Genomic DNA, 57,671 nt, shown 5'->3' on the forward strand with positions numbered 1-57,671 from the left:
GCGGTTTCGAGGCCCTGGTCCGGCCGCGGCCGCGGCTGATGGCGTACGTCGTCGTCTACGCGGAGCTCGCGCTGGGCCTCGGGCCGGTGCTGGGCGCGCCGAGGCGGCCGCAGGAAGGTTCTGTCACCGCGACCGGGGCCCCCGCGCCGGCCTCCCGGGGGGCCCGGGGCAAGTCCCAGGGCCGTGGGGCGAACCGGCGGCCCAGCGGGCGCGAACGGCACGACGAGAAGATCACGGTCTACGTCTCCGCCGAGGAGCTTATGGACCTGGAGCACGCCCGCCTGGTGCTCCGCGGCGAACACGGCCTCGCGGTGGACCGCGGCCGCATCGTCCGCGAGGCGGTCGCGGTCGTCCTGGCCGACCTGGAATCCCGCGGCGACGCCAGCATCCTGGTCCGCCGCCTCCGCGGCCGCTGACCGCGCGCCTGCTTCCGGGCGCCGCGCCACCGGAGCCCCGAGGGCCCTTGCCCTGCTCCCGCTCCCGCACCCGAAGCCGGGGCCAGACGGCAGCCCGCGCTCCTGCCCGCCGCACCCGACTCGCCTGGGGCTCCGCCCCGGCCCCCGCGCCCCGGTCTCCGGCGAGGGATTTCGCCGACCTCCCGCTCCGGAAGCGGGCGGGGCCAGCCGACGTGGGGCCTGGCTTCCCCGTGGGGCTTCGCCCCAGACTCCGCGCCTCCATCGCCGTCGGGGCCGGACGGTGGCGACCTCCTGCTACGGAAGCGGGCGGGGGTCCGGGGCGGAGCCCCGGGGAACGGGGAAGGGCGGGGAGGGGCCGCTCCGCGCAGCGGCGGCCCCCGGCCCGGTACGAGCCGTGATCCGGGCCGGCGCCCGCTTCGTGGTGCGGTCTCCGGGCCCGGGCAGCCCGCGCGGAGCGGCGGGGCCCGGGGGCGGGTCCGCGGGCCGCGAGGGGCGCCGTTCGTGGCAGCCTTGGGCGTGGCCCGCCCGGCCGCTCCATCCGTACCAACCTGGACCGCGATGCCCTCTCCCGCCGAACCCGGACGCTCGACCCGCCGCCCCCTGGGTCGCGGCCCGGGCGTCCCGGCCGCCCCCGCAGCCCCTGACGCGCCCGCTGAGCGGCGTACGGAGGCCGAGGCGTCCCGGGAGCCCCGGGCGCCCCACGCGCCCGCCCAGACCCCGCCTGGGCCCCCCACCGTCGTACGCGCCGAGGAGCCCGGGGACGCCCCCGCGCCGACCGGGGCCCCGGAGCTCGGGGCCGCCCGCCCCGCCCGGCCGGACGACCGGCCGGACCCGGAGGACTCCCCCGGGACCACCGCCCCGGCAGGACGCGTCCGGGCCGCCCGGCAAGGCGATCCCGCCGGGCGGCACGTCGGCGAGGCCCCGCAGGCCGGACCCGGTGCGCCGGCCCGGGCCTCCCGCGCGGACGAGCCCGCCCCCGCACCGGACGGCGTCGCGGTCGCAGGGCCGGCGGGGGAGTCCGCCGGGGCCCCCGGCCCGGCGGGCGGACCCGCGCCCGCGGCGCCGGGCGACGGCGGCGGCTCCGCCGAGTACGCCCCCGACGGCCGGTTCACGCTGCGGCTCGACAATTTCGAGGGGCCCTTCGACCTCCTCCTCCAGCTGATCTCCCGGCACAAGCTCGACGTCACCGAGGTGGCCCTGTCCAAGGTCACCGACGAGTTCATGGCGCACATCCGCGCCATGGGCCCGGAGTGGGACCTCGACCAGACCACCGAGTTCCTCGTCGTCGCCGCGACCCTGCTCGATCTCAAGACGGCCCGCCTGCTCCCGGCCGCCGAGGTCGAGGACGAGGCCGACCTCGCCCTCCTCGAGGCCCGCGACCTGCTCTTCGCGCGCCTGCTCCAGTACCGTGCGTACAAACAGATCGCCGCGATCTTCGAGCAGCGGGCCGAGGACGAGGGCCGCCGCCACCCCCGCACCGTCGGCCTCGAGGACCACCACGCCGACCTGCTCCCCGAGGTGGTGATCGGCATCGGCGCCGAAGGGTTCGCCCGCCTCGCTGTGAAGGCCATGCAGCCCAAGGCCGAGCCCCAGGTCTACGTGGACCACATCCACGCCCCCCTGGTCAGCGTGCGCGAGCAGGCGGCCGTGGTCGTCGCCCTCCTCAAGGCCCGCGGCGCGGCGACCTTCCAGGAGCTCACCGAGGACACGGACGACACCCTGACCGTCGTCGCCCGCTTCCTGGCCCTCCTGGAGCTCTACCGGGAGAAGGCGGTCGCGCTGGAGCAGGAGGAGGCACTGCGGACGCTCACCGTCCGCTGGAGCGGCGGGGACGGCGACGGCATGCCCGCCGTCACCGACGAGTTCGACCGGATCGTGGAGGACAAGGAATGAGCGGCAGCGGCGCGGCGGGCAGCGGAACGGCCGGCGGGACGGGCAGCGGTACGGACAGCGGTACGGACCGGCCCCCGCTGAAGCCCGCCCTGGAGGCCGTCCTCATGGTCGTGGACGAGCCCGCGACCGAGGCCCACCTCGCGAAGGTCCTCGACCGCACCCCGCGGGAGGTTGCCGGCGCCCTGCGCGAGCTGGCCGACGAGTACACCGTCCAGGGGCGCGGCTTCGAGCTGCGGCTCGTCGCCGGCGGCTGGCGCTTCTACACCCGGCCCGCGTACGCGTCCGCCGTCGAGCGCTTCGTCCTGGACGGCCAGCAGGCCCGCCTCACCCAGGCGGCGCTGGAGACCCTCGCAGTCGTCGCGTACCGCCAGCCGGTGAGCCGCTCGCGCGTCTCGGCGGTGCGCGGAGTGAACTGCGACGGGGTCATGCGCACCCTCCTGCAGCGGGGTCTGGTGGCCGAGGCGGGCACGGAACCCGAAACAGGTGCGATCCTGTACAGGACGACGAACTACTTTCTGGAGCGGATGGGCCTGCGAGGCCTGGACGAGCTCCCGGAGCTCGCGCCCTTCCTCCCCGAGGCGGACGCGATCGAAGCCGAGACGCAGGAAGGTGTTCCGTCGTTCGATCCGGACGCACCGGACACCGAAGAAGACGACAAGACGACGGAACTTTGATGCGAAGCAGCGGTAACGGCAACGGCGGCAACCGGAACACGGGCGGCGGCGGCAGCCGCAAGAGCGGAGACGGACGCGGACGCGGCAACTACCGCGGCGCCGGCAACGCGCGCGACGACCGGGCGGGCGGCGCGCCGCAGCGTCCGCGCCGCCCGCGCCCCGAGGAGCGCCTGTACGACGTCGGCCCCGAGGGCGAGCGCAGCCGCGGCGCCCGCGGCGCCGACGCCCGGGGCGGAGCCAAGGGCGGCCCGAAGAAGCCCGGGCAGGGCGCCGGCGGACGCCGCGGCCAGGGCCCGGGTGCGGGCGCGCGCGGCCAGGGGCAGGGCGGCGGCCAGCGCGGCGGCTACGGCGCGCCCTCCCGCTCGCGCGAGCTCGACGCCCGGATCGAGGAGCGCGTACGGGACCGGTACGCGAACAAGCCGGTCATCCGGACCCCGAAGACCTTCCCGGGCGCCGAGCAGGAGGGCGAGCGGCTGCAGAAGGTCCTCGCCCGGGCCGGCATGGGCTCGCGGCGCGCCTGCGAGGAGCTGATCGAGCAGGCCCGTGTCGAGGTCAACGGCGAGATCGTCACCGAGCAGGGCAAGCGGGTCCAGCCCAAGGACGAGATCAAGGTCGACGGCCTGACCGTCGCCACCCAGTCGTACCTGTTCTTCGCGCTGAACAAGCCGGCCGGCGTCGTCTCCACCATGGAGGACCCGGACGGCCGCCAGTGCCTCGGCGACTACGTCACCAACCGCGAGACCCGCCTGTTCCACGTGGGCCGGCTCGACACCGAGACCGAGGGCATCATCCTCCTCACCAACCACGGTGAGCTGGCCCACCGCCTCACGCACCCCAAGTACGGCGTGCAGAAGACCTACGTCGCCGCGATCACCGGCTCCCTGCCGCGCGACATCGGCAAGCGCCTCAAGGACGGCATCGAGCTCGAGGACGGCTGGGCGCGCGCGGACAACTTCCGCGTCGTCGACCAGGTCGGCAAGAACTACCTGGTCGAGGTGACCCTCCACGAGGGCCGCAAGCACATCGTCCGCCGGATGCTGGCCGAGGCCGGCTTCCCCGTCGAGAAGCTCGTACGGACCTCCTTCGGGCCGATCGAGCTGGGCGACCAGAAGTCCGGCTGGCTGCGCCGCCTGACGAACACCGAGGTCGGCATGCTGATGCGCGAGGTCGGCCTGTAGGCAGCCCCGCGCGCGGGCACGCCCCGCACGCCCCGAAAGCCCGTACTGCCCCCGGCGGTACGGGCTTTCGGCATGTCCGAGACCTTGCCGTGCACCCCCACCCCTGTTTATAGTCAGGATGACTATTAAAGGAGGGGGCGCGTCATGAGCTGGACCATCAGCTGGACCGAGGTCCTCGGCTTCGCGACCGGAGCCCTGTGCGTCTGGCTCGTCGCCCGGCAGCACATCGCCAACTGGCCGATCGGCATCGCCAACAACGTCTTCTTCATCGTGCTGTTCACCGGGTCCGGCCTGTACGCCGACGCCGGACTGCAGATCGTCTTCATCGCCCTCGCCGCGTACGGCTGGTGGTCCTGGACCCACGGGGGTGGACCAGGAACCGCCGGAGCCCTTCCGGTGCGCCGCACCACCCGCACCGAATGGGCCGCGCTGGCCGCGGCGGGGGCGGTGGGGGTGCTCGCCCTCACGCTCCTGCTCGACCGGGCCACGGACTCGACCGTCCCGTTCTGGGACGCGCTGACCACCGCGCTCTCGCTCACCGCCACGTACGGCCAGTGCCGCAAGCTCGTCGAGTCCTGGTGGCTGTGGATCGCCGCGGACCTCGTCTACATCCCGCTCTACGCCTACAAGGGGCTGTACCTGACCTCCGTCCTGTACGCCGGCTTCCTCGCGCTGTGCGTGGTCGGGCTGCTCGGCTGGCGGCGTACGCTCCCGGCGCGCGGCGCCCGTACGGCGCAGAGCGCGGGGGCGGCCGCATGAACGGCACGCACGACAGGCAGGGCACGCACGACGGGCACGGCACGGACGGCACGCCGGGCACGGAGCGCAGGCGGTACGGGCACGGGCTGGTCCTCGGCAAGTTCTACCCGCCGCACGCCGGCCACCACCACCTGGTGCGCACCGCGCAGGCGCAGTGCGAGCGGCTGACGGTGCTGGTGTGCGCGGCCTCCGTGGAGTCGGTGCCGCTCGCCGACCGGGTGGCGTGGATGCGCGAGGCCCATCCGGGGGCCGAGGTCGTCGGGGCGGTGGACGACATCCCGGTCGACCTGCACGACCCCGCGGTCTGGGAGGCCCACATGGCCGTCTTCCGCGGCGCGGTGCCCGGCCCGGTGGACGCGGTCTTCACCTCCGAGGCGTACGGCGCCGAGCTCGCCCGGCGGTTCGGCGCCGAGGAGGTCTGCGTGGACCCCGACCGGATCCGCTTCCCGGTGTCCGGGACGGCCGTGCGGGCGGACCCGGCCGGCTGCTGGGAGTACCTGGGCCCGGCCGTACGGGCCTCCCTCGCCCGGCGGGTCGTCGTACTCGGCGCCGAGTCCACCGGCACGACGACGCTCTCGCAGGACCTGGCCGCCCACTACCGGGGCCGCGGCGGGGTGTGGGCCGCGACGGGCTGGGTTGCCGAGTACGGGCGCACGTACAGCGAGCAGAAGCTGGCGGCGGCGCGCGCGGCGGACCCGGCGGCCACGTGGGAGGACGTCTCCTTCACCGCGGAGGAGTTCCCGCTGATCGCGCGCAGGCAGGACGAGGACGAGGAGCAGGCCGCCCGTGCCGGCTCGCCCGTCCTCTTCTGCGACACGGACTCCTTCGCGACCGGCATCTGGCACGAGCGGTACGTGGGGGGCCGCCATGCGGAGGTCGAGCGGATCGCCGCCCTGCGGCCCCGCGACCTGTACCTTCTGACCGACCACGCGGACGTCCCCTTCGAGGACGACGGCCTGCGCGACGGGCCGCACCTGCGGCCCTGGATGACGGACCGCTTCCGCGAGGAGCTCCACCGGACCGGCAGGCGCTTCCTCGTCGTGCGCGGGGACCGCGAGGCGCGGCTGAAGACGGCGGTCGCCGCCGTGGACGAACTGCTCGACCGCGGCTGGCACTTCGCGGACCCCCTGCCGGAGAACCGGTGAAGGGCTACGACCGGTCCGCGTTCGAGCCGTTCGCGGTGACGGTCGACCTGGCGGTCTTCACGGTCCGCGGCGGGGCGCTGCACGTGCTGCTGATCCGGCGCGGGCAGGACCCGTACGCCGGAGCCTGGGCGCTCCCCGGCGGGTTCCTGCTGCCCCGCGAGTCCGCGGAGGCGGCCGCCCGGCGCGAACTGGCCGAGGAGACCGGCCTGCCCGAGCCGGTCGTCTCCGGACTCCACCTGGAGCAGCTGCGTACGTACAGCGACCCCGACCGCGATCCGCGGATGCGGGTGGTCTCGGTGGCCTTCACCGCCCTGGTCCCGGACATGCCCGAGCCGGCCGCGGGAGGCGGCGGTGACGCCGACCGCGCCCGCTGGGTGCCGGTGGACGGCACCCCCGGCCTGGCCTTCGACCACGCGGTGATCCTGGCCGACGCCCGCTCCCGGATCGGCGCGAAGCTGGAGTACACCTGCCTGGCCACGGCCTTCTGCCCGCCCGAATTCACCCTCGGCGAGCTCCAGTCCGTCTACGAGACGGTCTGGGACACCGCCCTGGACCGCCCCAACTTCCGCCGCAAGGTCCTCGCGACCCCCGGCTTCGTCGAGGCCGTACCCGGAGCCGCCCGGCTGACCGGCGGCCGCGGCAAACCGGCCGCCCTGTACCGGGCGGGCCCGGCGACCACCCTGCACCCGCCCCTGCTCCGCCCCACGGAAGGAAACGCGCCATGACCCTGCACAAGCGGGCGGCCACGGGAGCCCTGCTGGGCCTGGCCCTGGGCGACGCCCTGGGCTTCCCGACGGAGTTCAACGACGTCCCGTCGATCCTGGCGAAGACGGGCCCGTGGCGGCAGATGCGGCTGCCGCGCCCCGCGATCGTCACGGACGACACCCAGATGACCCTGGCCCTGGCCCGCGGCATCCGCACGGCGACGGAGGCCGCACCCGTGGATCCCCACCGCCTCACCGGCCCGGTCCGCTCAGAGTTCGTGGACTGGTACCACTCCCCGGAGAACAACAGGGCCCCGGGCCGCACCTGTCTGGTGGCGTGCAGTCTCCTCAACGACCCCTCCCGGGACTGGCGGGACGCCAGCCAGATCGACTCCAAGGGCTGCGGGGCCAACATGCGGGTGGCGCCGGTCGGCCTGGTCCCCGGCTGGACGGACGAGGAGCGCGCCGGCGCGGCCCAGCTCCAGTCGGCCCTGACCCACGGCCACCCCACCGCCCTCGCGGCCTCGGACCTGACGGCCCGGGCGGTGTACCTGCTGGCCCAGGGCACGGAGGTGACGGGCCTGGTGGGGCGCCTGCGCTCGTACGCCCTGGACAACCGCACCCGCTACCACGAGCGCTGGCTCGGCGACCTGTGGATGCGCACGACCGCGGACGCCACCCCGGAGTCCTTCATCGCCCGCGGCTGGGACGAATGCCTGGAGGCGCTGAACCGCCTGGCAGCAGCCCTGAAGCACCCCTCCCCGGAAACGGACCCGTGCCTCACCACCGGGGACGGCTGGATCGCGGAGGAGGCCCTCGCCACGGCCCTCCAGTGCTTCCTGCTCTTCCCGGAGGACCCGGTCACGGCCCTGCGCCGCGCCGCCTGCACGGCAGGCGATTCGGACTCCATAGCCGCCCTCGCCGGCGCCTTCGCCGGAGCCCACCTCGGCGCCGCGGCCTGGCCCGAAGACTGGACCACCCGCATCGAATACCGCGAAGACCTCCTGACCTTCGCCACCCTCTGGGACGCCTGAGCGAAAGCGTGAAACAAACCTGAGTTCCTGTCCAGCCATTCGGCAGGAACTCGGGGGATACCTCCATGGCGTGCTCGCCACCGCGCAACGGCGGAGTGAGTGACTGAAGCTGCCGACCGGATATCCTGAGCATCAGCTGTGCGGGTGCTCAGTAGCGGGAGGCGGCACTGCGCTACATTGACGCACTGGAGACAGGTTGTCTACTCACGACAGTGGTCTCGGCAAGCCCTAGGGCCTGTTGTGAAAGTGCTGGTCACAGCCATTCGTTGATGGCTGCGACCAGCACGGTCGCTTCGTAGCGGACGGCGAGTTTGTCGAACCGGGTGGCCACGGCCCGGTGGCGCTTGAGGCGGTTGATCCCGCACTCGACGGCGTGCCGCTGCTTGTAGTCGTTTTTGTCGAACTTCGGCGGCCGCCCGCCGCGGGAACCGCGTTTGAGGCGGTTGCGGACCCGGTCCGCGGGCACGGGAATGGTGGCCTTGATACCGCGTCTGCGCAGGTAGACGCGGTTGCTGCGGGAGTCGTACGCCTTGTCCGCACGGACGCGGTTCGGGCGCTTGCGCGGCCTGCCGAACCCGAGCCGTGGCACCCGGATCGCCTCCAGGACCGGCTCGAACTGCGGCGAGTCACCCCGCTGCCCGGCAGTAATGACCACCGACAAGGGCTTCTGCCCCTGTCGACCGCAAGGTGGATTTTGCTGGTCAGCCCGCCGCGGGAGCGTCCAAGTCCGTGGTCGGCCGGCTCGACGAAGACTCCGCCGGGCGGCTCCTTCTGGAGGTCCCCCCTTTGGCCGCTCCGGCGGCGTGCTGGTGAGCCCGGCAGACGGTGGAGTCGACGTTGACGTCCCAGGTGATCAGGCCGTTGGCGTCCGCCTCGGCCTGGAGCTGGGTAAGGATCCGGGACCACGTGCCGTCTCGCTGCCAGCGCCGGAACAGGTCGTAGACCCGGTCCCAGGGCCCGTAGCGTTCGGGCACATCACGCCAGGGGGCGCCGGTGCGGGTCCGCCACCGTATGCCGTCTATCAGCTGCCGCCGCGTCCATACCTGCGGCCGGCCCGGCTTGATGCCCTGCGGCAGCAACGGCTCAAGCCGGGCCCACTGCCCATTCGTCAGATCCCCACGTCCCACAGGACGTGATCATCAACGAACAAGATCCGCTTTCACAACAGACCCTAGGCGCGAGCCTTGAAGCCGAATGTGCGTGCTTCGGCATGTAGCTGGAGAACGGCCTCTTTCTGCCGTGGCCGCGGGCATGTAGGCCCGGGACGAAGCTCGGACCGTGGCGTCCATCGCAGCCATCTGGAGACCGAGCCGCGGTTCGAAGACGGTTCCCTCGGAGACGACACCACTCGATATGTATCAGCGTACCAGCGGGCTCTCGTACCCATCGGCTCGTGGCGGGCCACCGCGAAGGGCGGCCCGCCAGTATCAGCTGTCCGACGCTGTTGGGCTAGGTTCCATATGGCAACTTGAAGCCAAGTTGACGGGAAGTTTTTTCGTACAGGTCCAGCAATTCATCGACGGTTTCTTTCGCTTCCCTCAGTGGAAATCTCGCTTCCTCGATGTCGCCGGAATCAAGAGAGTCGGCTAGTTCCTGTAGAGTTTCCTGGAGAATTTTGAGGGAATCTCCCTGTATGGCGGCGGCGGGAAAGTTCCTGCCCCCGACCTGAACGACGGCGTAGTTTCCGTCAATTGCCAGGAGTCGGCTTTCGTTCTTGCGCTGCTGCATCATCTACCTCTGGGGGTGAAACATTACGTAGGGTTCGGTTTCCACCAATTGGCCGGTGAATATGTCCTGCCTTCTTCCCCTGCCGAGACTCACGTCTGCCTTTGGCAGGGAGCTTGAGATCCTGCTTTTTGTGCGGCTATTTATGCCGGTAATCACGTAGTCCCAGTCCGACTCTGCGTGGTATCCGTTCGGGTTGCTCGTTGACCTGGGCCCCTTGACGCGACTTCCAACAACCGCAATACTCACCCCCCTGCTGTTGGCGGCGTTCTGAATCCGTGTCATTTCGGACACCGTCATGCCCTCAAGTGAGGCGCCATTGGCTACGATCGGTTCGCATGAATTGTGGACTAGTACGGCAGTTTTTCCCGCCAGCACATAGTACGTGTGCACGCCTGAGACAGTGAAGTTGTACGTCTTCACATACTCGGTGAAAGCCCGGTTGCCCGTGATGCGGACCTCTTCGCCTTCGTCGGTGAGAAGGCTTATGCCAGGAGTGAGGTCTCCGGCGTGGATCCAGCTGTTGTCCTTGGGGGACCAGAACGGGTGGTCGTGCGTGGCGGTGAGCTGCTCAGTGCCCGTCGGTGTTTCGATCGACAGTTCGTTGAGGTCCCGCTGGCCCTGCGACTGGATCAGCTGGGTTACGGCATGCGGTCCGGATTCGCCGCTCCTTGGGTCCACGGCGAGGACTTCGTCGCCGACCGAAATCTCTTCAATTTTCTTGGTGGTCCCATCGGCCATCAGGACGGCCGTGCCGGCGAGGAAGCAGTTGGATCCCCCAGTCCTTACTTTGCCATTCTCCCTCAGTCCATCGCGAAGTCTGATTCCGCCAGGACTGCCGCCGGGGATGTCGTATGGCGCCACATCTCCGCTTGCCAGCTTCGCCTCTTGGTTGAGCATGGTGACGCGAGCCAGGTCTTCGCCTCTGCAGTCGACCTTCTCGCATGCGTTGAGCATTGCTGTCGTCTGGGCGACCCAGAGGGCCTCCGGCGAGTCCTCCACTGTGAACTTCAGTTGAATATTCAGGTTCTGCCGATAGATCTGAATGAATTTCAGAACGTTCTTCTTCGGCAGCGGAATCGGCTTCAGGTTCGGCGTGAGCCAGTAGCGGTCGTTGATGGTCGGGCGGCCGTTGTTGTGCGGGTTGTCGTAACCGCCCGATATCGGCTTCTTGCGGGTCGGGTCGTTCGCATCCTTCTTGTCGTCGCGGGGGTTGAGGTGGCCGTCGCAGTGGCCGTAATAGCAGTCGGTTTCCTGGAGGCCCGACGGGTCGGTCAGGGAGACCGGGTTGTTGCTGGAGTAGACGTAGCCGTGCATCTGCTGCGACTTCGTCAGGTCCATGATCGGGTCGACCGAGACGAAGCGGCCGATCAGCGGGTCGTACTCGCGGGCGCCCAGGTGGGTCAGGCCGGTGTCGGTGTCCTTGGTGCCGCCGACGAAGCCCTTGTCACCCGCCCACGTCGTGGGCTTTGTGCCGCGTTCCTCGCCGAAGATCCCCGTCTTGCGGCGGGTGACCGCCTGCGTGGTGTCCGCCGTGATCTGGGTGGTGCCCGTGCCGTGGTGGTCGGACAGGAGGAACGTCAGCTTGCCGTTCTCCCGCATGGCGACATCGCCGTAATAGCGCGTCGCCTTGACCGTGCCGGCCTTGTCCAGGCGGAGTTCGTTGCCGCCCGGGAGGTAGAGAGTGGTACCCGTCGAGTCCTTGCGGAGCAGGCGCTGGCCGCTCGTGTCGTAAAGGAAGGAGCTGCTCGACGTGCCCTGGTCGAGGGACTTCAGGTGACCCTCGACGTCCCAGGTGAGGTACTGGGTTTCGGCGCTCCCGCTGGTCTTGCGGCTCTTGGTGTTGCCCGAGGCGTCGTAGGTGAACGTCTCCTCGTGAGGGTCGGTGCCGGTCTGGGTGACCTTGAGCAGGTCGTGCTTGCCGGCGGTGGGCGGGGTGTAGGTGCGGACGGTGTCCGCCGTGGGGCCGGAGGCCGTTTTGTGCTTGGCTTCCGTCTTGCGGTTGCCGACCGCGTCGTAGGTGTACGTGGTCCAGTACGGGTCCTCGCCACCGATGACCGTGGCCGACGGGGTGGCGGCGCAGGTCTCGCCCTTGTTGGTCCAGGCCTGCGTGATGCGGTTGAGCGCGTCGAGGTTGACGCACTGGGTGTCGGTGCTACGCGTGGTGTCCTGGCCGTAGGCCGCGGCGATCGAGGTGATGGCCCCCGCCGGGTTGTAGCCGTACTTGGTGTCTTCGATGCGCTGAGGCGCGACATCGCGGTCCGTGTACGCGCGGGTGACCGCGCCCGTGTGCTCGTCGTACTCCGTCGAGCGGTACAGCCGCTGGCCCGCCGCGCCCAGTTCCTGCCGCGTGCTGCGGCCGAAGTGGTCGTACGTCATGGCCGAGACCAGGCGGCTGCTGCCGGCCCCCATGGTGTTGAGGAGGCCGGAGACCGATTTGTAGGTGCTGCCGACGGTTTCCGCGGGCAGGTCGCCCATGGCCGGCTGCTTCGTGGTCAGGACCTGACCGCTGATGTTGTAGGTGTTGGTCCACTGGTAGGTGCCGGCCAGCGCCCCGGTGTCGGGGGTGGCGGGGATGGTCACCTTCGTGGCCAGTGGCTGGTAGAGGTCGTTGTAGGAAAGGACCTCCGACTCGAACGCCTTGCCGTCGACGAATCGCGTCGACTTTGTCGGCTGGCCCTTCGCCACCGTGTCGTAGACCGTCGCGGTGAGGGTCGTGGTGCCCTGCTTGGTGGCCGTGACACGGCCCAGCTCGTCGTAGTCGGTGTGCAGCGTGATGTTGCGGGCGTCGGTGACGTCGGTGGGACGGCCGCCGACGTCGTAGACCGTCTTGGTGGTGCCCTTGTCCGGGTCGGTCGATTCGATCTGCTGGCCGCTGACGTCGTAGACGTAGGTCCACTTCGCCTGGCTCGGGTCGGTGACCTGGGCCAGCCTTCCGGCGGTGTCGTAGGCGTACAGGGTCGACTGCGAGGTCGTGAGAGCAGGGTCCGTGTACTGCTTAAGCTCGACCGTACGGCCGAGGGCGTCCACCACGGTCGTGCTGGGCGTGCCGCCCTCCGGGGGGACGACCGTGGTCGTGTCACCCGTGTACGTCGTGGTGGTCCGCTTGGTCTCCGTGCCGAACTTCTTCGCGATGACCGCCGTGACGCGCCCCACACCGTCGTACAGGGTGTCCGCGGAGGCCGGATAGGCGGCTTCCTGCCCCGTCACCAGCTGCCCGGTAGGCGTGCCTTCGGCGTAGTAGACGCCCGAGGTGCGCCACGCCTGACCGAGGGTGTTGTAGAAGGTCTCGCTGATCAGCCGACCGGCCAGGTCGGGCGACTGCGTCTGGGTCTGCCGCTCGCGCAGCAGGCCGTCCTGGATGGAATAGGAGACGGCGTACTTGTAGTCGTGGGTGAGCGTCTTCGACGTCACGACCACCGGGCCGTCGTTGCGGATCAGGTAGTCGAAGCTGCTGCTCGGTGCGTCCGGATAGGTCGCGGCGGCACGGTTCGGTGCCCAGACCTTCGTCACACGGCCCAGCGCGTCGTACTCCGTGGTGGTGACCTTGCCGTTGGCGTCGGTCGCCTGGAGCGGCTGGGCGCGCAGCGGGTCTATGACCGAGCTGGTGACGTGGCCCTTGGGGTTGGTGACGACCAGCGAAGTCGGCGCCTCACCGGTGGCCGGGGTGTAGAGCGTCGTGGTGATCTGGCCGTACGGATCCGCGGACGCGAGCTGGCGGCCGTAGATGTCGTAGCAGAGCTGGTTCTTCGCGGCACCGCACGTGCTCGGCACGGACGAAACGGGGTCGTAGCCGTCGCCCTTGGCGTTGATCGTCTCGATCTTCGTCGTCAAGCCGGGACCGGGGACCGCTCCCAGCGCACCGTTGTCGAAGTACGTCCGGACGTCCTTGACGACGTCGGCCGGTCGGTTCACCGCCGCGCCGCAGGCAACGGCGACGGTCTCCACGCGGCTGACCTTGTTCAGAATCCACGTGTCCTTGTTGCGTGCATACGAGGTGGTGGTGCACTTCTCGTCGCCGGCCTTCGCCGTGTCACCCGTCTCGGAGATCGAGTCGATCATGCCGTACTCGTCGAAGTGGCTGGTCGACTCGACCGTGCTGACACCGCCGGTGACCGTGGTACGGGTGGACTGCTTCTCCGTGCCGGTCTTGTACGAGACCAGGTCCGGCAGGCCGTCGCGCTTCCTCGTGGCCACCGCGGCCGAACGCCAGGGGGTGGTGGAGGTGGCGGTTACGAGCTTCGTGGTGTCGTCGCCGTTGTACGTCGCCGTCTCGCGCGGCGTGCCCGCGAACTCCTCGCGGTCGATGACCGCGACGCCGGCCGAATCCTTGACCTCCTTGCCGTCCAGACCTCGGAAGTAGCGCGTCTCCGAGAGGGACTTGGCGTCGTTCGCGGCACCGGTACGGGTCTGGACCCGCTCGTAACCGCGGGCGACGGAGTGGACCCGGTTCTCGGACTTCGTGAACTCGTCGGTGCTCTTCGCCCAGGCGGCCCCGCCCAGGTAGTCGTACGAGGTGACCTTGTCCGGGGAGTCGGCCAGGTTGTCGCCCTCGACGACCTGGGTGACCACGTAGGAGTTGAACCAGTCGAGCTTCGCCGTGTCGCCCTCGAACACCCACTTCACCGGGTAGCAGCGGGTGGTGTTCGTCTCGTCCGGCTTGGGCAGCGTCGTGTCGGTGCAGTCGGGCTGGGAGTACGTGACCCCGATGGTGCCGCCCGTCTCGGTGGTGACCTGGTACATGCGCAGGCGTATGAACGGAGCCAGGCCGTCGCCCGTCTTGTCGACGCGGTTGGGCCGCTGCTCGCCCGCGAAGGTCACCGGCGGAAGCGGGACGTCCGCCCCGGCGCCGGCCTTGCCCGTCCGCTTGATCGACTTCAGCCACATCGGGGTGGAGATGCCGTCGCCCGAGGGCGGGAAGCTCTGTTCGAGGGCCCAGGAGTCGACGTCCTGGTACGCGCCACCCGTGAGCATCTTGGTGTTGATGCCGGTCAGGCGCATCCGAGACCAGAACGTGGGCGAGTACTGGTCCTTGCACTCCGTCGAGCCGTCCTTGCAGAACAGGTCGAAGGGTGAGTCCGGCCAGTTCTTCGCGTTCGCCTCGTCGAAGGTGCCGCAGCTGTTGAGGCAGCGCTCGGACACGTCGAAGGTGACCTGTCCCATCGCCTTCGCGGTGTAGACGGAGTCGTTGCGCAGACCGTAGTCGATGTGGTCCAGCCAGCCGCCGCGGATGTACGGGGTGACCGTGGCCTTGCCGGTCGTCGAGGAAACGTTCCGGCCGTAGTTGTTCGTCTCGGTCTTCCAGTAGTACGCCATCGCGTCCCCACCGGGAGCGACCACGTAGTCCAGCTGCCAGCGCCAGGCCTGCTGGCACCATCCGGATGCGAAGGAGGAGTTGTAGCAGGGTTCCCCCGACTGGTTGCCGAAGACCGGGACCGTCCAGGCGGAGTTCGTCGTCGGCGTCGAGGCGTCCTTCCACCCCGGCAGGCGGTTCAGGCCGAAGTAGTACTGGGTTCCGTCGATCGTGGTGACCCGCCAGTGCTCACCGTCGTTGTCGCCGTTCGAGGCGCCGGTCAGCTTCTCGACCTTCTCGCCCGAGTCGGACGCCGGGTGCCAGCCCTTGTCCTTCTCGTACACCAGCTCGGTCGACTTGCCGCCGAGCGAGAGAGTGGCGTTGTCGTTGAACCAGCACAGGTCGCCCACCTTGGTGGTGTTCGTCCCGCCGGTCTTGTCGTCCTCGCAGGACTTGTACTTCCGCTCGATGAAGCCGGGCTCCCAGGACCAGCCGTCGCCGATCCAGGAGGCCTGGGTGTTCGAGGCGGACGTGCGGCCGTCCACGCTCTGGGAGCTGTAAGCCAGCGAGATCTTCGGGTCGAGGCCGCCGGGCACGGTCGGCACGCCGATGCCGTAGGACCAGGAGAACGCACCGGTCGAGCCGCCCGCGTTCCAGGAACCCGAGGGCTGGAGCGAGGTCGCCTTGTAGTCGCCCGTGGGGCCGGATGCGCCGGCCGTGGCGGCCAGGACGGTGGCTCCCGCGGTCGCTGCTGCCGGCGCGGACTGCGGACCCTTGCCGGTCTTCGCCGCTGCTGCCGGCGCGCCGGCCGTGTCGACCTTGGCGGACAGCTTGCCCGCACGGGTGTCGTTCTTCGTCTGCAGCGGCTTCTGGGTACGGCACTCCGCGCGTTCGGGAGTGGTCAGCGCACACGCCGGCAGCTCCACCAGGTGCAGACGCGCGGCGTAGTCACCCCCGTAGGCCTGGCGGAAGGAGCTGTAGTCCACCTCCACCTCGGCCGGGACGGTGCGTGCGGCGCCGTCCGTGCGGGCCAGCGAGAGCAGGACGCCGTCGATGCCGGCCTTGCGGGCGGCACCGTGATCGGCGACCGCGACCTTGACCCGGCCCGGATCCGTGATGCCGACCGCCGGGCTGCTCTTCAGCAGGACGGACTTGGACAGGCCCGCCGCTGCCGGGGAGAGCACGACCGGCAGCCTGCCGGCCTGCCCGCCGGTGGCCAGGGAGACCTCGGCCGAACCGGCCGACGGCCAACTGGCCTTCGTCTTCTGCTTGTTCTTCGAATTCTCTGCGGCCGCGTCCCGGCGCTTGGCACCCCCGGTGGCGACCTTGGTCACCTTGACCGCTTTCGGCTGCTTGAGCGCCGGCAGCGGCGGGCCATTCTTGCCTTCCGCTGCTACGGCTGCGCTGGGCAGCACGCTCGCGAGAACAGCGGCAGCCAATGCTGCCGAAAGTCCTCGCATGCGAAATCTTCTCACACCCCACCCCAACTGCGATTTTGGATATTCGGGCGCAGACTAACAGGAGGCACTGACTTTATGGTCGTGCCTCTGGTGCGTGAAACGGGCACGTCGGAGCAAGGAAATATATATGTGATCTACTGTCCCAAAATCGGACATGCGTGCCATGTGTCCTGCAAACGTGCAGGTGGAGCGGCCTGCAGCCTGTCGGCGCCACCGGGTAGAGTCGCGCGGGATATACGCTGGCTTTATGTGTGGGGGATTGAATGGCGGAGGGGACACCCCGTCGAGATCTGCGTAGCAGGCGCATTTTCTTGGCTGGATGCTCGCTTGCTCTCGCAGGCGGAATAATTGGCTCCGGATTGGCCGTCCTGGAGCCGACGGCGGCAATCGCTGCTACGGCGGCCGATCCGGTTGTCGACGGTTCTATGAGCGAGCAGGACTTCGCTCTGAAGAAAGCGAAAGAAACAGGCCAGCCATACGAGCTGATTTCGGCCCGGACCGCGTCGTCGGACACCTGGGCACTGCCCACCGGAAAGTGGTCCGTGAAGCGGTACGGCACCACCGTGCGGGTGCGTCGCGGTACTGCCTGGGTGGCTGCCGACCCGACGCTGCAGTTCGCGGCGAACGGCACCGTGGTCTCCAAGGCGGCCTCGGTCTCGGTGGTCTTCTCCGGCGGGGGCACCGGCCCGCTGCTGTCCGGCGTGAAGGACGGCCGCACGTTGTCCCTGACCTGGCCCAAGGCCCTGCCGAAGCCGACGCTGGCCGGGAACGTGGCGACGTACGCGAACGTGTTGCCCGATGTGGATCTCCAGCTGAAGGCGGAGGTCGAGGGCTTCTCGCAGCTCTTGGTGGTGAAGACCGCGGCGGCGGCCAAGAACCCCGAACTCGCCACCCTGAAGTTCAAGCTCGACACCGTCGGTCTGAACGTGTCCACGGACGCCACGACGGGGCTGATCAAGGCTGCCAACCCGGCAGGTCAGACGGTGTTCACAGCTGCCGCGCCGTCCATGTGGGACTCGACCACCACTGCGGGCGCCGCCGGACCCGCCGCGGCCAAGGGGGCCGCTGCCTCTTCGGCGGCAGCCGCCGACGGTGGCACGCCGCCGGCTCCTTCAGACGTGTTCGTGGCACCGTCCGGGGCGAAGAACGCGCAGATGCCGACCACCGTCTCGGGCGGCAACCTGGAGATCAAGCCGGACCAGGCGCTGCTGGCCGACGCGGCGACGAAGTACCCGGTGTACATCGACCCCTCGGTCGCCTGGGGTGAGAAGCAGAACTGGGCATGGGCCTACCGGAGCTGGCCCAACAAGTCGTACTGGAACACCAAGGAGGACGTCCGCGTCGGCCACGAGAGCGAGACCAACGGGCTCTCACGCTCCTTCTTCCAGCTCGACACGTCCAACCTGAAGGGCACGCAGGTCATCAAGTCGACCTTCCGTGTCAAGGAGACGTGGGCCTGGTCCTGCACCAAGACGCCGGTGGAGCTGTGGCAGACGGGCTCGATCTCTCCGTCCACCACGTGGAACAACCAGCCGAACCGAGTCCAGCACCTCCAGACGGTGAAGGAGGCCAAGGGCTGGGGAGCGGACTGCGCCGCCGGGAACCTGGAGTTCGACACGACGAGGCTCGCCCAGGCCTCGGCCTCCAACGGCTGGTCGTCGGTGACCATGGGGCTGTACGCGTCGGACGAGTCGGACGTCTACCAGTGGAAGCGCTTCGACCCCAAGACGATCACGCTCGAGACGGAGTACAACAATCCGCCGCGGACTCCCTCGGCCCTGGGTACGTCCCCGGTGACCTCCTGCACGGACGGCGGCGTCGTCGGCAACGCGCGGATCAGTGTGTACGCCACGCTCGACGATGCGGACGGAGGGAACCTGCAGGCCGAGTTCCAGCTGTTCAAGGCCGGTCAGGCCGCCCCGATCGCGACGCAGGCGCTTCCGGCCCTCAAGGGCCGGGTCGTGACGTGGACGATTCCCGACGAGACCCTGCCGACGGGCAGCTACAGCTGGAACGTCCGGGCTAAGGACCAGGACAACGCGACGTCGGCGTGGTCGGCCACGTGTGGCTTCCAGGTGGACCGGACCCGGCCGAGCAAGCCCCCCGTGGTCAGCTCGAGCCAGTACCCCGACGGCACCAACGGGTGGCCCGCCACCACGGGCAAGGCCCGCACCCCCGGCACCTTCACCTTCGGTGACAACGGAGTCCCCGATGTGAAGGAGATCTGGTACTACACCGACTTCGAGCCGCGTCTCAAGCCGGTGGCCCCCGGGGCGAGCGCCACCGTCACTCCGCCGGGGTACGGACCGCACTCCGTCTACGCCTACAGCATCGACAAAGCCGGAAACCGGTCGGACACGACCACCTACCGCTTCTACGCCGGGCGCTCCACCTCCCAGGACGGGCCGGGCGACCTCAACGGCGACGGCCTCCGGGACATCTGGTCCGTGGACACCAAGGGCCGGCTCTACACCTACGCAGGGCAGGGCAACTCGAAGTTCGCGGCGTCCCCGGCCGCCGACGGGATGACCTTCAGCGGGGCGCAGACCGGCTCCCACGGTGACTGGGACGGAGACGGCTACAACGATCTCCTCTCCCTCGAGTACGTCGGCGCAGCCAAGAAGAAGAAGCTGTGGACGTACCCCAACAACGGCCAGGGCTCGATCGTCAACAACCGCGTCGAGCTCACCGTCAGCTGCCCTGAGAAGGACCCGGCCGCGGGATGCGACTACGGTGACGACTGGAACGGCAACGACCACTGGTACAACGCCGAACAGGTCGTGACCCCCGGCGACCTCAACCGTGACGGTACTCCGGACGTCCTGGTCAAGCAGGGCAAGCAGCTGTGGGCCTACTACGGCAGCATCTACAACACCCTCAACGACAACGGCGACCCCGTTCTCGTCGGCAACGGCGACTGGGACAAGTTCACCGTGGTGGCCCCGGGTGACCTCAATGGCGACGGAGTCCCGGACCTCTGGTTGCGGGAGAACGCCACCGGGGACGTCTTCCGTACGTACGGCAGCAAGGGCCCGGACGGCAACCTCGACCCGACGACCTGGGGCAACGCCGCCGCCCGCGTGAAGATCGGTTCCGGTTTCGGCGAAGCGGTCTACCCGGCCCTCGGCAGCGTCGGTGACATCACCGGTGACGGCCTGCCGGATCTCTGGGCGCGCAAGCCGGACAACAAGGTCGTGGGGTGGTCGGGCACGGCGCCCGATGCCAATGGCCTGTCCTTCGGCGCCGAGTTCGTCATAGCCACCCAGCTGCCCCGCGTCCCGGTGGCCGGCAACGAGGTCGGCAACGGCAACGACCGAGTCCGCTGGGCCGACTTCGACGGCGACGGCAAGCTCGACTACGTCGTGATCGCCGACGACGGCGCCCTCTCGGTGTGGATCAACAACGGCGGTGAGAGCGGCGGCGGCTGGAGCTGGATGGGAGTCTCCTCCTTCCCCGGCCGTATCAGTGACCGGACGCACGTACGCCTGGCCGACTTCGACGGCGACGGCAGGGCCGACTACGTGGTGCTCAACGCCAATGGCTCGTTGAACGTCCACCTCAACAAGGGCGGCGGCAACGGGGGGTGGAAGGACATCGGCCAGGTGTTCGCAGGCCAGACCACGGATCCCGCCAGGGTCCGACTGGCCGACTTCGACGGCGACGGCAAGAGTGACTACCTCATGTTCGCCGAGAACGACGAAGTGACCGTCCACCTCAACAGGGGTGGTGACGGTAGCGGCGGCTGGCAGGCCCGCGGCAAAGTGGCCGCTGGTCTTGACCGCCACCGCTACAGCGTCCGCTGGGCCGACTACGACGGTGACGGAAAGGCTGACTGCTACCTCATCAAGAGCGACGGAGCAGTAGACGTCTCGCTGAACCAGGGGGGCGACGGCGCCGGGGGCTGGAAGTCGCTGGGCCAGGTGACAACTGGGTTCACCACCAACTACCAGCTGGTACAGTTCGGCGCCTTCACCCCTGATGCCAACGCCGACTACATCCTGGCCGGCCCGAACGACAGCGCGGCCGTGCACGCCTGGAACGGTGGGGACACCGCCAGCAGTGCCGGCTGGATCTCCCTGGGCACCGTCAAGGCAGGCTCGGATTCCAACCCCGCACCCGCAGGGGCGTTCTTCCACTCGATCCGGTCGCCGTCCGGTGGCTGGGCCCCGTTCAGGCCGCTGAACGGCGTCGGGGGAGCCGGCTACTTCCAGGGCAGTGAGCAGGCCATCGCCTCGAGCCCGGACGGCTCGGTGCAGACGTTGGGTACCGGACTCGACGGAAACCTCTACCACCGGATCCGGTACTCCAACGGCTACTGGAGCAACTGGCAGGCGGTGCCGGGCACCGGCGGCTACAACACCACCTGGGGTTCCAAGCGCGAGGGAATCGCAGGGATGTCGAACGGTGACGCGCATGTCGTCTCGATCGGCACGGACAACCGGATCTACCACACCATCCGATACGCCAACGGCAACTGGCAGGGCTGGAACGCCGTCTCGAACTGGAGCGCGCTGGCCGTCGCCACGACGTCAACGCCGAACGGCGACCTGCACGTGATGATCATCGGACTGGATCACAAGCTCTACCACGCCATTCGCTACCCCAACGGCAGCTGGCAGAGCTGGAACGGACTGGGCGGCTACCAGGGCGGCCCCGAATTCGTCGCATCGGCGGTGGCAGTCGCCGGGATGCCGGACGGCACCGCCCAGTTCGTCGCCGTGGGCAACGACGGGCGCCAGTACCACGACATTCGCCGCACCGACGGAACCTGGCAGGGCTGGGCGCCGATCGGCTACGTGGACAACGCCACGAGCGTGGCGATCGCAGCCGCTCCCAACGGTGATGCCCAACTCGTCGCCGTGGGGACCGGCGGGACCGTCTACCACAACGCCCGTTACGCCAGTGGGAGCTGGCAGAGCTGGATCGCGCCCGGTTTCGACGCCCAGGACGCGGGGATCGCCGTGACCGGCAACGGGGACGCGCACGTCCTCGTCAGCCATCGCTGATCTGCTGCTCGGTGTGAAACCCGGCCGGCCCGGACTGTGCGCAGTCCGGGCCGGCCCCTTTGTCCAGGGTTCACGCCAGGGCGCTCGCCCGGCGGGTGTGGGTGAGGAAGGATTCGATGCGGGTGTGGTCCGGGGATTCGGGGAGGGGGGAGGCGGCCAGGGCCGCTTCTGCCTCCGCGGACAGGCGGGTCATCCAGGCGTCCACCTCCGGCCAGGGGAGTTCGCCGCGCTTCACCTCCAGCAGGCGGTCGCGGTACGGGGTGGCGTCGATCTCCAGGCGGCCCGAGCGGAGCAGGTCGCGGCAGGACAGCAGCAGGCGCAGCAGGTGCATGGCGTGCTTCCAACGCGGGGCGCCGTGGAGGCGGACGTCGGCCAGGAGTTTGCCGTGCTGGGACTTCGCGTAGCGGGTGAAGGTCGTGTGGGCCCGGCGCGAGAGGAACGCCGTGCGCAGCGACAGGAGCTCCTCGCCCACCGGGGTCAGGCGTTCCACCAAGGGGGAGTGCAGGCACTCCAGGATGTTCGGGTTGGCGCGCAGGGCCAGCTCGCAGAAGCGTTCCAGCTCCCAGGAGAACTCCTCCTCGCGCGGGCCTTCCACGTGGGTCGGGGGCTTCTCGAAGCGCCAGAACAGCGGCGTGGGGGCGAGGTAGACACCGCGCCGGTCGGTGTCGCTCGCCTCCGTCGCCAGACCGAACGCCCGCGAGCCCATCACGCACGCGTAGACCGTGTGGTCGCGCACCAGGGCGTGACGGGGGAGGCGTTGCGAGGCGGGAGTGGGGGCGGTGTCATCGGTCATTGGCGGAGCTTAGGCGGGTTCCGGCGTGCCCTGCGACGGGATTAGCGGCCGGCTAGGCCAGCGTGATGTCGCCCTGCGGGGTGACCGTGATCTTCTGCTCCGCCAGCGGGCGGGTGGCCGGGCCGTGGGTGACCGCGCCGTCCGTCACCCGGAACCTGCTGCCGTGGCAGGGGCAGTCGATCGTGCCGTTCTCCACCTTGTTCACCAGGCACCCCTGGTGCGTGCACACGGCCGTGAAGCAGCGGTAGGAGCCGGCCGTCGGCTGGGTCACCACCAGCTTCTGCTCCTTCAGGACGGTGCCGCCGCCCACCGGCACGGCCGAGGCCTTCGCCAGCACCGTCCCCGTGCCCCCGCTCGACGCCGAGGTGGCGGGCTGCGGGGTGGAGGCGCCGCCGGGCTCGTTCTTCGGCTGCTCCGCCGCCTTCTTGCCGTCCTCGCCGCACGCGGTGAGCGTGCCGCCGGCCAGGGCTGCGACGGCTCCCGCCGCCAGGACCGTGCGTCGGGGGGTGCGCGTGGGGTCGCTCATGGGCTGCTCCTCGTTCGGTGCCGGGATGGCGAGGAGCATCCTGGCGCCTGGCGGGCCCCGGGTGAAGCCCGCCGCGCCGCCGGATCAGGTGCCCGGTTCCCACGGAGCCAGCTGCGCCGGAGCGCCCGGCGTGCGCACGACCTCCCACAGCCGGACCACGGCCGCCCGGTCCAGCGGGCCGTGGACGTGCGGGTAGCGCCCGCCCGATTCACCCTCCCGGCGGACTTCGGAGGTCAGGGCCCGTTCGTCGAGCTCGACGGCCAGGAGGGTGTCCGGCACGTCGCGGTAGTGCGCGTCGGCGATCTCGAGGGCCGTGGGGCGGTCGGCCGAGCAGTGCACGAACCCCTCGGAGCCGAGCGAGGGGGGCGCGTACGGCAGCTCGGGCGCGGCGGTCCATTCGGAGAGCGGGACGATGTGGAAGATCATGCCGACCGTTCTACCGCAGCGGCGGCCGGCCGGCCGTCCCTGCGCGTCGTGCGTGCCTGCCTGCCTGCCTGCCCCGTGCCCCGTTGAACCGGAATCCGGCGGTCCGTCCCATCTGACGGACCGCCGGGCACGAGTCCGGCCGCGGCTGGCTACGCTGGCCCTGACCTGCCGATCTTTCCACCCCTGGAGCGCCACGTGAGAACCGCCGTCGTCATCGGAACCGGACTGATCGGCACCTCGGCGGCGCTCGCCCTGTCCGCGCGCGGCGTCACCGTCCACCTCGCCGACCACGACCCGGCCCAGGCCCGTACGGCCGCCGCGCTCGGCGCGGGCACCGACGAGGCCCCCGACGGCCGGGTGGACCTCGCGGTTGTCGCCGTGCCGCCCGCCCACGTGGCGGCCACCCTCGCCGACGCGATCGGGCGCGGCATCGCCCGCGCGTACGTGGACGTCGCCAGCGTCAAGGGCGGCCCGCGCCGCGAGCTCGCCGCCCTCGGGGTGGACGCCTCCGCGTACATCGGCACCCACCCCATGGCCGGCAAGGAGCGGTCCGGGCCGCTGGCCGCCACCGCGGACCTCTTCGAGGGCCGCCCCTGGGTGCTGACCCCGACCCGCGACACCGGCCACGAGGTGCTCAACCTCGCACTGGAGCTGGTCGCCCTGTGCAAGGCCGTCCCGGTGGTCATGGACGCCGACGCGCACGACCGCGCCGTGGCGCTGGTCTCCCACACCCCGCAGCTGGTGTCCAGCATGGTGGCGGCCCGCCTGGAGGGCGCCGACGAGACCGCCGTACGGCTGTGCGGACAGGGGATCCGGGACGTGACCCGGATCGCCGCCTCCGATCCGCGGATGTGGGTGGAGATCCTCTCCGCGAACCCGGGCCCCGTCGCCGACGTCCTCGCCGGGATCGCCGCCGACCTGCAGGCGACGGTGGACGCCCTGCGCGCCCTGGAGTCGGCCGACGTGGACAAGCGGCGCGGCGGAGCCGCCGGCATCGAGGACGTGCTCCGCCGCGGCAACGCGGGCCGGGTGCGGGTGCCGGGCAAGCACGGCGCTGCGCCCATCCCGTACGAGACGGTCGCGGTGCTGATCAGCGACCAGCCCGGCGAGCTCGCCCGGATCTTCGCGGACGCGGGCCGGGCCGGGGTCAACATCGAGGACGTCCGCATCGAGCACGCCACCGGACAGCAGGCCGGCCTGGTCCAGCTGATGGTCGAGCCGAGGGCCGCCGCCGCCCTCACCGCCGAGCTGCGCGAACGGGGCTGGGCCCTGCGCCAGCAGTAGCGCAGGAGGCCGACAGGGGCGCGCCGCCCCGCCGCCCTCCCCGCCCCGGTGGCCCGGGCGTCGCCCGTGTCGGGGCCCGGTAACCTTGGGGAGGGGCGCTTTGGCGCGCCCCGACACGCACGCGCAACCAGGAAGGTGCCCGCACCGTGGAAACCGCAGCTCCGTCCGCCGTGATCGTCGCCATCGACGGTCCCTCCGGCACGGGCAAGTCCAGCACCTCCAAGGCCGTGGCCGACAAGCTCGGGCTGCGCTACCTGGACACCGGTGCCCAGTACCGGGCCATCACCTGGTGGATGATCACCAACGGCGTGGACACCGAGGACCCGCAGGCCGTCGCCGTGGCCGCGGCCAAGCCGACCATCGTCTCCGGCACCGACCCGGCCGCCCCGACGATCACCGTCGACGGCGTCGACGCCTCCGGCCCGATCCGCACCCAGGAGGTCACCTCCAAGGTCAGCGCCGTCAGCGCCGTCCCCGAGGTGCGCACCCTGATCACCGAGCTCCAGCGCAGCATCGCGGCCGGAGCGGAGGGCGGCATCGTCGTCGAGGGCCGCGACATCGGCACCACCGTCCTGCCCGACGCCGACCTGAAGGTCTTCCTGACCGCCTCCGCCGAGGCCCGCGCCGCCCGCCGCAGCGGCGAGCTGCGCGGCAAGGAGGCCGCGGACCTCGCAACGACCCGCGAAGCCCTGATCAAGCGCGACGCCGCCGACTCCGGCCGCAAGACCTCGCCGCTGGCCAAGGCCGACGACGCCGTCGAGGTGGACACCACCGAGCTGACCCTGGAGCAGGTCATCGAGTGCGTCGTGACCCTGGTCGAGGAGAAGCGGGCGGGCCGCAAGTGAGCGGTACGCCCTCCCTCAAGGGTGCGGCGGTCGGCCGGCGGATCGGGATCGGCCTCATGTACGGGCTGTGGAAGCCGCGCGTACTGGGAGCCTGGCGGGTGCCCGCCTCGGGGCCGGTGATCCTCGCCGTCAACCACGCGCACAACATCGACGGCCCCATGGTCATGGGCACCGCGCCGCGGCCGCTGCACTTCCTGATCAAGAAGGAGGCGTACGTCGGCCCGCTCGGCCCCTTCCTGGACGGCATCGGCCAGGTCCGGGTCGACCGCTCGGGCACCGACCGCACCGCGATCACCCGGGCCCTCGCCGTCCTGGACAACGGCGGCGCCCTGGGCATCTTCCCCGAGGGCACCCGGGGCGAGGGCGACTTCGCCTCGCTGCGCGCCGGACTCGCGTACTTCGCGGTGCGCAGCGGTGCGCCGGTCGTACCGGTCGCCGTCCTGGGCAGCACCGAGCGCCAGGGCCGCCTGATACGGGGGCTGCCGCCGTTCAAGAGCCGGGTCGACATCGTGTTCGGCTCGCCCTTCGACGCGGGCGACGGCACCGGCCGCCGGACCCGTACCGCACTCGACGAGGCCACCGCCCGCATCCAGAGCAGGCTGACCGCGCACCTGGCCGACGCCAAGCGCATGACCGGACGCTGACCCGCCGGGCCGCAGCCGCCCGCCCGGCGCCCGACCGCCGCCCAGCCCGACGCTGGGCGCCCGGCCGGGCACTGAGCGAGACTTGACCCAGTAGTGGCACCCGCCCGGGGCGGGTGCCACCGATCACCACGAACGACGAGGAACGGACTTCATGAACGATCAGCACGACCACGGAGCGCTCGGCGACGCCGAGTACGCGGAGTTCATGGAGCTCGCCGCGGAGGAAGGCTTCGACCTGGAAGAGGTCGAGGACGCGATCGAGGAGGCCGGCCACGGACCGCTCCCCGTGCTCGCCGTCGTCGGCCGCCCGAACGTCGGCAAGTCGACCCTGGTGAACCGCATCATCGGCCGCCGCGAGGCGGTCGTCGAGGACAAGCCCGGCGTCACCCGCGACCGCGTCACCTACGAGGCCGAATGGGCCGGCCGCCGCTTCAAGGTCGTCGACACCGGCGGCTGGGAGCAGGACGTCCTCGGCATCGACGCCTCCGTCGCCGCCCAGGCCGAGTACGCCATCGAGACCGCCGACGCCGTCGTCTTCGTCGTCGATTCCAAGGTCGGCGCCACCGACACCGACGAGGCCGTCGTCAAGCTGCTGCGCCGCGCCGGCAAGCCCGTCGTCCTGTGCGCGAACAAGGTCGACGGCCAGAGCGGCGAGGCCGACGCGGCCGAGCTGTGGTCGCTGGGCCTCGGCATGCCGTACCCCGTCTCCTCCCTGCACGGCCGCGGCACGGGCGACCTCCTCGACGCCGTCCTGGAGGCCCTGCCCGAGGCGCCCGCGCAGAGCTTCGGCGGCGGCGGGATCGGCGGCCCGCGCCGCATCGCGCTGATCGGCCGCCCGAACGTCGGCAAGTCCTCCCTGCTGAACAAGGTCGCCAGGGAGGAGCGGGTCGTCGTCAACGAGCTGGCCGGCACCACGCGCGACCCGGTCGACGAGCTGATCGAACTCGGTGGCGTCACCTGGAAGTTCGTGGACACCGCGGGCATCCGCAAGAAGGTCCACCTCCAGCAGGGCGCCGACTACTACGCCTCGCTGCGCACGGCCGCCGCCGTGGAGAAGGCGGAGGTGGCGGTCATCCTAATCGACACCACCGAGAACATCAGCGTCCAGGACCAGCGCATCATCACCATGGCCGTCGAGGCGGGCCGCGCGATCGTGATCGCGTACAACAAGTGGGACCAGCTCGACGAGGAGCGCCGCTACTACCTCGAGCGCGAGATCGAGACCGAGATGCAGCAGGTCTCCTGGGCGCCCCGCGTCAACGTCTCGGCCCTGACCGGCCGCCACATGGAGAAGCTGGTCCCGGCGATCGAGACCGCCCTCGCGGGCTGGGAGACGCGCGTCCCGACCGGCCGGCTGAACGCCTTCCTCGGCGAGATCGTCGCGGCCCACCCGCACCCGATCCGCGGCGGCAAGCAGCCCCGCATCCTGTTCGGCACCCAGGCGGGCAGCAAGCCGCCGCGGTTCGTGCTCTTCGCCTCCGGCTTCCTGGAGCACGGCTACCGCCGCTTCATCGAGCGCCGACTGCGCGAGGAGTTCGGCTTCGAGGGCACCCCGATCCACATCTCCGTCCGGGTGCGCGAGAAGCGCGGCGCCCAGAAGAAGAAGTAGCGGGGTCAGTAGCCCCGGCGCGGAGCGGGCGGCAGGGCCGGCGGGATGTGGTGCATCCCGGTCTGGTGCTGCCGCCCGCCCGCGTAGGCGGAGCCCATGGCCGTCGTGGTCGGGGTCGTCGTCTGGGCCGTCGGGGCCGTACTCCCCGTCGTGGTCCCGGCGTACGCGTACGAGGGCTGCGGCGCCGGGGTGTACGAGGGCTGCCAGGGGTCCGGCTGCCACGGGGAGCCGTTCCAGCCGTCCGTGCTGCTGCCGGCGGCGAGCCCGGAGCCGAAGCCGGTGCCGAGTCCCGTACCGACCCCGGTGCCGAGCGCCGCGCCCGTCCAGCCGCCCGCGCCCGAGCCGTACGAGCCGCCGCCGATGCCGCCGCTGCCGACGGCGTACGTGCCGCCGTACGAGAACGCCGTGAAGGCCAGGTCCTCCTCGCCGGTGCGGTCGCCGGGCAGGGCCCGGAAGGCCCGCAGGTACTCCGAGTACAGCGTGTCGTAGATCGGGGTGTGCGAGGCGGGGGCCGCCATGCCGTCCCGGTCCCGTACGGGGCGCATCGGGGAGACGGTGCTCGGCTGGGCAGGGGCGCGGGAGGGGTCGTATGAGTGCACGTAACAGCCAACGACCCCGGGGCGCTCGCGGATGCGGGCGCGGCGGCAGAAAAACGCAGATCGCCGGGGGTGCGCGGGACGGACCGCGCACCCCCGGCGCACGCCGACCCGCCCCCTCGTGAGGGGCGGGGCCGGCCCTTCCGGGGTCCCTGGGGTCAGGCGCCCGGGGTACCTGCCAGCGGCATCGAGGCGGCGACGAGCTTGCCGGCGGCCGCGGCCTTGTCGAGGGCCTCGCGCAGCAGGTCCTCGCGGGGCTGCTGGCCGATGGAGCCGACGGGGGCCGCGTACACGAGGACCCGCTGGGACTTGTTGACGGCGGTGCGCCAGGGCTCGGTGACCGCGAGGGCCTGGTGCGCCTGCCACCAGGCGACCTGGCCGCCGCCGTCGGTGCCCGGCTGCAGCACCGCGTGCAGCTGGCCCGCGGCGAGCAGCACCGACCAGCCCGCGAGCGGGGAGGGGAGCTCGCTGGTGTCGGTGACCGGGATGAAGCCCTGCTCGATGAGGAGCGGCAGGAAGTCGTCGCCGGGGCCGGTGGTGCCGGGGCGGGCGATCGGCGCGGTCGGCTCGACCACCAGGGCGGGGTGCAGTTCGCCGCCGATCAGGACCAGGCCGCTGGTGATGCCGAGGACGGCCTGGCCGCCGGGCACGTTCTGCGGGACGGCGCCCGCGGGCTCCGGGGCGGGGCTGTCGCCGGTGATGCTGCGGACGGCGCCCTGGAGCTGCTCCTCGGAGACCTGCACCACCTGCGAGGGGATGCAGCCGGCGTGGGCGAAGGCGAGGACGGCCGTCTCGTCCCCGACGAACAGCACGGTGCTGGTGCGGTCGGTCTCCGGGTCCCCGGGGGTGCGGCAGGAGGTGCAGTCGTAGCTGCGCGGTGCGTCGTCGCCGGTGAGCAGCCTCTCGGCTTCTTCGTCACCGATCTCGGCACGTACCTCATCACTGACGTCGAGCATGCGGGGCACGGGGTGGCTCCTCGGGCTAGGCGAGCGGGGGCCGGGCGGTTCCCGGCCTGCCGGGATCAACGGCGGAGCGGCGGCCGGGGTCACGCCGTCGGGGGGAACGGAATCGAACCCGGCCGCCAGAGGGGTGAACGGTCGGACCACGGCGTCGGTTTGACGCCGACTGTTGTCTGTTTGTGCGCAGTCGGCGGCTGCTCTTGCCTGCCGGGGCGGGGGGTGGGGAGCGGGCGGCGTGGGCCGACCGGGTGGGGTCCGCGGCGGACCGCGTGGCGCGGGCGGCGGACGGCGGCGGGCTGCGTAGCGTGACCCGATGCCCGACCTCCGGATCCGGCGGGCCGCTCCGGCGGCCGCAGCCGCCGCCGCGCTGGCTCTCGTCCTCGTACTCCCGTCGGGGGCCGGCGCGGCCCCTCCGCCGCCCGCGCCGGGGCCCGCGGCGGCGTCCCACCCCGGCTCGCCGGGGATCATCGGCAGCGGGCCGGGGGACTGCGGGCCGGGCGCGCAGTGGCCCTGGGACTGCGTGGCCGACTGCGAGAGCGGCGGGCGCTGGGCGGTCAACACCGGCAACGGCTTCTACGGCGGGCTGCAGTTCCGGCAGCCGACCTGGGAGGAGTACGGGGGGCTGGTGTACGCGGCCCGGGCCGACCTGGCCGGCCGGGAGCAGCAGATCCGGGTGGGGGAGGAGGTGGTCGCCTTCCAGGGGTGGGAGGCGTGGCCGGTGTGCGCGAAGCGGTACGGGTTGGCGGGGCGGATGCACGTGGTCCGCGCGGGGGACACCCTCGACGGGATCGCCCGCAGGCGGCGCGTGCCCGGGGGGTGGCGCGCCCTGTACACCGCGAACCGCGAGGCCCTCGGCCCCACCCCGGGCCCCCTGACCCCGGGCACCCTCCTGGCCCTCCCCCTCTCACCCCCGCCTCCGCCCACCCCGCCCCCGTCCGCCCCGCCGAAGCCTGCTCCGGCCGCCCCACCGAAGCGGGCTGGGGTCGTTCCGCCCCCGCCTTCGCCTTCGAAGCCGGGGGCGGCAAATCCAGCCTCGCCGGCGTTTGAGGCGCGGGGTTTGGGGCGGGGCCCCAAGGAACCCGCCTGCGCCGGGCACCGGGCTTGGCCCGGACCCGCCCCTCAAGCGCCCGCGGGGCTGGGTTTGCCGGGCCCCGGCTTCGGACTGTAGCCCCGTCGGCGCTTGAGGCGCGGGCCCGGGCGGAGTCCGATGCCTGGGTTTGCCGGGCCCTGGCTCGGATGGGGTGGTGTGTCGGGGGGCTTCGGCGGGGGGTCCGGGCCTGCGGCTCGGGCCAAGTGGGAGCCCCTGGGGCGGGGGCGGGCTCACTCGTCCGTGTGGCGGGCGGGCCCGGGCCGAGGGGGCGTGGGGCAGGCCCGCCCCGAGGGCGCGGGGCGGCGCTGGCAGACTGCTCGGCATGCTGGAGACCTCCGCACGACTGCTGCGCCTGCTGTCCCTGTTGCAGGCCCACCGCGAATGGACCGGCGCCGACCTGGCGGAGCGCCTCGGCGTGACCCCGCGGACGGTGCGGCGCGACGTGGACCGGTTGCGCGAGCTCGGCTATCCCGTGAACGCCACCCCCGGCACCGGCGGCGGCTACCAGCTCGGCGCCGGGGCCGAGCTACCGCCGCTGCTGCTGGACGACGAGGAGGCGGTGGCCGTCGCCGTGGGCCTGCGCACGGCCGCGGGGAACGGGGTCGAGGGGATCGGCGAGGCCTCCGTACGGGCGCTGGCCAAGCTGGAGCAGGTCCTGCCGGGGCGGCTGCGGCGGCGGGTGTCGGCGATCGACGGGTTCACCGTGCCGATGCTGCGCGCCCCCGAGCGCAGCGGCGTCGACCCCTCGGTGCTGGCCGAGCTCGCCGCCGCCTGCCGCGACAGCGAGCGCCTGCGCTTCGGCTACCGGGACCACGAGGGCGGCGCCTCGCGCCGAGTGGTCGAGCCGCACCGGCTGGTGTGCACCGAGCGGCGCTGGTACCTGGTCGCCTGGGACGTGGACCGGGCGGACTGGCGGACCTTCCGCGCCGACCGGATCGAGCCCAGGCCCCCGCACGGCCCGCGCTTCGTCCCCCGCCCCGCTCCGGCCGAGGACCTCGCCGCGTACGTCTCCCGCGGGGTGTCGCAGGCCGCGTACGCCGCCCGCGCGGTGCTGCGGCTGAAGATGCCCGCGCAGGCGGCGGCCCGGGTCATCGGGCCGAGCGACGGGGCCCTGGAGCCGTTGGACGAGGAGAGCTGCCTGCTGCGTACGGGGGCCGCCAGCCTCGACGTGCTCGTGATCCACGTGATGCTGCTCGGCTGCGAGTTCGAGGTGGTCGAGCCGCCGGAGCTCACCGAGCGGATCAGGGCCGCGCGGGACCTTCTGGGGCGGGCCGTGGACAAGGCGTAAGGAAACCGCGGCGGTTCGGTGAAGCGAAGGGGAGCCGGGCGGGAGGGGGAGCGGGCACGGCCAGGCGCGCCCCCCAAGCCGTACGCCCCGAGCCGTACACCCCAAGGGTTCCGCGGCAATCCTCCGGGGAATTCCGGGGCGCTCTGGCGGAATGCGAAAGGGGGCGCGCGCGGAGCGCTGCGGGGCCGGGAAAAGAAATGGCGCGGGGCCGTCCGACGGATAGCCGGGCCGGTCGGGGAACTGTCGACATTCCGTGACACAAGCGTGACCCGGTACGGACGAACCTCCGGGCGCGCCGCTGACGTTCGGGCGGTGCGGACGACGGAGGCGGGCCGGATGGGTGATCCGGCCCGCCTCCGTCGGTGCGGGGTGAGGTGGTGCGTACCGCCCCGCGGTGCCTGTGCCCTTCCTGTCCGGCCGGCTCAGCTGCCCGCGGCCGGGCGGGCCGTGGCGCGCGCGGCACCGGCCCGTTCGGCGTGGGCCGGGCGGCGGCTGCCGGCCGGGGTGACCGGGGTCCGCTCGGACCGGATCAGGTGCGGCCGGCCGGCCAGGTGCGGGGCGGGCCGGGCGACCGGGGCGTGCGGGGCGGCCGCGGCGGGGCCTGCCGAGGCGGAGGCCGCGCCGGGCGCGGAGGCTCCGGCGGCGGCCGCGTCCCCGGCGGCGGCCGCCGTGTCCGCGGTGCTCCGGAGCTGCCACTTCCCGCCCGCGGAGAGCAGCGGGACCAGCGCCGAGGCGACCGGCGCGGGCACGGTGCCGGCCTCGACGCGGCGGCGCATCCGCTCGCGCCGGTCGAACACCCAGGCCTCGACGGCGGCCATCAGCGGCTCGAACCACGGCAGCGCCAGCATGATCAGCAGGCCCGCGGACCAGCCGAGCAGGACGTCGCTGACCCAGTGGGTGCCGAGGTAGACGGTGGTGGCGCCGACGCTCAGCGAGACGACGGCGGAGACCATGGACAGCACCCGCCGGGTGACCGTGGTGGAGGCCAGGTACGCCAGGATTCCCCAGGTCACGACGGCGTTGGCGGTGTGGCCGGAAGGAAATATATCGCCGCCGGCGAAGAGCTCGGCGGAGCCGATCGTGGTGGCGTAGTGCGGGCCGAGGCGGCCGAGGCCGAGCTTGACGGAGCCCACGGTGATGTTGAGCAGGAGCAGCGCCACGCCGAGGGCGATCAGCGGGCGCAGGGTGTGCTGCCGCCAGGAGCGCCAACCGAGCCATGCGGCGACCATGACCGCGGTGGGGCCGCGCTGCCCCAGGACGACGAGGTAGTCGAGGAAGGCGTGCACCTGCGGCCACTGCTCGTACGGCCGGAAGAAGAAGACCTGCCAGTCCAGGCGGACGAGCCAGGACGTGGTCAGGACGGCCACCACGATCGCGAGGTAGAAGGCGAGGGTCGCCCCGACGAGCACGACGCGGTGCCGGCTCATCCGCGGTGTTTGCAGAAGAACCGGTCGCTCGGGTTCCCGGTCGAGCCGGGCGAACACCCGCTCCAGCCGGGTCAGGATTTGGTCGGTACGCACTCAATCGACGTTACCGCGCGCTGCTGTGCGGCCCCGTCGAATCACCGGGTTTGTGATGACCATGTGATGTGGAGTTGGTCTCACGCGGGTCTTAATTCCTGGGATTAAGGCATTAGTTGGAGTGCCGGGTCCATTGCCCTCGCCATTGTTTCGCACACTTACCCTGGCTTTATCGCAGCGACTCAATTCTTTTGCTGAAACATGGTTCGGAATGATCCATTCCGTGACCGGCCGGCCCGGCGGTTCGCCGCCTGCGGGCCGGGGTCCGGTGCTACGGCGGGCCCGACCCGTTCAGCCAGAACGCCCCGTACACCGCCGACGCCAGCGCCACCGCGCCCAGCACCGCGACCGCCCGCCCCGTACGCGCCCGGGCCAACGCCACCGCGGCCGGCAGCAGCAGCGGGAAGGCCGGCAGCAGCAGCCGCGGCTTGGACCCGAAGTACCCCGACGCGCACAGCGCCAGCGCCACGACGATCCCGCAGTACACCAGGAGCGTGGCCGGCTGCCGCTGGCGTACGCACAGCGCGTACAGCCACAGCACCAGCGCCACGCCCGCGATCAGCCCGACCCCCGCCGCGACCGAGCCCGACGCCAGCTTCGCCCCGATGAACCGGGCGAAGGCCCGGCCGCCGTCGAAGCCGTTGCCCCACCCGCCCTGCACGTCCAGGTAGGCGGTCGGTCCGCCGCCGGTGTGCACCCCCACCCACAGCGCGTACCCCGCCGCGCCCGCCGGGGCCAGGGCGACGCCCACCGCCATCCGCCAGGACCGCTCGCCGCGCCGCCACGCCAGGGCGGCCGCCACCCACACCGCCGCCGCCACCGCGGCGCCGACCGGGCGGGTCAGCCCGGCCGCCGCCGCGAGCAGGCCCGCCGCCGGCCACCGGCCGCGCAGGGCCGCGTACAGGGACCAGGCCGCCAGCGCCGTGAACAGGGACTCGCTGTACGCCATGGACTGCACGATGCCGACGGGCAGCGCGGCCCAGACCGCGACGGCGAAGACCCCCGCCCGGCGCGGAGCGGCCCCCGGGATCCGCTCGGCGCACACCAGCGCGGCCACCGCGAAGATCCCCCAGGCCGCGGCGAGCCCCGCCACCGCCGAGACGACCAGGCCGGCGGAGCCGTACGACAGCCCGGTGGGCGCCGCCACCAGCCGCTCCAGCCAGGGCAGCAGCGGGAAGAAGGCCAGGTTCGAGTGGACGGCCCCGCTCGGCAGGACCACCTCGTAGCCGTACCCCTGCGCGGCGATCCGCGCGTACCAGAGCGAGTCCCACCGCGCCGACAGCAGCGTGTGCGGGCTGGTTCCGGCCGCCGCGCTCCACAGCGCGAGCACGCCCACTCCGAGCAGCCGCACCGCCGCGAAGACGGCCAGTGCGGGCGCGGCCCGGCGAAATGCAAGATCTTCCACAGGCATGATTATCGGTGGCGCCCGCCTCCGGCCGCCGGGCCAGAACCGCGGGATCGCGACCGCGCGTGTACGCACGGGAAGCCGCGCCGCCGCCGGCGCTGCGCCGGTGCGCGGGGCCAGGCGCCCCCGAGCCGGCCAACGGCGGGCCGGGGAAGCGGTGGTGGCGCGGCGGTGACGGAGGCGTGACGGGGGAGCGAGGGGAGGGCGGGGTGAGGACGGTGTGACGCGAGTGGCACATGCCACACCGAGGCCGCCGCCGCGATGAGAGCTTGACCACGTGTCGGACCGGCGAACTCGCGTACGCTGAGCCCTTCACTCGCAGGTCGATGCCGGACCCCGCAGGACGCCGCACCGCACCACCGCCGCGGCTCCGCCGAGACGCTGGTCCGCCGAGTGCGAGCGATTCATCTGGGAGGTACATGCATGTCGGGGACCAACGCGTCCGACCGCAGGCGCAGGACCGCCGACAACGACAGAATCCCCGGGACGCCCCTGCGGCAGACGCTGCGCGCGGCCTCCGGCGGGACGAACCGCTGGCTCGTCCTCGCGGTCCTCTGCGTCAGCCTGGTCCTCGTCGCGCTCGACGCGACGATCCTGCACGTCGCCGTTCCCGCCATCACCGAGGACCTGCGCCCCGGCTCGGTCGAGCTGCTGTGGATCGTCGACGCCTACCCGCTGGTCTGCGCCGCGCTGCTGATCCTCTTCGGCACGCTCGGCGACCGGATCGGCCGGCGCCGGATACTCCTGCTCGGCTACGGCCTCTTCGGCACCGCCTCCGCCATCGCGGCCCTCGCCGAGAACGCCCAGGTCCTCATCCTCGCCCGCGCCCTGCTCGGCGTCGGCGGAGCGATGATCATGCCGGCCACCCTGTCGATCCTGCGGCAGGTCTTCCCCGACCGGCGCGAGCGGGCCCTCGCCATCGGCATCTGGACCGCCGTCGCAGCCATCGGCGCGGCCAGCGGGCCCGTCCTCGGCGGCTTCCTGATCCAGCATTTCTGGTGGGGCTCGGTCTTCCTCATCAACATCCCGCTGATGGCGCTGGTCCTGCCCGTCGGACGCTGGCTGCTGCCCGAGTCCAGGGGCGCCGCCGACGGGCCGTGGGACGTCCTCGGCGCGCTCATGGCCGCGGGCGGTGTGCTCGGCGTGGTCCTCGGGGTCAAGCGGCTCGGTGCGGAGCGCAGGCTGCTGGACGCCGAGGCGCTGGTGCCGCTGCTGCTCGGGGTGGTGCTGCTCGTCCTCTTCACGCGGCGCCAGCGGCGGCGGGCGCACCCGCTGATCGACATGCGGATGTTCTCCCGCGCCGCCTTCTCGACCTCCGTCGGGTGCATCGTGCTCGCCATGCTGGCGCTGGTCGGGCTGGAGCTGCTCGCCGTGCAGTACCTCCAGCTCGTGCTGCACCTGAGCCCGCTGGAGACGGGGCTGCGGCTGCTGCCGCTGACCTTCGCGGCCATGGCCGCCGGCGCCACCGGGTCGTACACCCTGGCCCGGATCGGGCCCCGCACCATGGTGTCGCTCGGCTTCCTGCTGACCGCCTGCGCCGTGCTGCTGCTGACGCTCATGGGGCAGCAGGACCGGCCCGTCCTGCTCACCGTCGGCTTCGTCCTGCTCGGATTCGGACTGCAGACCACGCTGTTCGCCGCGTACGAGTCGATGCTGAGCGAGGCGCCGGCGGCCGCCGCGGGAGGTGCCGCCTCCATAGGCGAGACCTCGTACCAGCTCGGGGCCGGGATGGGCATCGCCCTGCTCGGCAGCGTCATGAACGCGGCGTACGCGCCGGGGCTGCTGAACGTGCCGGGGGTTTCGGCCGAGGATGCGAAGGGGGCCGCGAACTCGCTCGGCGAGGCCTACCAGATCGCCGGGCACCTCGGAGGGGCGGCGGGGGAGGCGCTGGCCGGCGCGGCGCGCCACTCCTTCGTGCACGGCCTGCACGTCACGCTGGTGGTCAGCGCGGCCCTGCTGCTGGCGGGGTCGCTGATGGCCCTGAAACTTCCGCGGACCATGGACTGCGGCGCGGCCGATGCCGATGTCCCTGTCGATGCGGACGCCGATGCGGCTGTGCCTGCCGGACCGGTCCGGCTTCCGGCCCAGGCCGGCCCCTCCGCCCCTTGCGGGGCCCCGCGCATCCCGGCCCCGGCCAGCCCGGACCGCAACTCCTCGGCCCGGCGGGCCTGACCCCGCCCGCTGCGCGGAGGCTTTCCCCCACCCCGCCCCTTCCCGCTGTGCCGGACATGCGGCTCCGCCGCGTGGCGGGCCCTGCGGCCGCGGCCCCCGCTGCGGGCTGCGCCCCGCACCCCGCCCTGGGGCTCCGCCCCAGACCCCGCGCCTCAAACGCCGGCGAGGGCTGAGTTTCCGCCGGGCGGGGCTGGAATTGCCGCGCAGCGGCACAATCCAGCCCGCGCGGCGTTTGAGCGCACCGGGCGCGGAGCGCCCGGAACGGGGTCCGGGGCGTCAGCCCCGGTTTCGGGAAGGGGTGGGGAGGGGACAGCTCCGCGCAGCGGACGCCGGCGCAGCGGTCGCTTCGGCGGCGCCGGATCAGGGCCGCCGGGCCCCGCGGGCCAGGGCAGGGGTGGACCCCGGGGCGGTGGGGCGACAAACTTGCGGCGCTAGGTTTGTCTCAGGTCCAGGCCCGCCGGGAGGCCCCCGTGTCCTTCGTCCCCACCGATCCGCTCGGCCTCGACGAGCTCCTCACCCCCGAGGACCTCGCCATCCGCGACACGATCCGCGGCTGGGCCGCCGACCGCGTCCTGCCGCACATCGCCGAGTGGTACGAGAGCGGCGAGCTCCCCGGCATCCGCGAGCTCGCCCGTGAGCTCGGCCGGCTCGGCGCGCTCGGGATGTCCCTCACCGGCTACGGCTGCGCCGGCGCCAGCGCGGTGCAGTACGGCCTGGCCTGCCTGGAGCTGGAGGCGGCCGACTCCGGCATCCGCTCCCTCGTCTCGGTCCAGGGATCGCTCGCCATGTACGCGATCTGGAAGTACGGCTCCGAGGAGCAGAAGCAGCGCTGGCTCCCCGGCATGGCCGCCGGCGAGCTGATCGGCTGCTTCGGCCTGACCGAGCCCGACGTCGGCTCGGACCCGGCCGCCATGCGCACCCACGCCAAGCGGGAGGGCTCCGACTGGATCCTGAACGGCCGCAAGATGTGGATCACCAACGGCTCCGTGGCCTCGGTCGCGGTGGTCTGGGCGCAGACCGATGACGGCGTCCGCGGCTTCGCCGTGCCCACCGACTCCGCCGGGTTCAGCGCGCCCGAGATCAAGCACAAGTGGTCGCTGCGCGCCTCGGTCACCAGCGAGCTGGTCATGGACGACGTCCGGCTGCCGGCTGACGCGGTGCTGCCGGGGGTCACGGGGCTCAAGGGGCCGCTGAGCTGTCTCAGCCACGCCCGGTACGGGATCGTCTGGGGCGCCATGGGCGCGGCACGCGCCAGTTTCGAGGCCGCGCTCGACTACGCGCGCACCCGGGAGCAGTTCGGCAGGCCCATCGGCGGCTTCCAGCTCACCCAGGCCAAACTCGCCGACATGGCGCTCGAACTCCACAAGGGCATCCTGCTCGCCCACCACCTGGGCCGCCGGATGGACGCGGGCACCCTGCGCCCGGAGCAGATCAGTTTCGGCAAGCTCAACAACGTCCGCGAGGCCATCGACATCTGCCGCACCGCGCGGACCGTGCTGGGGGCCAACGGGATCTCCCTCGAGTACCCCGTCATGCGGCACGCCACCAACCTCGAATCGGTGCTCACCTACGAGGGCACCGTGGAAATGCACCAGTTGGTGCTGGGCAAGGCGCTCACCGGTCTCGACGCCTTCCGGTGAGGGCCCGGCTCAGCTCTGGTTGAAGAAGTCGCGCGAGCGGCCGCCGGGCTCGCCGCTCACGATCTGGGTGTCGGCCGGGGTCAGCAGGAAGACCCTGGTCGCCACCCGCTCGATCGAGCCGCGCAGGCCGAAGGTCAGGCCGGCCGCGAAGTCGACGACGCGCTTGGCGTCGGCCGGGTCCATCAGCGACAGGTTCACGATCACCGGGACGCCCTCGCGGAACAGTTCGCCGATGCCGCGCGCGTCGCGGAAGCCGTCGGGCGTGACGGTGGCGATCCGGCGGCCCTGCTCGACGGCCGACTCCGAGGCGACCCTCACCCGCGGGTCGGTGACCCACTGGTCGCCCGGGCCGGCGACGGAACCGTGCGCGGCCTCCGCGTAGTCGTCGTCGTAGTAACGCTCGTCGTCGCTGTCCTCCACGAGACCCAGCCAAGCGCTCGCCTTGCGTACCGAACCCATGGACGCCTCCTTTCACCGCGGTCGGTTGTCTTCTCTCCGCGTTCCTATGGTCGTCCATGATGCTGACAACGCGCCAAGTGGACAGCCGCCGCGCACGGGTTTCGTGACGGTACTGGTGCAGAACATCCGTTGCACGGTCAAGGATGCCGATCGGCCAAGCTGCTGACTGAGTGAAAATATGACGACTGCTGCCGTCCGGGTGGTGGGCAGGGGCGTCCGGGTGACCGATCCGGCTGGATACGATGCCCACCTCGTAAGCGATTGACACTCGGGGGACCCGAATTTGTTCGGCATAGTCAGACCTTGCACCCACCGTTTGGGAGAGCGTTTCAAGACGGAGTGGATGGCCCATCTCTGCGGTCTGTGCCTGGCACTTCGCGGCGACCACGGCCAGTTCGCCCGGATCGTCACGAACTATGACGGGCTGCTCGTCTCCGTTCTGACGGAGGCTCAGTCGGGGCCCGCCGCCGGCTCCCGCCGCACCGCCGGCCCCTGCCCGCTGCGCGGGATGCGGACGGCTCCCGTCGCCAACGGCGAGGGCGCGCGCCTCGCGGCCGCCGTGTCGCTCGTGCTCGCCTCGGCGAAGGTGCGCGACCACGTCGCCGACGGGGACGGCCTGTTGGCCCGCGCCCCCATCGCCGCCGCCGCCCGCAGGGTGGCCCGCGGCTGGGACCGGGCGGGCGCCCGCACCGGCGCCTCGCTCGGCTTCGACACGGCCGTCCTGGTCGACGCCGTGGACCGCCAGGCGGGCATCGAGACCCTGGCCGGCCCGGGCACCCCGGTCCTGGTGGTGACCGAGCCGACGGAGACCGCCACGGCCGCCGCCTTCGCCCACACCGCGCAGCTGGCCGGGAAGCCGGGCAACGCCGCGCCGCTCGCCGAGGCGGGCCGGTACTTCGGGCGGCTCGCCCACCTGCTGGACGCCGTGGAGGACCGGGCCGCGGACGCCGCGGCCGGCGCCTGGAACCCGCTGACGGCCACCGGGACCTCCCTCGCCGAGGCCCGGCGGCTGTGCGACGACGCCCTGCACGGCATCAGGCTCGCGCTGCGGGAGGTCGAGTTCGCCGATGCGGGGCTCGCCCACAGGCTGCTGGTGCACGAGCTGCGGACCTCGGTCGACCGGGCCTTCGGCACCTCCTCCTGCGGCCACGCCCAGGCCGGAGCGAAGGCCACCGCCCAGGGCGGCTACGGCGCGCCGCCGCAGGGCCACGGCCCCGGCCCGGGCGCCCCGTACGGTGCCGGCTCCTACGGCGCGGGCCCGTACGCGGGCGGCGGGCAGCAGGGCGGCCCGTACGGCGGCGGCCCCTATGGCGGCAACCCGTACGGAGGCCACAACCCCTATGGTGGCGGCGCCGGCGGTCCCGGCGGCCCGGGCATGCCGCCCCCGCCGGGCGGGGGCGGCGGGCTGCCCCCGCAGAAGCCGCGCCGCGGGCTGCTGGCCGGCTGCGCGGTGGCCATCGGGCTGTTCTGCACCTGCCAGCTGTGTTGCACGGAGCACGAGGGCCCGTGGTCGCGCAAGAAGCGGGACGCCTGGTGCGACGCGTGCGAGTGCTGCGAGAACTGTGAGGGCTGCGGGAACTGCTGCGACGGCTGCGACTGCTGTGACTGCGGCGGCTGCGACTGCGGCTGCAACTGACGACCGCCGCCCGCGCGGGCTGAGCCCGGGGCTGAGCCCTTCGTGCGTGCTGAGCCCCCGTCAGGCGGACACAGGTCCGGACGGCGTACACCACGGTTCCCGTCCGGGCCGGTGTGGAAGGGTTGAGCGGCATGAGCGATGTCGCAGACGATCCCAAGGCCGCCTGGCAGAAATGGCACGAACGCCGGGCGGCGTCCGTGTCCGCCCCTTACGGTCCCCTCGCCCTCGTCGGCACGCACTGGCTCGCCGACTACCCGGAAGGTCGAATTCCGGCCGTTCCCGGCCACTGGCGCCCCACCGGTGACGGGGTGGCGCTCACCGCCTCGGCGGAGGACGGCCTCGGCCTGGACGGCGAGCCCTTCACCGGCAGGGCGGTCCTGGCCGAGGACGGCGGCGCGCCCGCGCATTCCCGGGTCACCGCCCCCGCCGGCGTGCGGATCGCCGTGATCCGCCGCGAGGGCGAGTGGGCGGTACGGCCCTACGATCCCGCCGCGCCGGCCCGGCAGGCCTTCGCCGGCATCGAGGCCACCCCGTACGACCCGGACTTCGTGCTGCCGGGGCGCTTCCGCCCGTACGGCGAGCGGCGCACGGCCCGGGTGGAGAACGCCGACGGCCGCACCCGCGGGCTGCACCTGGACGGTGAGCTGCGCTTCGTCCACCGCGGCCGCGAGCACACCCTCCACGTCGCCGTCGACGCCGGTGACGGCAGCCTGTGGGCCGTCTTCGGCGACGCCACCGGCGGGGATTCCAGCTACCGGTTCCGCTACCTGCGGCCGGGTGTGCCGTCCCCCGAGGACGGCGCGATCACGGTGGACCTCAACCGGGCGGTGCTGCCGCCCTGTGCGTTCGCCGAGCACTTCATCTGCCCGTTCCCGCCACCGGGCAACACCCTGCCCTTCGAGGTGGCGGCGGGCGAGCGGAGGCTGAAAGATGCCCTTGCCCCCCGTATCTGACGCCGGGACACTCCCGACAGCGCCAATCGGAGGTTTGTCAGGGGCACGACGAAATCCAGTGCGCCCGCCGTACCCCCGGCTGCGCCTCACGGGCTCCGGCGCCCCCCACGTACGCCGGGCCCCCGATCCCATCCGGGAGGACGAGAAGTGAGGATCAAGAGCATCACCCGTACCCGGCTGCTCGCTGTGGCCGCCGGCCTGGCTGCCGTCGCCGGGCTCGCCGCGCCCACCGCCGCCAGCGCGGACAGCGGCTTCAGCGCCGCCACCCTCGCAGCGGCGGGCGCCTCGGTCGAGCGCGCCGACGTCGCCGGCACGGCCTGGTACACCGACCCCGCCAGCGGCACCCTGGTCGTCGCCGCCGACTCCACCGTCACCGCCGCGGACCTCGCGAAGATCCGCAAGGAGGCCGGCGCCGACGCGGCCGCCCTGCGCATCGAGCGGATCCCCGGCAAGCTCAGCAAGCTGATCTCCGGCGGCGACGCGATCTACACGTCGGGCTGGCGCTGCTCGCTCGGCTTCAATGTGCGCAGCGGCACCACCTACTACGTGCTGACCGCCGGCCACTGCACCGACGGCGCGGGCACCTGGTGGACGAACTCCTCGCACACCACCACGATCGGCGCGACCGTGGGCTCCAGCTTCCCGAACAACGACTACGGCCTGATCCGCTACGACAACACCTCCCTCAGCCACCCCGGAACCGTCGGCAGCCAGGACATCACCGGCGCCGCCAACGCCACCGTCGGCATGTCCGTCACCCGGCGCGGCTCCACCACCGGCACCCACAGCGGCTCGGTGACCGGCCTCAACGCCACCGTGAACTACGGCAACGGCGACATCGTCTACGGCATGATCCGCACCAACGTCTGCGCCGAACCCGGCGACAGCGGCGGCCCGCTCTACTCCGGCAGCCAGGCCATCGGCCTGACCTCCGGCGGCAGCGGCAACTGCACCACGGGCGGCACGACCTTCTTCCAGCCGGTCACCGAGGCCCTGAGCGCCTACGGCGTCAGCGTCTACTGACCGGCAGCCCCCCGGCGGGCCGCCACCCGGCACGCACCGCGCCGAGCCCCCGTCCGAACTCCGGGCGGGGGCTCGGCCGTTCACGGCCCGCCCGGCTGTCGCCCGACCGTCCGGTTACCGGTCCGGTTGCCGGTCCGGGGCCGAGTGCAACGCGGGTGTGGACGGTGGATGAAAGGCCTGTTTCCGAACCTCCCTGGCGCATTGCAGCTGTTGTGCGGCCGCGCGGGGGCTGGCTAGCGTCGTGGCGCAGCCCGGCCGGCGCACCGTGTCGCCCCATCCACCAGGAGTGTCCGTGAAGCCGTCCCGCTCTGCCCTGTTCTCCTTCGGGTCCGCCCTGGCGCTGGCCGCCACGGCCGCCGTCCCGTCCGCCCGGGCCGCCGAGGCCCCGGCCGCGGACGGCGCGGCGGCCGTCGTGCGCGAGTGGTACGACACCACCGCCCGGACCGTCGAGGCGGCCGGGGCTCCGACCCAGATCACCAACAGCCGCACCTGGGCCATCAGCTGGCTGGCCGCCGCGCGCGCCGCCCGGGAGGCCCCCGCCGGACGGGGCCGGGCCGCCTTCCAGGACGCCGCGGTCGCCTCCGCCGTCCACGACGCCCTCCTCTCCCTCGCACCGTCCCGCGCGCCCGAGCTCGACGCCGCCCTCGCCGCCACCCTCGAGCGGATCCCCGACGGCGCCGCCGAGGACCGGGGCGTCGCCGCCGGGGCCCGGCAGGCCCGGACCGTCCTCGCCGAGCGGCAGGGCGACGGGCTCGACCCGGCGTCCGTGAACGCCCCGTTCCCCGTCCCGGCCGCCGCCCCGGGCGTCTGGCAGCCCACGCCCGACGGCTACGCCCCGGCGATCCAGTACGGCAACCGCGCGGCGAAGCCGTTCCTGCTGGACTCCCCGTCCCAGTACCGGCTCGGCCCGCCGCCCGCGCTGGACTCCGCCCGCTACCGGGCGGACCTCGCGGAGGTGCGTGCGTACGGGAAGGCCGACAGCACCGTGCGCACCCCGCGCCAGACCGAGACCGCCACCTTCTGGTACGGCTCCTCGCTGACCCTGTACACCGAGCCGCTGCGGGTGGCCGTGACCCGCTCGCACCGCTCGACCGCCGAGCGGGCGGAACTCCTCGCGCTGTTCCACGCCGCCCTGGTCGACACGCAGATCGCCACCTCCGACAGCAAGTACGCCTACACGCGCTGGCGCCCGGTCACCGCCATCCGGACCGGCACCCTCGGAACCGACCCGGCCTGGACCCCGCTGCACCAGACCCCGGCCCACCCCGACTACCCGAGCGGCCACGCCACGTACGCCGGGGCCGCCGAGGCGATCCTCGACGCCCTCGTCGGGCCCCGCACCGCGCCGTTCTCCCTCACCAGCCCGACCGCGCCCGGTGTGCGCCGCACGTACACCGGCTGGGACCAGCTGACCCGCGACAACGTCGACGCGCGCGTCTACTCCGGCATCCACAGCCGTTCCGCCGACGAGGCCGGCGTCGTCCTCGGCAAGGCCGTCGCCACCCACGCCCTGCGCACCGCGGACCGGCTCTTCGCGCCGCACCAGGCCTGAACCCCCTGCGCCCCGGCCCGCGCGGCCCGGCGCCCCGGCCGTGGGGTCGGCTGCCCTGCGGGGCCTTCCCCCACCCCGCCGAGGTGATCATGGATGATCGAACAAACGTTTCGCACGGGTATTCGAATTGCCTTATGGTGGAGACGGGGGAGGTGTTCATCGAGGGAAAGCAGGAGGCCGCGGGTGCCCGGATTTACGCATCTGCACACCGTTTCGGGGTTCTCCATGCGCTACGGAGGCTCCCACCCGGAACGGCTGGCGGAGCGTGCCGCCGAGCGCGGCATGGACGCCCTCGCCCTGACCGACCGCGACACCCTCGCGGGCGCGGTGCGGTTCGCGAAGGCGTGCGCGCAGGCCGGGATCCGGCCGCTGTTCGGGGTCGACCTCGCCGTGTCGGCCGCTCCCGCCGCGGCGCCCGGCTCCGGTTCCCGTCCGGGCGCCTCCTCCGCCTCGTCCCCCGCCCCCGCGTTCGCGTCCGGGTCCACGGGGGGCCGGACGCGGGCCGGCGGCGAGGCGTCCCACCGCCGCCGGACCCCGGTCAAGGGCGGGGCCTTCGTGGACGAGTCCGCGCCCCGCGCCGTCTTCCTCGCCCGCGACGGCGCCGCCGGCTGGGCCGAGCTGTGCCGGATGACCACCGCCGCCCACGCGGGCGCGCCCCCCGGCGGCGCAGCCCGCGGCGACCAGCCCGTCCTGCCCTGGGAGGCCCTGCACGGCACCGGGGTGTACGTCCTGCTCGGCCCCGACTCCGAGGTGGGCCGGGCCCTGGCCGCCGGACGGCCCGACCGGGCCGCGCGGCTGCTCGCGCCCTGGCGGGAGGTCCACGGGGACTCCCTGCGCCTGGAGGCCGTCCACCACGGCCGCACCGGCACCGGCCCCGGCTCGCTGCGGCTGGCGGCCCGTACCGTCGGCTTCGCCGCCGAGCAGGGCGTCCGGGCCGTGCTCACCAACGCCGTCCGCTACGCCGACCCCGGCCAGGGCCCCGTCGCCGACGTCCTCGACGCCGCCCGCCGCCTCGTCCCCGTCGACCCGCGCGGCCCCCTCGACAGCGGCGAGCGCTGGCTCAAGCCCCCGGCCGCCATGGCCGAGGCCGCCGAGCGGATCGCCCGCGCGGCCGGCCTCGGCCCGGGCGACGCGCGCCGGCTGCTCGAGGAGACCCGGCGCACCGCCGAGGCCTGCACGGTCGACCCCGAGGACGACCTCGGCATCGGCTCGGTGCACTTCCCCGAGGCGCACCTCGTGGGCGCGGCCCACCGCACCGCCCAGCGGGTCCTGGCCTCCCGGGCCGCCGCCGGGATGGTGCTGCGCGGCTACGCCGGCGACCCGGCGTACTGGGAGCGGATGCACCACGAGCTCGACATCATCGCCTACCACGGCTTCGCCTCGTACTTCCTGACGGTGGCCCAGGTCGTCGACGACGTACGGGAGATGGGCATCCGGGTGGCCGCGCGCGGCTCCGGCGCCGGCTCCCTCGTCAACCACCTGCTCGGCATCGCCCACGCCGACCCCGTCGAGCAGGGCCTGCTGATGGAGCGCTTCCTGTCCAAGCGGCGCCACGTCCTGCCCGACATCGACATCGACGTGGAGTCCGCCCGCCGGCTGGAGGTCTACCGGCGGATCATCGACCGCTTCGGCACCGAGCGCGTCGCCACCGTCTCCATGCCCGAGACCTACCGGGTCCGGCACGCCGTCCGCGACGTCGGCGCCGCCCTGTCCATGGACCCGGCCGACGTCGACCGGCTCGCCAAGGCCTTCCCGCACATCCGCGCCCGCGACGCCCGCGCGGCCCTCGCCGAACTGCCCGAACTGCGCGGCGTGCGGGAGGAGGAGCACGGCCGGCTGTGGGAGCTCGTCGAGGCACTGGACGCGCTGCCGCGCGGAATCGCCATGCACCCGTGCGGGGTGCTGCTCTCCGACGCCTCCCTGCTCGCCCGCACCCCCGTGGTGCCGACCAGCGGCGAGGGCTTCCCCATGTCCCAGTTCGACAAGGACGACGTGGAGGAGCTCGGCCTGCTCAAACTCGACGTGCTGGGCGTGCGGATGCAGTCCGCGATGGCGCACGCCGTGGCGGAGGTCCGGCGCACCACGGGGCGGGAGATCGACCTGGACGACCCGGCGCAGGTGCCGCCGGGCGACCGGGCCACGTACGAGCTCATCCGCTCGGCCGAGACCCTGGGCTGCTTCCAGATCGAGTCCCCGGGCCAGCGCGACCTGGTGGGGCGGCTCCAGCCCTCCACCTTCCACGACCTGGTCGTCGACATCTCGCTGTTCCGGCCGGGGCCGGTGGCCGCCGACATGGTGCGGCCGTTCATCGAGGCCCGGCACGGGCGGGCCCCGGTCCGCTACCCGCACCCCGACCTGGAGCGGGCGCTGGCCGAGACGTACGGGGTGGTGGTCTTCCACGAGCAGGTCATCGAGATCGTGCACGTCATGACCGGCTGCGGGCGGGACGAGGCGGACCGGGTGCGGCGCGGGCTGTCCGACCCGGAGTCGCAGCCCCGCATCAAGGTGTGGTTCGCGGCGAAGGCCGGCGAGCGCGGCTACCCGGCCGACGTGATCGCCCGGACCTGGGAGATCGTCGAGGCCTTCGGCAGCTACGGCTTCTGCAAGGCGCACGCGGTGGCCTTCGCCGTGCCCACGTACCAGTCGGCGTGGCTCAAGGCGCACCACCCGGCCGCCTTCTACGCCGGGCTGCTCACCCACGACCCGGGGATGTACCCCAAGCGGCTGCTGCTCGCGGACGCGCGGCGGCGGGGCGTGCCGGTGCTGCCGCTGGACGTGAACCGGTCCGCCGCCGCCCATCGCATCGAACTGGTGTCCGAGAATCCTGCGGTGTGGGGGCTCAGGCTGGCCCTGGGCGACGTCCACGGCATCAGCGAGGCGGAGGCGGCGCGGATCGAGGGCGGCCAGCCGTACGGATCGCTGCGCGACTTCTGGGAACGGGCGCACCCCGGCCACCCCGTCGCCCAACGGCTCGCCCAGGTCGGCGCCCTGGACGCCTTCGGCGCCAACCGGCGCGACCTGCTGCTGCACCTGTCCGAACTGCACGGCGCCCAGCGCGCGGCCGGGGCCGGCACCCGCGGCGGCGGGCTGCGCGGCGGCGGGCTGCGCAGCGCCCAGCTGCCGCTGGAGGGCGGCCGGTCGACGGCCTCGATCGGCCTGCCCGACCTGAACGACGCGGAGCGGCTCAGCGCGGAGCTGGGCGTCCTCGGCATGGACGCCTCGCGGCACCTGATGGGCGACCACCGCGCCTTCCTGGCGGAGCTGGGCGTGGTCCCGGCCGCCCGGCTGCGCGAGGTGGAGCACGGCCGGACGGTCCTGGTCGCGGGGGCCAAGGCGGCCACCCAGACCCCGCCCGTCCGCTCCGGGCGGCGGGTCATCTTCACCACCCTGGACGACGGGACCGGCCTGGTCGACCTGGCCTTCTTCGACGACAGCCACGAGAACTGCGCCCACACCGTCTTCCACTCCTTCCTGCTGCTGGTCCGGGGCGTCGTGCAGCGGCGCGGCCCGCAGAGCCTGAGCGTGGTCGGCGCGGCGGCCTGGAACCTGGCGGAGCTGGTGGACCTGCGGGCCGCGGGCGGCCTGGACGCGGTCGCGGCCCGGCTGGCCGAGCCGGGCGCTGCGCCTGCGCCTGCGTCCGCGTCCGGGTCGGCGTCCGCGGACTCCGGCCGCCGCATCCACCTGTCCACCGGCTACGAGATGAACCCGTGGGCGGACCTCCAGCCCGCGGGCGACGGCCCGGCCACCGGCCGCAAGCTGTGGCACTCCAGCCCGGGGAGCGCGGGATGAACGCGGAATCCGCTGCGCGGGGCCGGTTCCCCACCCCGCCCCTTCCCGAAACCGGGCTCCGCCCGGACCCGGTGCGCTCAGACGCCGCGCGGGCTGGATGTGCCGCGCAGCGGCAGTTTCCAGCCCCGCCGGCGCTTGAGGCGCGGGGTCCGGGGCGGAACCCGCAGGGGGAAGGCGACGGCGGGGCCACCGTGCTGTGCATCCGGATGCGCCGGCTGGACGGACAGCCGCTCGGCGCCCAGACGTACGCCGGCCTGCTGGAACTGCTCGGCGAGCTCACGCCCGCCGTGCAGCCGGCGCCCCCCGACACCGCACTCGCCGACCTCCGCGGGGCCCTGCGCTACTTCGGCCGCAGCGTGCCCGAACTGGCGGCCCTGATCCGGGTCCGGGCCCTGGCCCGGTACGGGGTGGACTGCGCGATCGGCGCCGCCGGCAATCCGATGCTGGCCCGGATGGCGGTCGGCGCGGCCGGATACGGGCAGACCGTGACGATCGGCCAGGACCAGGCCTCGGTAAGCGAGTTCCTGGCCCGCAAGCCCGTTGCCGCCCTCGACGGCGTCGGCCCCAAGGCGGCCCGCACCCTGTGCTCGTACGGCCTCGACTCGGTCGGCCGGGTCGCCGCCGCCCCGCCCGCCGTGCTGCGCCGCATCCTCGGCCCCCGGGTCGGCCGCGAGGTGCACGAGCGCGCCCTCGGCATCGACCGGACCCCGGTGCGGCCCGGCGCGGCCGCCCGCTCGCTGGCCGCCGAACGGCCCTTCCCCCGCGACGAGCTGGACCCCGTACGGCACCGCCGCGCCCTGCTCTCGCTGACCGAGGAGCTCGGCGCGCGGCTTCGTATGCGCAACCAGGTCTGCCGGGCCGTCTCCCTCACCGTCCGCTGTGCCGACCGCACCACCCTCACCCGTACCAGGACCCTGGCCGAACCCACCGCGCACTCCGCCGCCCTGACCGAAGCGGCCTACTCACTCCACGCGGGGCTCGGCCTCCAGCGGGCCCGGGTGCGGGCGCTCGCGCTGCGGGTCGAGGGGCTGGCCCCGGCCGAACGGGCCGCCCACCAGCTGAGTTTCGACCCGCAGGACGAGAAGGCCCGGCGTCTGGAGGCCGTCACGGACCGGGTCCGGGCGCGCTTCGGCCCGCACGCCATCGGCCGCGGCACGCTCGCGGCGTAGCGGAGTCCCGCCGGTGGCGCGGCGGACACGTGACTTTTTTACCGACGCGTAACTTCCTTGTTTTGCTACTCGCCCGTAATTTGGCGCATGCAGCACCCCCTTGTGATCCGGATCACGGGATGAACCCCCACGTCCTTTCCCCTTGAGCCGCAAGGAGATCACTCGATGCTGCCCTGGCGACGCCTGCTCCGCCCGCTGGCCGTCCTCGTCCTCACCGCCGCCGCCCTCGCCGCTCCCACCGGCGCCGCACAGGCCGCTTCCGCCCCGAGCAGCGGCTGGAACAACTGGTCCTGCAAGCCGTCGGCCGCCCATCCCCGCCCGGTCGTCCTCGTCCACGGCACCTTCGGGAACTCCGTCGACAACTGGCTGGGCTTCGCCCCGTACCTCGTCCACCGCGGGTACTGCGTCTACTCCCTCGACTACGGGCAGCTGCCCGGCGTCCCCCTCTTCAACGGGCTCGGCCCGATCGACAAGTCCGCCGGCCAGCTCGACGCCTTCGTCGACCGGGTACTGGCCTCGACCGGCGCCCCCGAGGTCGACATCGTCGGCCACTCCCAGGGCGGCATGATGCCGAACTACTACATCAAGTTCCTGGGCGGCGCCGCCAAGGTCAACGCGCTGGTCGGACTCGCCCCCGACAACCACGGGACCACCCTGTCCGGGCTGACCCAGCTGCTGCCGTACTTCCCCGGCGCCGAGGACCTGATCAGCTCCGCGACGCCGGGCCTGGCCGACCAGATCGCCGGATCGCCCTTCGTCACCAAGCTGAACGCGGGCGGCGACACCGTGCCCGGCGTGCAGTACACGGTGATCGCGACGAAGTACGACGAGGTGGTCACGCCGTACCGCAGCGCCTTCCTCCAGGGCACTGGGAGCAACGTGCGCAACGTCGTCCTGCAGGACCTCTGCCCGCTGGACCTCTCCGAGCACGTCGCCATCGGGCTCACCGACCGGATCGCCTGGCACGAGGCCCTCAACGCCCTCGACCCGGCGCACGCGGAGCGGACCACGTGCGCCTCGGTCTTCGAGTGACGGTCCGCGTTGGCGCCGGCGTGCGCTAGAGGCCGTCGCGCCGGCCCGACGCCGCACGGCGGCGGGCCACGGCGAACAGCACGGCCGACCCCACGGCCAGCACGCCCGCCCCGGCGATCGCGATCGCCGGGGTCGCGCTGCTGCCGCCGGTCTGCGCCAGGTTCCCGGGGCCGTCGCTGCCGCTGCCGCTGCTTCCCGCCGCCAGGGGCAGTGCGACCGGGGAGTCGGCGGTGGACCCGTTCGTCTTCGGGTCGTCGTCCCCGTGCCCGTCGTGCTCGACGGTGGACTTGCCCCGCCCGTCCGCGATCTGCTGCTCCGTCGGGGCCTTCGGCACGTCGGAGGGCCGCCCGGAGGGCCTGGCGCTCGGCTCGGCGCTCGGCTTGGCACTCGGCTTGGTGCCGGTCCCGCCGCCGTCCTTGCCGAACACCACGTCCGAGCAGGTGTAGAACGCCTCCGGACTGTCCGAACGCTGCCAGATGCTGTAGATGAGGTGGCGCCCGGACCTGGCGGGCACCGTTCCCGAGAACACGTAGTCCCCGTTCTGCATGCCCGGGTCGGTGGCCTTCGCGAACGGGGCCGGCTCCAGGTCGGACCACTTCAGCGGCTTCGACGGGTCGTAGCCGTCCTTGGTGATGTACAGCTCGAAGGTGCCCTTGTGCGGGGCCGTGCCCTTGTAGCGGAAGGTGTGGGCGCCGGAGGCCATCGGGCTGGCCGGCCAGTCCGCGCGGGCCAGGTCGAGGCCGCGGTACTTGTCGTTGCCGGCGGAGCAGAGCTGGCCGTTCGGGATCAGCGAGCGGTGGCCGCCCGCCGCGTTGGCGATGTTCACGGCGTTCCAGTCGTAGAACGGCTGGGTGCCGCCGGCCGCGACCGCCGCCTTGCACGCGGCCGACTTCGGGGACTCCGGCCCCTCCGCGTAGCAGGCCGCAACGCGGCTGACCGGATCCGTCATGGAGCCGTGCGCGGCCGCGGGTCCTGCGGCGTACGCGGCCACCGCGAGCGGGGCCAGTCCGGCGGCGGCGATACGGGTCACGGTACGGCTGCGGCGTGCGGGCATGGGTGGCTCCTCGGGACAGGGCAGCGTGGACGGGGTGGCGCGGCGCCGCCCCCCGTGGGCCCGGCGCCGCTCCCGGCTCCGCCAAACTAGCCGCCCCGCACCGGCATTCCGCCCGCTTCCCGCCCCTCCCGAAGATCCTTAGGCTCCGCTTAAGCCGGCCATAGGAAGCCCCTCAGGTAACACCCCCCGACGCCCGCGCCGACAGCCGCACCACCGCCCCCCGCACCCCGACAAGTCGCACGGCGCCCGCAGCCGGGGAGGGAGCCGGTGTCGGGATTCCGGCCCGTCGGCGGGGCGGGGGCGTCAGGCGAGGAGGGCCGTCAGGCCTGACGCCGAGCGGGCCTGGTGGGCCAGGGCGTCGAGGGCGCGGGTCGCCTCGGCGGCGGATCGGGGGTCGCGTTCGGCCAGGCCGCTCGCCGCGAACTCGTCCTCGTCCAGGCGCAGGACCTGCGAGCCGTCCGCGGAGACCCACAGGTCGAGGTCGAGGTCCTCGACGAGGATCTCGCCGTCCCGCACCACCGCGGGGCGGGTGACGTCGCAGTACCAGCCCTTCAGGACGCCCTCGCCCGTCCGGACCTCCTTGACCGCGTACCACCGCGTCCGCCAGAAGTGCTCCGTGAACACGTCGCCCGGCTCGAACCGCACGAACCCGAAGTCCCGTACGCCGTCGGCCGCCCACGGGGCCCGTACGGTGATCCGGTCGCCGGTGTCGGCGACCACCGCGGCCGGGTAGCGGATCTTGGTGCGGCCGGCCTTGGACAGGGCCACCGTCACCTCCGGCGCCGTGGCCGGCGCGTCCAGCCGCTTGCCGTGGCGGACCTCCGTCGCGCAGACCTCGTACCCGAACCACCGGTTGACGGCGAGCATCGGCCCGTTCCCGGCGTCGTTCCCGGTGAACGCCTCCCGGTAGCCCGCCGCGCGCGCCCGGTGCAGGGAGTCCGTCTTGGCCAGCTTGGCCAGCCCGCGGCCCCGGAACTCCCGCAGGGTGCCCGTCATCGCCGAGCCGTAGCGGTCCCGGCCGTCGGTCCGGGCGGCCGCGAACGAGGCCACGACCCCGTCCACCAGGACGACCGAGGTCAGCTCGTGGTCGAGCTCCGGGTCCTGCCAGACCGTGCGGACCCAGTCCTCGTAGTCGTCCAGCCGCACCGGCACGTCCCCCGGCTCGTCCGCGGAGGCCGCCGCGTCGGCCTCGAACAACGGGCGCGGGTCGTCCGCGAACGCGGAGCCCGGCCGCAGCTCCACGCCCGCCGGGAGCGCGTCCGGGTACGGCGGCAGCGTCCCGGCGGCCAGGTCCAGCCGCTGGAAGTGCGCCGTGCGGCTCGGCCGGTAGCCGCGCCGCTCCGCGAAGGCGCGCGAGGCCGCCTCGTCCGGCACCCAGGCGTGCACGTCCACCGCCCCCGCCGCGAGCAGGTGCTCCTCGGCCGTGCGCACCAGCGCGCCGCCCGCGCCGCGCCCGCGGTGTCCGGGGTGGACGCAGGCGTTCACGAACGCCTGCCCGGGCTCGACGCTGTCGTACGCGATGCCGACCTGGGCGGTGCCGATCACCGCCCCCTCGCCGTCCTCCGCGACCAGGAGGCGGTACTGCTGCGCGGCAGGGGCGCAGGCCAGTTCGAAGGCCACGCCGGCAGCGGTGCTGATCATGAAGGGCAGAGCAGCCCGGCGCACCCGGGCGACGGCCTCCGCGTCCGAGGGGTCGCCGGGGCGGAGGTCACGGATCGATACGGTCATGGGGCCGACGGTAGGCGCCGGGACGGCGGTCGTGCCTGCGAATTTCCGCGCGGTGGGGGAGAATCGGCCGCGTGACCTCGACGAACCTGAAGATCCGGATCGACGGCTCGGCCGGCGCGGCCGCCCCGTACGAGCAACTGCGCGCACAGATCGCCGAGGCGGCGAGGGCGGGCCGGCTCCCGGTGGGCTTCAAGCTGCCGACGGTGCGGGGCTTCGCCGAGGAACTCGGACTCGCCGCGAACACGGTGGCGAAGGCGTACCGCGCACTGGAGACGGACGGGGTGATCGAGACGCGGGGCCGGGGCGGCACGTTCATCGCGGCCGCCGCCGACTCCGCCGCCCGCGAGGCCGCGGCCGCCGCACAGGCCTTCGCGGAGCGGGCGCTGCGGCTCGGGCTGACCTTCGACGAGGCGACCGCGGCCGTACAGGACGCCCTGCGGGCCCGGTTCGGCCTCTAGCCGGTAGGGCGGCGCCGCTACCGCCGGGGCTCGGGCGGCACCGGCCGGAGACGGGCGCTGAGGTGGTGGTGCATGGGCTGCCCCACGGCTGCCATGTCCTGCTCGACCGTCAGCTCCCCGTCGGCCACGGCGTACCGGCGCCGCGTGCCGGTGACCTCCTTGGCCTTCGGGGTGCACGCCACCGTGTCCGTGGCGAGCTCGATCCGGGTGCCGGCCACGCTGCCGAGGTACGTCTCCACGATGCCCGTCGGATGGGCGAGGACCACCTCGAGGGAGGCGTCCGGCAGGACCCGCCACCAGCCGCTCTCCCGCCCCGACGGGCGCAGGGCGGCTCCCGTCGCGTCGACCAGCCAGGCGCGGGACTCGTAGCGCAGGAACGGGCGGCCGTCGTGGCTGAAAGCGATCTCCTGGCGGTAGCGGAAGCCCTGCTCCAGCGTCGGGTACTCGCCGAGACCGGAGCCCTGCCAGCGGCCCAGCAGGTGCAGGACCGGCTCCAGCTGCGGATGCGGCTCGGGGCCTTCGCCGAGGAGCTCGGTGTCGGGGTAGGGGTTCTCCTGCGGGGCTTCGGGCACGGTGCACGCTCCTGGTTCGGTGTGCGGCCCATTCTCCCGCCCCCGGCCCCGCGAGGCCGCTGCCGCCGCTCCCGCTCCCGCTGCCGTGCCGCTGTTCCGCTGCGCGGAGCGGATCCCCTCCCCGCCCCTTCCCGTTGTGCCGGCTATGCGGCTCAGCCGCGTGGCGGGGCTCCGCCCGGACCCCGTTCCGGGCGCTTCGCGCCCGGGGCGCTCAAACGCCGCGCGGGCTGGATCCATCCAGCCCCGTCGTTCGTTTGAGGCGGCTCGGGGGCCGGGGCCGCAGGCCGCGCCACGCGGCGGAGCCGCATGTCCGGCACAGCGGGAAGGGGTGGGGGGAGAACGGCTCCCGCGCAGCGGCGGTCGGCGGGGTGGGTTCGCGAGCGCAGCGTCAGAGGTACAGGCCGGCCTCCGGGCCGTTTCCCTGCGGCGGGAGCAGCGCCGAGGGGCCGGCCGTGCCGCGGCGCAGCGCGAACAGTTCGGCCAGGGTGGCGCCTTCGCGGGAGATCCCCTCGTCGGTGCCGAGCCACTCGACCGCCTCGCCGTGGGTCAGCCGGCCGACCTCGATGCGGGCTAGGCAGCGTCCGGGCCGGACCACCGCCGGGTGCAGCCGTTCCAGGTCCTCGTTGGTCGTCACGCCGACCAGCACGTTGCGGCCCTGCCCCAGCAGCCCGTCGGTCAGGTTCAGCAGCCGCGACAGGGCCTGGCCGGCGGTGTGGCGGGCCTCGCCGCGGATCAGCTCGTCGCAGTCCTCCAGCAGCAGCAGCCGCCACCGCCCCTTCGCGGTGCCCTCGTCCTCGCCGATCGCGATGTCCATCAGGTAGCCCACGTCGTTGAAGAGCCGCTCCGGGTCCAGGACGCAGTCCACCTGGCACCAGTCCCGCCAGGAGCGGGCCAGCGTCCGCAGGGCGGAGGTCTTCCCCGTCCCAGGCGGCCCGTGCAGCAGCAGGAGCCGCCCGGCGATGTCGTCCGGGGTGATCTTCATCAGCCGGTCCATCGCCCCGGCCACCGGCGCGGTGTAGTTGGGCCGCACCTCCGCCCAGGTGCCCGCCGAGATCTGCCGGGTGGTCCGGTACGGGCCGCGCCGCGGGGAGACGTACCAGAACCCCATCGTGACGTTCTCCGGCTGCGGTTCGGGCTCGTCCTGCGCCCCGTCGGTGGCCTCGCCGAGGATTCCGGCGGCGAGCTCGTCGCTGACCGCCGTGACGGTCACGTCCGCTCCCCGGCTCCAGCGCGAGACGAGTACCGTCCAGCCCTCGCCCTCCGCGAGGACGGCGCTGCGGTCGGAGTCGCGGGCCGAGCGCAGCACGGTGGCCCGGGCGGGCAGCAGGGTCGCCTCCGGCTTGACCCGCTCGATGGTGACGCTGCGGGAGTACGGCTGCTCGCCGGACGCGAACCGGCCGAGGAACAGCGCGTCCACGACGTCCGAAGGTGAATCGCTGTCGTCGACGTTGAGCCGGATCGGCAGTGCGTCCTGCGGGTTGGCTGACATGGCGCCCATGATCCGGCACGAACTGGCCCCGTGCACCCGTGTTTCCCCGGATCGGGTGCCCGGGTTCCCCCTTCAAACGCGGCGGCGGTGAAGATTCCGGGCGCAAGTCTGCGCCGAACCTCCTTGGCATGGACACTTCCAGCGCATCCCGGCTCCTTGTACCACGGACTCAGGAGCCACCCAACTCCTGAGTAACCCCCACCTCCCCCCACGGAGCCGCACATGCCCGAGCGACGCCTGCCCCGCCTGCCGCGCATCGCCGCCTGGACCTCCTCCCTGTTACTCGCCGCCGGCGCCGCCCTCTTCGGCGCGGGCCAAGCGGCCGCCGCCACGGCCGACTTCGGCTACGTCGCCCTCGGCGACTCGTACTCCTCCGGCGTCGGCGCCGGCAACTACGACAGCGCGAGCGGCGCCTGCAAGCGCACCTCGCGCGCCTACCCCGCCCTGTGGGCGGCCGCCCACAGCCCGCAGACCTTCGCCTTCACCGCCTGCTCGGGCGCCCGCACCGGCGACGTGCTCTCCGGCCAGCTCGGCCCGCTCAACTCCGGCACCGACCTCGTCAGCATCACCATCGGCGGCAACGACGCCGGGTTCTCCGACGTCATGACGACCTGTGTGCTCCAGTCGGAGTCCTCCTGCATCAGCCGGGTCAACCAGGCCAAGGCCTACGTCGACACCACCCTGCCCGGCCAGCTCGACCAGGTCTACGACGCCATCCGCGGCCGCGCGCCCGGTGCCCGCGTCGTGGTCCTCGGCTACCCCCGCTTCTACAAGCTGAACGGCTCCTGCATCGCCGGCCTCACCGAGGGCGAGCGCTCCGCCATCAACGGCGCGGCCGACTACCTGAACGCCGCCATCGCCAAGCGCGCCGCCGACCACGGCTTCACCTTCGCCTCGGTCGTCGGCGCCTTCACCGGCCACGAGATCTGCTCCGCCAGCCCGTGGCTGCACAGCGTCAACTGGACCAACATCGGCGAGTCGTACCACCCCACCGCGGCCGGGCAGTCGGGCGGCTACCTGCCCGCCTTCACCGGCGCGGCCTGACCGGATCACGGCGCGGCGTCACGGCGCCGGCTCCGCAGCCGGCGACGGTGACACCGGGGCCGGCGAACCGCTCGCACCGGGGGAGGAGGCCCCGCCCGTCGGGGTCTCCTTCTCGCAGGTCACCGAGTACTCCACCCACTCCGACACCGCTTGCGCCGCCCCGCGCACCTCCAGCCGGACCGCGTCCTCGAAGGTCGCGGCCGGGTAGTACGTGAGCGCGGTGTGCTCCGACTCCCTGCTCGCCGGTCCGGCCTCCGTGAAGCCGACGGGCTGCCAGCCGGTGCCGGAGCCCGCGACGCCGCTGCGGGTCGCCCACCGGTACTCCAGCGCCGCGGGCCCGCTGTCCACCCGGACGGTCCCGGTGAAGGCCGGGGCCCGTGAGGGGGCCGGCGGACAGCTCCCGCGGTACTCGGCCCGTACGGCGTGCACCGTCACCGTGACGTGCGGCGCGGCCGGGGCCGAGGCCGAAGGCGACACCGGCACCGACGCCGCGGAGGACGCCGACGGCCGGCCCGACCGCCCCGCCGAAGCCGAATCCGACGCCGAAGCCGGGGCCGAGGCCGGCGCCGAGGTGGCCGCACCGCCCGCGTGCCCGCCCGAGCCGCCCCCGCCCGTGCCCCAGCCGTCCTCGAACAGCAGCCAGGCCAGGACGGCGACCGCCAGCAGCAGCGCAATGATCCCGGCGGCCAGCACCGCCCCGGCGCGCCCCGAGCCGCCCGCCGCAGCAGGGCCGGCCCCGCCGGGACCCGGCAGCGGTGCGGGCAGCGGCAGCGGCGGTGTCGCCCCGGCGCGGTCGCGGTCGGGTGCAGCCCCCGGCCCGGGGCCGTGGTGGGCGACGGCCGTCGGCGAGTCCGGCCCCGACACGGGCCCGCCCGCGTCCCGTACGGCCCCGCCCGCCCCGATGACCCGCAGCATCCGGGCCGCCTCCGCGGCCGGCAGCCGGTCGTCGGGGTCCTTGCGCAGCAGCCCCTCCAGTACGGGCGCCAGCGGCCCGGCCCGGCGCGGCGGCGGCAACTCCTCGTCGACCACGGCCCGCAGCGTGGCCAGCGGCGTGTCCTGGCGGAACGGCGAGACCCCCTCCACGGCGGCGTACAGCAGCACCCCGAGCGACCACAGGTCGGACGCCGGGCCCGGATCGCGTCCCAGTGCCCGCTCCGGCGCGAGGAACTCGGGGGAGCCCACCACCTCGCCCGTCACGGTGAGCTCCGAGGAGCCCTCCAGGCGGGCGATCCCGAAGTCGCCGAGCACCACGCGCCCGTCGTTGGCCAGCAGCACGTTGGCGGGCTTGACGTCCCGGTGCAGCACGCCCGCCTCGTGCGCCGACCGCAGCGCGGCCAGCAGCTGTTCGCCGATGTGCGCGGCCCGCTGCGGGGTGAGCGGGCCCTCCGCCTCCAGGACCTCGGCCAGCGACAGGCCGCGGACCAGCTCCATCACGATCCAGGGACGGCCCTCCTCGGTCACCACGTCGTAGACGGTGACGACCCCGCGGTGCGCGACCCGGGCCGCCGCCCAGGCCTCCCGTTCCAGCCGCCGGTACAGCCGCCCGACCTCGGCGCCGTCCAGCCCGGCCGGGGCCCGTACCTCCTTGACGGCCACCTCCCGGCCCAGGACCTCGTCCCGGGCCCGCCA

At 73.0% G+C, this 57,671-nt stretch carries 39 protein-coding genes and 4 pseudogenes (1 of these 43 running past the window's edge); 26 read left to right on the forward strand and 17 right to left on the reverse strand.

Annotated features, from left to right (window positions below; genetic code table 11):
* The 8 genes and pseudogenes from AB0953_RS17920 to AB0953_RS17955 form a co-directional block, all read left to right on the forward strand.
* Positions 1–416, forward strand: a pseudogene (locus AB0953_RS17920) (hypothetical protein); the annotation flags it as partial.
* Between the two features lie 558 nt (positions 417–974).
* Positions 975–2,309: a segregation/condensation protein A gene (locus AB0953_RS17925; protein WP_366860444.1), complete on the forward strand. Its 1,335-nt coding sequence runs from the start codon at positions 975–977 to the stop codon at positions 2,307–2,309.
* On the forward strand, positions 2,306–2,983 hold the full coding sequence (gene scpB, locus AB0953_RS17930) for an SMC-Scp complex subunit ScpB (protein ID WP_366860445.1): 678 nt from the start codon (positions 2,306–2,308) through the stop codon (positions 2,981–2,983). Before AB0953_RS17925 ends, scpB begins: the two co-directional genes overlap by 4 nt.
* Positions 2,983–4,161, forward strand: coding sequence for a pseudouridine synthase (locus tag AB0953_RS17935; RefSeq protein ID WP_366860446.1), 1,179 nt, complete (start codon positions 2,983–2,985; stop codon positions 4,159–4,161). The genes scpB and AB0953_RS17935 overlap by 1 nt, the downstream gene beginning before the upstream one ends.
* Before the next feature lie 144 nt (positions 4,162–4,305).
* The gene (gene pnuC / locus AB0953_RS17940; RefSeq protein ID WP_366860447.1) at positions 4,306–4,920 is read left to right on the forward strand and encodes a nicotinamide riboside transporter PnuC; all 615 of its coding nucleotides are present in this window, start codon (positions 4,306–4,308) and stop codon (positions 4,918–4,920) included.
* An 86-nt stretch (positions 4,921–5,006) separates the two neighbouring features.
* Positions 5,007–6,065, forward strand: a complete 1,059-nt coding sequence (locus AB0953_RS17945) for an AAA family ATPase (protein WP_366860622.1) — start codon at positions 5,007–5,009, stop codon at positions 6,063–6,065.
* Complete coding sequence (locus AB0953_RS17950) at positions 6,062–6,790, forward strand: NUDIX domain-containing protein (RefSeq protein ID WP_366860448.1); 729 nt, start codon at positions 6,062–6,064, stop codon at positions 6,788–6,790. Before AB0953_RS17945 ends, AB0953_RS17950 begins: the two co-directional genes overlap by 4 nt.
* Positions 6,787–7,803: an ADP-ribosylglycohydrolase family protein gene (locus AB0953_RS17955; protein WP_366860449.1), complete on the forward strand. Its 1,017-nt coding sequence runs from the start codon at positions 6,787–6,789 to the stop codon at positions 7,801–7,803. The genes AB0953_RS17950 and AB0953_RS17955 overlap by 4 nt, the downstream gene beginning before the upstream one ends.
* Positions 7,804–8,056: 253 nt before the next feature.
* Here the strand turns inward: AB0953_RS17955 and AB0953_RS17960 are convergent.
* The 3 genes and pseudogenes from AB0953_RS17960 to AB0953_RS17970 form a co-directional block, all read right to left on the reverse strand.
* Positions 8,057–8,930: pseudogene (locus tag AB0953_RS17960) on the reverse strand (IS5 family transposase).
* 322 nt (positions 8,931–9,252) lie between these two features.
* Positions 9,253–9,531, reverse strand: a complete 279-nt coding sequence (locus AB0953_RS17965) for a hypothetical protein (RefSeq protein ID WP_366860450.1) — start codon at positions 9,529–9,531, stop codon at positions 9,253–9,255.
* Positions 9,532–9,534: 3 nt separating this feature from the next.
* Positions 9,535–16,236: a polymorphic toxin-type HINT domain-containing protein gene (locus AB0953_RS17970; RefSeq protein WP_366860451.1), complete on the reverse strand. Its 6,702-nt coding sequence runs from the start codon at positions 16,234–16,236 to the stop codon at positions 9,535–9,537.
* 635 nt (positions 16,237–16,871) lie between these two features.
* On the opposite strand from AB0953_RS17970, the gene AB0953_RS17975 reads away from it, so the two are divergent.
* Entirely contained in the window at positions 16,872–21,287 is a 4,416-nt protein-coding gene (locus AB0953_RS17975; protein WP_366860452.1) for an FG-GAP-like repeat-containing protein, read from the forward strand.
* Between the two features lie 70 nt (positions 21,288–21,357).
* On the opposite strand, the gene AB0953_RS17980 is transcribed toward AB0953_RS17975, so the two are convergent.
* The 3 genes from AB0953_RS17980 to AB0953_RS17990 form a co-directional block, all read right to left on the reverse strand.
* Entirely contained in the window at positions 21,358–22,080 is a 723-nt protein-coding gene (locus tag AB0953_RS17980) for a nucleotidyltransferase domain-containing protein (protein ID WP_366860453.1), read from the reverse strand.
* Between the two features lie 52 nt (positions 22,081–22,132).
* The gene (locus AB0953_RS17985) at positions 22,133–22,606 is read right to left on the reverse strand and encodes a Rieske (2Fe-2S) protein (RefSeq protein WP_366860454.1); all 474 of its coding nucleotides are present in this window, start codon (positions 22,604–22,606) and stop codon (positions 22,133–22,135) included.
* An 84-nt stretch (positions 22,607–22,690) separates the two neighbouring features.
* Positions 22,691–23,032 (reverse strand): DUF952 domain-containing protein, encoded by a 342-nt coding sequence (locus AB0953_RS17990; protein ID WP_366860455.1) that lies wholly within the window; start codon positions 23,030–23,032, stop codon positions 22,691–22,693.
* Between the two features lie 195 nt (positions 23,033–23,227).
* On the opposite strand from AB0953_RS17990, the gene AB0953_RS17995 reads away from it, so the two are divergent.
* The 4 genes from AB0953_RS17995 (at position 23,228) to der (ending at position 27,414) form a co-directional block, all read left to right on the forward strand.
* Entirely contained in the window at positions 23,228–24,316 is a 1,089-nt protein-coding gene (locus AB0953_RS17995; RefSeq protein ID WP_366860456.1) for a prephenate dehydrogenase, read from the forward strand.
* A 146-nt stretch (positions 24,317–24,462) separates the two neighbouring features.
* Entirely contained in the window at positions 24,463–25,161 is a 699-nt protein-coding gene (gene cmk, locus AB0953_RS18000; protein WP_366860457.1) for a (d)CMP kinase, read from the forward strand.
* A complete protein-coding gene (locus AB0953_RS18005; RefSeq protein WP_366860458.1) occupies positions 25,116–25,805 on the forward strand; it encodes a lysophospholipid acyltransferase family protein in 690 nt (229 codons plus the stop codon). Before cmk ends, AB0953_RS18005 begins: the two co-directional genes overlap by 46 nt.
* A gap of 151 nt (positions 25,806–25,956) precedes the next feature.
* Positions 25,957–27,414, forward strand: coding sequence for a ribosome biogenesis GTPase Der (gene der / locus AB0953_RS18010; RefSeq protein ID WP_366860459.1), 1,458 nt, complete (start codon positions 25,957–25,959; stop codon positions 27,412–27,414).
* Between the two features lie 5 nt (positions 27,415–27,419).
* Here der and AB0953_RS18015 read toward each other — a convergent pair whose 3' ends face one another.
* Together AB0953_RS18015 and AB0953_RS18020 are read right to left on the reverse strand one after the other, a co-directional pair.
* Positions 27,420–27,959, reverse strand: coding sequence for a hypothetical protein (locus AB0953_RS18015; RefSeq protein ID WP_366860460.1), 540 nt, complete (start codon positions 27,957–27,959; stop codon positions 27,420–27,422).
* 209 nt (positions 27,960–28,168) lie between these two features.
* A complete protein-coding gene (locus AB0953_RS18020; RefSeq protein WP_366860461.1) occupies positions 28,169–28,975 on the reverse strand; it encodes a hypothetical protein in 807 nt (268 codons plus the stop codon).
* 307 nt (positions 28,976–29,282) lie between these two features.
* Here AB0953_RS18020 and AB0953_RS18025 point away from each other — a divergent pair.
* A pseudogene (locus tag AB0953_RS18025) lies at positions 29,283–29,870 on the forward strand (transglycosylase family protein); the annotation flags it as partial.
* A 511-nt stretch (positions 29,871–30,381) separates the two neighbouring features.
* On the forward strand, positions 30,382–31,347 hold the full coding sequence (locus AB0953_RS18030) for a YafY family protein (protein WP_366860462.1): 966 nt from the start codon (positions 30,382–30,384) through the stop codon (positions 31,345–31,347).
* A gap of 422 nt (positions 31,348–31,769) precedes the next feature.
* Here the strand turns inward: AB0953_RS18030 and AB0953_RS18035 are convergent, their stop codons facing one another.
* Together AB0953_RS18035 and AB0953_RS18040 are read right to left on the reverse strand one after the other, a co-directional pair.
* Complete coding sequence (locus tag AB0953_RS18035) at positions 31,770–32,867, reverse strand: phosphatase PAP2 family protein (RefSeq protein ID WP_366860463.1); 1,098 nt, start codon at positions 32,865–32,867, stop codon at positions 31,770–31,772.
* A gap of 271 nt (positions 32,868–33,138) precedes the next feature.
* Positions 33,139–34,272 carry a hypothetical protein gene (locus AB0953_RS18040; protein ID WP_366860464.1) on the reverse strand — a complete coding sequence of 378 codons (1,134 nt, stop codon included), beginning with the start codon at positions 34,270–34,272 and terminating at the stop codon, positions 33,139–33,141.
* A 423-nt stretch (positions 34,273–34,695) separates the two neighbouring features.
* Here AB0953_RS18040 and AB0953_RS18045 point away from each other — a divergent pair, with 423 nt between their 5' ends.
* Both AB0953_RS18045 and AB0953_RS18050 read left to right on the forward strand, forming a co-directional pair.
* Positions 34,696–36,444: an MFS transporter gene (locus tag AB0953_RS18045; protein WP_366860465.1), complete on the forward strand. Its 1,749-nt coding sequence runs from the start codon at positions 34,696–34,698 to the stop codon at positions 36,442–36,444.
* A gap of 470 nt (positions 36,445–36,914) precedes the next feature.
* Positions 36,915–38,084 carry an acyl-CoA dehydrogenase family protein gene (locus AB0953_RS18050; RefSeq protein ID WP_366860466.1) on the forward strand — a complete coding sequence of 390 codons (1,170 nt, stop codon included), beginning with the start codon at positions 36,915–36,917 and terminating at the stop codon, positions 38,082–38,084.
* Positions 38,085–38,093: 9 nt separating this feature from the next.
* Here the strand turns inward: AB0953_RS18050 and sepF are convergent, their stop codons facing one another.
* Positions 38,094–38,543, reverse strand: a complete 450-nt coding sequence (gene sepF, locus AB0953_RS18055) for a cell division protein SepF (protein WP_361919664.1) — start codon at positions 38,541–38,543, stop codon at positions 38,094–38,096.
* Between the two features lie 283 nt (positions 38,544–38,826).
* On the opposite strand from sepF, the gene AB0953_RS18060 reads away from it, so the two are divergent.
* The 7 genes from AB0953_RS18060 to AB0953_RS18090 all read left to right on the forward strand — a co-directional run bounded on the left by AB0953_RS18060 (position 38,827) and on the right by AB0953_RS18090 (position 49,697).
* Positions 38,827–40,179 carry a DUF5685 family protein gene (locus AB0953_RS18060; RefSeq protein WP_366860467.1) on the forward strand — a complete coding sequence of 451 codons (1,353 nt, stop codon included), beginning with the start codon at positions 38,827–38,829 and terminating at the stop codon, positions 40,177–40,179.
* Between the two features lie 131 nt (positions 40,180–40,310).
* Entirely contained in the window at positions 40,311–41,132 is an 822-nt protein-coding gene (locus AB0953_RS18065; RefSeq protein WP_366860468.1) for a DUF1684 domain-containing protein, read from the forward strand.
* Between the two features lie 147 nt (positions 41,133–41,279).
* A complete protein-coding gene (locus tag AB0953_RS18070) occupies positions 41,280–42,155 on the forward strand; it encodes a S1 family peptidase (RefSeq protein WP_366860469.1) in 876 nt (291 codons plus the stop codon).
* 292 nt (positions 42,156–42,447) lie between these two features.
* Entirely contained in the window at positions 42,448–43,707 is a 1,260-nt protein-coding gene (locus tag AB0953_RS18075) for a vanadium-dependent haloperoxidase (RefSeq protein ID WP_366860470.1), read from the forward strand.
* A gap of 183 nt (positions 43,708–43,890) precedes the next feature.
* Complete coding sequence (gene dnaE / locus AB0953_RS18080; RefSeq protein WP_366860471.1) at positions 43,891–47,496, forward strand: DNA polymerase III subunit alpha; 3,606 nt, start codon at positions 43,891–43,893, stop codon at positions 47,494–47,496.
* A gap of 206 nt (positions 47,497–47,702) precedes the next feature.
* The gene (locus AB0953_RS18085; protein WP_366860472.1) at positions 47,703–48,665 is read left to right on the forward strand and encodes a hypothetical protein; all 963 of its coding nucleotides are present in this window, start codon (positions 47,703–47,705) and stop codon (positions 48,663–48,665) included.
* Between the two features lie 165 nt (positions 48,666–48,830).
* The gene (locus AB0953_RS18090) at positions 48,831–49,697 is read left to right on the forward strand and encodes an alpha/beta fold hydrolase (RefSeq protein ID WP_366860473.1); all 867 of its coding nucleotides are present in this window, start codon (positions 48,831–48,833) and stop codon (positions 49,695–49,697) included.
* 25 nt (positions 49,698–49,722) lie between these two features.
* Here AB0953_RS18090 and AB0953_RS18095 read toward each other — a convergent pair whose 3' ends face one another.
* The 3 genes and pseudogenes from AB0953_RS18095 to AB0953_RS18105 form a co-directional block, all read right to left on the reverse strand.
* A complete protein-coding gene (locus AB0953_RS18095) occupies positions 49,723–50,751 on the reverse strand; it encodes a lytic polysaccharide monooxygenase (protein WP_366860474.1) in 1,029 nt (342 codons plus the stop codon).
* A 303-nt stretch (positions 50,752–51,054) separates the two neighbouring features.
* Complete coding sequence (locus tag AB0953_RS18100) at positions 51,055–51,525, reverse strand: DUF402 domain-containing protein (protein ID WP_366860623.1); 471 nt, start codon at positions 51,523–51,525, stop codon at positions 51,055–51,057.
* Positions 51,526–51,549: 24 nt separating this feature from the next.
* Positions 51,550–52,479: pseudogene (locus AB0953_RS18105) on the reverse strand (GNAT family N-acetyltransferase); the annotation flags it as partial.
* Between the two features lie 71 nt (positions 52,480–52,550).
* On the opposite strand from AB0953_RS18105, the gene AB0953_RS18110 reads away from it, so the two are divergent.
* Positions 52,551–52,937, forward strand: a complete 387-nt coding sequence (locus tag AB0953_RS18110) for a GntR family transcriptional regulator (RefSeq protein WP_366860475.1) — start codon at positions 52,551–52,553, stop codon at positions 52,935–52,937.
* A 17-nt stretch (positions 52,938–52,954) separates the two neighbouring features.
* Here the strand turns inward: AB0953_RS18110 and AB0953_RS18115 are convergent, their stop codons facing one another.
* Complete coding sequence (locus AB0953_RS18115; RefSeq protein ID WP_366860476.1) at positions 52,955–53,509, reverse strand: FABP family protein; 555 nt, start codon at positions 53,507–53,509, stop codon at positions 52,955–52,957.
* Positions 53,510–53,897: 388 nt separating this feature from the next.
* Positions 53,898–54,998, reverse strand: a complete 1,101-nt coding sequence (locus AB0953_RS18120; protein WP_366860477.1) for a DUF5925 domain-containing protein — start codon at positions 54,996–54,998, stop codon at positions 53,898–53,900.
* A gap of 222 nt (positions 54,999–55,220) precedes the next feature.
* On the opposite strand from AB0953_RS18120, the gene AB0953_RS18125 reads away from it, so the two are divergent.
* Complete coding sequence (locus tag AB0953_RS18125) at positions 55,221–56,042, forward strand: SGNH/GDSL hydrolase family protein (protein WP_366860478.1); 822 nt, start codon at positions 55,221–55,223, stop codon at positions 56,040–56,042.
* A gap of 18 nt (positions 56,043–56,060) precedes the next feature.
* Here the strand turns inward: AB0953_RS18125 and AB0953_RS18130 are convergent, their stop codons facing one another.
* On the reverse strand, positions 56,061–57,671 hold the 3' portion of the coding sequence (locus AB0953_RS18130; RefSeq protein ID WP_366860624.1) for a serine/threonine-protein kinase. Its footprint extends 96 nt past the window's final position; only the last 1,611 of its 1,707 coding nucleotides appear in the window; the start codon falls outside the window, past its right edge; the stop codon is at positions 56,061–56,063.

This window comes from Streptomyces sp. NPDC046866, from assembly GCF_040704625.1.
Classification (GTDB): Bacteria; Actinomycetota; Actinomycetes; order Streptomycetales; family Streptomycetaceae; genus Streptomyces.

Bases quoted from the DNA above. Each gene is read 5' to 3' on its own strand.
- AB0953_RS17925 (WP_366860444.1), top strand. From the start codon at position 975: ATGCCCTCTCCCGCCGAACCCGGACGCTCGACCCGCCGCCCCCTGGGT.
- scpB (WP_366860445.1), top strand. From the start codon at position 2,306: ATGAGCGGCAGCGGCGCGGCGGGCAGCGGAACGGCCGGCGGGACGGGC.
- AB0953_RS17935 (WP_366860446.1), top strand. From the start codon at position 2,983: ATGCGAAGCAGCGGTAACGGCAACGGCGGCAACCGGAACACGGGCGGC.
- pnuC (WP_366860447.1), top strand. From the start codon at position 4,306: ATGAGCTGGACCATCAGCTGGACCGAGGTCCTCGGCTTCGCGACCGGA.
- AB0953_RS17955 (WP_366860449.1), top strand. From the start codon at position 6,787: ATGACCCTGCACAAGCGGGCGGCCACGGGAGCCCTGCTGGGCCTGGCC.
- AB0953_RS17965 (WP_366860450.1), bottom strand. From the start codon at position 9,531: ATGCAGCAGCGCAAGAACGAAAGCCGACTCCTGGCAATTGACGGAAAC.
- AB0953_RS17980 (WP_366860453.1), bottom strand. From the start codon at position 22,080: ATGACCGATGACACCGCCCCCACTCCCGCCTCGCAACGCCTCCCCCGT.
- AB0953_RS17985 (WP_366860454.1), bottom strand. From the start codon at position 22,606: ATGAGCGACCCCACGCGCACCCCCCGACGCACGGTCCTGGCGGCGGGA.
- AB0953_RS17990 (WP_366860455.1), bottom strand. From the start codon at position 23,032: ATGATCTTCCACATCGTCCCGCTCTCCGAATGGACCGCCGCGCCCGAG.
- der (WP_366860459.1), top strand. From the start codon at position 25,957: ATGAACGATCAGCACGACCACGGAGCGCTCGGCGACGCCGAGTACGCG.
- AB0953_RS18015 (WP_366860460.1), bottom strand. From the start codon at position 27,959: ATGCGCCCCGTACGGGACCGGGACGGCATGGCGGCCCCCGCCTCGCAC.
- AB0953_RS18030 (WP_366860462.1), top strand. From the start codon at position 30,382: ATGCTGGAGACCTCCGCACGACTGCTGCGCCTGCTGTCCCTGTTGCAG.
- AB0953_RS18045 (WP_366860465.1), top strand. From the start codon at position 34,696: ATGTCGGGGACCAACGCGTCCGACCGCAGGCGCAGGACCGCCGACAAC.
- sepF (WP_361919664.1), bottom strand. From the start codon at position 38,543: ATGGGTTCGGTACGCAAGGCGAGCGCTTGGCTGGGTCTCGTGGAGGAC.
- AB0953_RS18065 (WP_366860468.1), top strand. From the start codon at position 40,311: ATGAGCGATGTCGCAGACGATCCCAAGGCCGCCTGGCAGAAATGGCAC.
- AB0953_RS18085 (WP_366860472.1), top strand. From the start codon at position 47,703: ATGCGCCGGCTGGACGGACAGCCGCTCGGCGCCCAGACGTACGCCGGC.
- AB0953_RS18090 (WP_366860473.1), top strand. From the start codon at position 48,831: ATGCTGCCCTGGCGACGCCTGCTCCGCCCGCTGGCCGTCCTCGTCCTC.
- AB0953_RS18095 (WP_366860474.1), bottom strand. From the start codon at position 50,751: ATGCCCGCACGCCGCAGCCGTACCGTGACCCGTATCGCCGCCGCCGGA.
- AB0953_RS18120 (WP_366860477.1), bottom strand. From the start codon at position 54,998: ATGTCAGCCAACCCGCAGGACGCACTGCCGATCCGGCTCAACGTCGAC.
- AB0953_RS18125 (WP_366860478.1), top strand. From the start codon at position 55,221: ATGCCCGAGCGACGCCTGCCCCGCCTGCCGCGCATCGCCGCCTGGACC.